Below are 57671 nucleotides of genomic sequence, written 5' to 3' on the forward strand. Positions count from 1 at the left end.
CATGGCGGTTTCCTGGTACTGGGATTAGTGAATAAACCAATTCTTTGGGTATTGTGGATCGTCATTGGCGCGTTAGTCTCCGGTGCACTACTCGCTTTGATTGCTGGTCGCTCTGCTAAGAAACACGGTGGTGTGGTGGAAACAGCTGGTGTGGACATCTTTGGTACCGGGGACGCCGGTGATGAACCAGCGGCTCCGCAAACTACAGCACCGACTGGGGGAAACGACGCTACAGTTAATCCAGCAGACATTCTCAATACGGACCAAGTAGAGTTTGATTTATCGGCAACTAACCGCAATGATGCACTGCATCAATTAGCACAATTAGCGGTGGCTAAAGGAATTGCTACCGATGCCGAAGCGGTCTATCAAAAGTATCTGAACCGAGAAAAGGAGAGTTCAACTGGTATGGAGCAGGGCATTGCCATTCCCCATGCTCAGGATGCCAGTATTGAGCGGAGTGCCATGCTGGTCGTGCGGTTGACCAAGCCTGTCACGGATTGGCCATCATTTGACAATCAACCAATTGACACAATGATTTCCTTCTTGATTCCTGAAAAAGACAACGGTGCGCATCTGCACTATCTGTCTAACACAGCAAAGTTGTTGACGCATCAGTCGTTTATTAAGGACCTCAAAGCGGCTAAGACGCCGGTTGATGTGGTTCAATTGTTCCGCAATCCGCACATCGAAGACTGATATACGTCCGTAAGCATAGAAGACACAAAAGGTTGGGACGTTTGTCTCAATCTTTTTTTCGTCTGTTATAATTGGCGGAGATTGTTTCATCTCGCCGTTTTCGCTAGCAATCGCATAACGTAACCGGTAACATGACGATAGATAATGAATAACTTGAAGAAGGAGCATCCGACACTAATGAACAACATTCGGCTCATTGCCACGGACATGGATCATACTTTACTCACTGAGGACGGGAAGCTGCCGCCAAAGATTGGTGATTACATCCAACGGTTGCACAATGTGGGGGTGCAATTCACAATTGCCAGCGGTCGACCAATTTATACGCTGCAACGGCTTTTTGAAAAAGAAAAGAATGAGCTGGCTTATATTTGTGACAACGGCGGAGCGGTTTATGTCCACGGAAAGAATGTGTATAAATCGCTGATTCCAGTCGCAGATTATCACGAAATGATTCGGTTCACTGACAAAACAGTCGATGGTCATCCGATTGTGTGCGGTCTGGATGCGGCGTATATTCCCAAGGCTGATGCACGTTTCTTGCCTTTTTATAAGACCTTTTATGCCAATGTGATTCAAGTCGATGATCTGTCCACAGTGACCACGGAGGCCAATAAGTTTACGATTTATTTCCCCAAAAATAACAGTCAGGCCCAGTATGACCAGGTGTTTGCACCGCGGTTTGCGGATCGTTATTCCGTCGTGGTGTCCGATGCCAATTGGATCGATATCATGAACCCTGGCGTGAACAAAGGGCAAGGGATGCGTCAATTAGGCGCAAAGCTTGGTGTACACACCGATCAAATGATGGCCTTTGGCGACACATTCAATGATGCAGAAATGCTGCAGACTGTGAAATATGGGTACCGGGTCGCCAACGCCAATCCGGGAATTTATCAGTATGCCGATTATGTCACCGGCAGCAACGACGATTACGGCGTGTTACAGGTACTGGATCAGGTGCTGGCCGCCCACGCTTAATTTTTTTCTAGCTTTCCCACATTTTAATATGCTATGCTTGTGAAAAGGCATTCATTATTTTGATGAGGAGGGGCAGATTAATTATATGAAAACAATAAAAATGCGTCGTTGGTGGGTTGCTTTATTGAGCATTATCGTCATCCTAGGCGCATCATACGGGACCGGTTATTGGTTGAACGGTTCTCGCAACAAACAGTTAGATACAGCAATCACGGCCCTCAAGAGCAATGATGCTGGTCAGGCATTGGCGGTACTATCTGCGGAGGACTATGATTTGACACTCACTGCGACCAATGTGAAACCGTTGCTAGCTTATTTGCAAGCTCATCCAGACAAAATTGCCCAACTAAAACGTGCAGCAGCTGCTGACGAAGCCGATGAGGTGATTGACGGCCTTGAATTTGAGCGGATTGGTATGAAATGGGGTATCTTCCCCCGATATGGTTTCAAAGTGGAGGGGATTCATCCTCGCTTGACCACCAATGGCACGACAACGCAAGTGACTGTGAATAACACATTGTTGCGCGGCGTGACCGGGACGGTCCGCAATCACCGCATTGGACCTTACGTCCCTGGCCGTTATACATTTGTAGCTAAAGAGACTCAGGGAAAAGAGACTGCCCAGTCTCGCCGGGTCATTGACCTGGTGGGCAGCGACGACCCTCATGTCGACCTGACTTTTCCAGATACTGCAGCAGATATGGCAAAACAAGATGCCGCTGGTAATACTACCAGTAACGCTGCGGACACACCCACGCAGGATCAGGCCGAGGATCTGATTGAAGATGTCTTCGAAGGCATTGAAGCCGTCAGCAATGGTGATCAAGACAGTGATTCGCAACGGTTACCTGATTACTTTGTGGATGGTACTAAAAACAAAGCCTATCAAAGACTGCTTGACCACGCGCAACAATACATGTCAAATGCCCACATCGGCGAAATTGACATTGATACAAATGTCACGACGAATCCATCATTCACAGGTCAAGGCGGTGCGGGGGTCCAGCTACCGTTTACAGTCCGCTATTCCGCCAGTGATGATGACGACACCGATGCCTCGGCCCAGACGTATGCCTATCGGGCCACCGTGGAGTTGCACAATCGTCAGTGGCAGATTAAATCATTGACCCAACCAGAACGAACTAACAATACTGATGACTGATTAAGGTTCCGTTGTTTTCGTTGGTGAGATCTTGGCAACCACCCTGTGTGCCGGTTATAATAGACGGACAGAAAGGCAGGGTGGTTTTATTATGGATTTAATCGCAAGTGCCATGCCATTGGCCAGGGAGCACTCACTGGGCGGTGCCATCGCCATTGGGGCCGTTGTCGCGATCATCATTATCCTGTACTTGATCATCAAGTTATTCGGGGCTATTTTGCGACATCCGTTCATCAGTATTTTGCTTTTTGCTGTGGGTGGGCTCACGATTTTTAAATTTGCATTGACGGGCATCCTGGTAGTCGGCGCTGCAGCTGCAGTAGGTGTCGGTGCGTTGTGGTTGAAACTCGATGACCAGTAGTTAGGCCGGCGTGCCAATGCTGTGCAATCTCCGATTGCTCCGCATTGGCACTATATTCTTAATACAGACAGTAAGACAGACAGAAAGAAGGGAAAGAATTGGCTGCACCGATGATTATCGGATTGCATGTGCAAGTGGTGATTGATCGGCCCCTGGGCAGTATTCATCCTGAACATCCGACAATTCAGTATCCAGTGAATTACGGTTATGTACCGGGAATTATTGGTGGTGATGGTGAGCGGCAGGACGTTTATGTATTTGATATGAACGAACCGGTTAAACAGATGACTGGGTTTGTCATTGGAATAATTCATCGCCGCAATGACAGTGAAGATAAATGGATCGTGACCCCAAAATTTCGGTTGATCACAGTTGATGAAATTCGACGACGAACGCACTTTCAAGAAAAATATTTTGACGATGAGATTTGGTTGCTGAATTGACGGTGACGTGATGGTGTCCAAAAATGGAATAACTGTTTTTTTGAGGGCACATTGGAACAGAAGAACATGTTTTAAACGGAGGGGAGTGGTCAGCACTGTCTAAATTGATATTCTAGTTAACATAATGTATATTATGGGAAGCCAATATTTTCTCCAAATCCAGTGCTGCTGGTCCCAATCTCTCAAAAACTTGGTTTTCCGGTATTCATCAGGTGCTGTTGAATCTGTTGAATATGGTTTGATTGCTGGATCATGGCGCCAACTAAAATGGCTGATCATGGATTTCCGTAAAACAAAGAATCAAAACTCATTCCGTGAATTAATGCTGAGATGTCGTTTCTGCGGCATGGTAGATGATTACTGATTGATAAGTGATCAGCTGACGTGTTAGAAACCGAATCCGCAGATTAGTTTGCCACATCAATATTTTTCGTCACATTCTGATCACGAACCTAACGTCTATTCATGCTACGCTTAATATACAGGTGTTGTTAAAACTGTCCAGTGCGTAAAATTTTGTTCAGTCGCATCGAATTGACCATTTTGAATGATCGTCTGAGCGGCTTTAACCACTAATGGTGAACATGTGGTTAACGAAATTTGATCCAATGGCAACCATAATGCACCCAAGGCGTCTTGACCGGCAAATTGCGCGACATTATCAGCAATTTGGCCCGTATAACTGTCAATCCAATTGAAGACGCATAAATGCTGATTCCAGTGCCATTGTTGATAGTCCCAGGGATAGCGAAATCCCGTAATTCCCAGCTGATGAAAGCGTTTTACAGAAAGAGATGTCTCTTCTTTGATTTCACGTTGCAAAGTCTGCTGTAATTCTTCGCCATTTTCTGGGGTCCCACCTGGTAAATCATATCGATTACGATAGGGTCCCCCTGTTTTTTTAATGACTGCCAGCTGTTGAGCCTTAGTAATGATGCCATAGACACCAAACGCTTCATGAAACTTCTCCATTTTTTATCGCCCTGCCCTTCAATATTTACGCATACTTAATTACCAAAACCGTGATTTAGCGGTATTCTTAGCCTTGAAAGCATTTTGTATTAAGGAGAATCGGAACCCATGGATAAACGAATACCCCCGCTTTTACGGCCTGGGGCCATTGTGGCCATCATCATCTTGGTCGCTGGGACTAATATTTGGGTGGCGAATACCACCCCGACGACCAATCCAGCCCGAGTGGAACGAAAGAGTTCCAGCAGCTCGGCCAGCACCTCATCGGCGCCGAGTGGTAAAAAGCCGAATACGCCCAGCAGTTCTTCAGTAGCACCTGAGTCAAGCAGTGCCAGCAACGATAATGATAATAACGATCAAAGCAGCAGTCAATCGGCCAGTACATCTAGTAATGATAATTCTGATCAAAGCAGCGCTGATAATTCCAGTTCATCCACGGAGACATCTTCATCATCGAGTAGTCAAAACGATGAATCGACATCCAGCAGCAATAATCAGGATAACACCAGCCAAGGCACCACCACCGGCACGAATAAAGGTGGTACTGATAATACCACCGGTAAAGCGACTGCTGGCAGCAACTCATGATGAAAGGAGCACCGATACATGCTGACAATTCTTGACACGATCACCCATATTTTAGGATACTTCAACATCAACAGTCGTCCGTTGAACCAAGCATACACTATTGCGGCGCTGGCCGGTGACGGTTATCTGGCTTATATTGCGGTATTGGCCTTTCATAATGGCTGGTACGCACGAGGGGCAATTTATGCCGCGATCTTTCTGATTTTACTTTATTTCATTTACTTAAATATCGTGTACTATTTTACGAAGAAAAAGGCGAAATTCGATATTTCGCCAAAAGTAGCCAAAGTACTGGGAACACCGGAAGCAGCTCAGGTGAGCACGTCACATACTGGTGTCGGTGTCGCCAGTAATGGCATCTTTGATCCATCCCAAACATTACCGGCCCACATTACTGCCAATGCAGACGAAGAAGCCTTCTTTCAACAACTAATGGCGCATCTTAGTCAGGATCAGCTGCTCAAGGAACTGCCGGTAAATCAAGCGGGACATCGCTCTATCCCCTACTTTGATTTGGCGCCGACTACCAATGGCCAATTGCAAGTGGTGGCGGGGACCAATGCCCTCACGGCTAAACCCATCGGGGTCATTGATCGAATCGGGTTTGGTGATGCGGCTGGGTTAACGGCGGATTACCAGTTTGCGTTAGCTGAATTGTCCATTCCGGAAGAGAAAAAGGATCATCCGGAGACAGTGCAACTGCCAGAATTGATTATTCGGGTGGCTTACAACAAACAACCATTGTCCCGTACCGATCGTCGTACCCACGATCACCATTAATCTGCCAGAGTGCAAAACGAGGATCATAGTCGTCATTATGACGACTATGATTCTCGTTTTGTTAACCGCTAATTATTGCTTGTTCCCGTTTGGGGAAAGAATTGATAGGTGTATTGGTTCGCATCAGTATTCCAGTCAAAATTAGTTTGCAGTTTGTTTTGCCGGGTTTCTTCATTGTCTAAGGTTTCTTTGTCCAAACCCAATGCCGCCCTGCTTTGATCAGAAATACGCTGCAAGTCATCCGTCGGGGCAACAACATAAGCAATTTGCTGGTCATTTTGGGTAATGAACGCCCCCTTGGCCTTCAAAGAGTCCTGTTTAATGGTTTTGAGTGCGCCACGATAGTTTTGGTACATGGTCATCAGCTGACCGAGTTTAATGTTTGTTTTCACCGAATCACTGACTGCATCCAGAATGCTTTGGACGCGCGTTAAACTGTTCAAGGAGATGACTTTACCGACGACTGCGCTAATTACCTGTTGCTGACGTTTTTGCCGACCAAAATCGCCGCTGTTGTCTTCTTTACGCATCCGCGAATAGGCTAACGCCATATCGCCACTGAGATGCATCTTTCCCTTCGTAAAATGCTGATTACCAGTTTCGGTACTCGTGAAAGAGAATGGGACATCCACGTCCACACCACCCACGGCATCTACCATTTTCTTCAGACCGGCCATATCAATGAGTGCATAATAGTTAATCGGCACATTGAATAGCTTCTCCACAGTCTCCATCGCCATCGTCGCTCCGCCGATGTTGAAAGCGGAATTGATCTTTTGGTATGTAAACTCTTTAGTCCCAATGATTTGTACTGCCGTATCTCGGGGAATAGACACCATCGTTGTTTTTTTGCTTTGCGGATCAACAGTGGTTAAAATCATCGTATCGGAATTACCGCGATAACCATCGCGTCCATCCGTCCCAGTATCGGCTCCAAGAAAAAGCACTGAAAAAGGTTTTTGTTGGGATAAATCAACTACGGGCAACTTTTTCTTCGTTGGTACATAGGTTTTATCCGCGGTATTTTTAACCTCTGTTGCGAGTTTTACCCCATAGGCTGTTCCAGCAGCGATGAAGAGCACTGCAATCAGGAGAATAATCTTCCAAATTTTGTTTTTCTTCCCCCGGTTCGGATCGCGCCGACTAGGAATTGGCTCGTTATTTTGGTCCATTGATCAAAATCACCTTCATTGACTGAGTTGCGCGAAATCTGCGCCGTTAGAGTAATCTTACCATATTTTGGAAATCAAGCCGATTAATCTGTGTTATTGAAACACAACTGCAAAGAAGACGCATTAGCGCATTTAAAAATGGAGAAAAACGCCTGCAGCAGTGGCCAATGTGACACATAACGAGATGATTGCCAGGTTTTGGACGGCAAAGTGAAAACTTGGTTTCTTTTCTGGGCGCGCGGCAAACTGACGACAATTGTTGACGACCTTTGGCAGACACACAAACGCCAACAAACTGAGAACGGGTAAATAGTGCAGGATCACTGCAGTCACCAAACCCATTCCGGCGGCAGTATACAGACCGTACCACATGATCAAACCGCCTCGCTGGCCAATGTAGGACACAATGGTGTGCCGTTTTAAGGTGAGATCCTCTTGCCAATCGGCGATGTTATTGGCCAACAGCAACGCCCCGATGGCGAAGGCCAAGGGACTGCTGACCAGTAGGATACCGCCAATCGTCTTTCCGGTCAGCGTGACTGCTGCACCCGCACCGACATAGACTGTGATCACTAAAATCATTGTGCCCATCGTAAATCCGCTAAAAAACTCACCCACTGGCAAACTGGCGATTGGCCAAGGCCCCGCAGCATAAAGGATACCCACTAAGAAGCAGAAGAGACCCATCCACAAAAGCGGCCAACCCGTTTTGGCGACGAGCCAAATTCCAAGCCCCGCAGCGATTGTGACTAACCCCACCGTTAACCACCCTACGCGACGTAAAGAGAGGTGGCGAGTACCAATGACGTTCGTTTCCAAACGAAATTTCTCCGCGCCGTTATGCAATGCGCGCCGATAGTCTTGATAGTTGTCATTGGCATCAACAGCCATGTTAAACAGGAAGGCTGCGATGATAAAGATTAACCAATTCCACCAGTCGAGCGGTATATCCGGAACATTCCATAGACAGTACAAAATTCCCATTAGAAAGGGAAAAAATGACGCCGTTTTTGCTTTTATTTCCACTAATTCGAAAAATGCTTCCAACATGAGTCCTCCAATGATTGGGTATGTCTATTCTCGACAGGGTTCCTGTCTTTCGGTATAGTGAGTATATTCGAGTAAGGAACCGAGGAAAAATGTAATGAAGATGAATCAAGGGATTAAGGCAATTAATTTTGGCCCCATCGCGCCCGCCTTGGCTGCTGTCAAAGCAGAACTGCAGGCGCAACAGCTGCCAGTACCTCTTTACGCCGCGGATTATAAAAGGGCGCTGGGGACGACGGGAAAAATGTGGCGAGCTGCCATGACTATCCTCTTTGCTAAACTGGCTCAAGCCGAACCGACAGTCTTGTCCAAGCAGGTTATTTCTGGCGCTGCGGCGATTGAAATACTGCATCTAGCAACCTTGATTCATGATGATGTGTTAGACGAAGCGCCCATTCGTCGACACCAGCCTACTCTGCAGATGCACCACGGCAATCATGCTGCGATCTATCTTGGGGATGAATTACTAGCACGATATTTTCGGTTAGTCACTGAAATTGCCCCAGATATCGCATTCGCCCAATACCACGCCCGGGTGATGCAGCGGATATTGACTGGTGAACTGCAACAAGCTGCCGACGCCTATTCGTTAACAGCGGATGTGAGTGATTACATTGCCACGGTCCGTGGGAAAACGGGAGCCCTTTTTGGTTTAGCGGCCTGCACTGGGGAATGGCTGGCAACTGGAACTGCGCCAACAAACCAGTATGCCACAATCTTCGGGGAAAATATGGGAATTGCTTTTCAAATTTTGGATGATATCGATGATTTCCGCTTGCGCCAGGATTCAGGCAAACCCAAGCTCAGTGATTTAAGCTCCGGCGTATACACGTTACCCTTACGGATCGGTATGCAGGGATACCCGACACTCACCTCATTGTTGCGCAATCAGGCCCCTGTGCGGGATATTCTCGTCTTTTTACAGGGCCATCCCGACATCCAGAATGAGACAGTTCGTGTGGCGGAATCGTTTTTGGCAACGGCCCAAGAGGCCCTCACAGCACTACCGGATCAACCTGCGCGCAGGCCCCTCGTCCAAATCACCGAATACTTGGCCACTACTTTACAAAGCGCCCACATCTAACTGATACAGCTGTTGGAAGCGAGCATTGTCACGATAAAGGTCAGCTGGTTTGCCAGCCATGGTGATCTTGCCATTGGTGAGAAAAATCGCCTGGTCAGCCGTTTCTAATCCCTGTAAATGGTGCGTGACCCAGATTAAGGTTCGGTTGCGACTCACCTGCATCACCATTTGCATTAACGCCTGTTCTGTCACTGGATCAAGACCGATCGTCGGTTCATCCAGCAGCAGAATGGGTGTTTTTTTGAGCAGAATGCGGGCTAATGCCAAGCGCTGCTGCTGACCGCCAGAAAAGCGCTGCCCCGATTCGGTCACAGGGGTACCCAGGCCATCAGGTAACTGCTGGACGAGAGATCCCAACCCGACATCATCCAGCACGGTCATGATCTGCTTATCACTGGCAGCGGGTGCGCCCAGGCGAATATTGTCACGAATTGTGGTATTGAACAGAAATGGGGCTTGATTCAAGTACCCAAACAAAGTGGGACGTTCATCTTGCAATGCAGCGACTGGGATGTCATTGACAGTAATTGTACCCGCTTGTGGGATTAAATCCCCCAGTAATAACTGGAGAATCGTCGTTTTACCCTCACCACTCGGGCCCAAAATGGCCACTTTTTCACCCGCATGAATCGTCAAACTGAAGTCATCCAACAATTGCGGTTGATCCGGTCCATAGGCAAAGGAGACGTGGTCAAAACGAATTGTCTCAATGGGGGTGGTCAATGGCTGCTGGGCTACAGGTGTTGGCTGATGCTGAGTCACTGAGGCTGTTAAAGCATTCAAATGGGCTAATGAATCAGAATACAGTGGCACTTCGGCCATAGCTTGCGCCACCGGTAAGAAACAATCGATCAAGGGAAATAAGGACAATACAACTGCGGCCGCGTAGTTGGCCAACTGTTTCGAGGTGCCTAGGAAATGTTGACTCCCGATGATTAATCCAATCGCTAAAACGCCAAATAGAACTTGAATACCAAAATTACGCCACCGTTGGAACCTTTCTTGGTCTGCCACGCTTTGCTGATTAACGGCCGCGTCTTTAGCACCGGCCGTGATAAATGCGTCCTTTCGATGGGTAATGACCCAGTCCGCCAAGCCTAAATAGTGTTCCGTCACGGTCGTGTATTCATGGGCTTTATGCTGTTTCTGCAGTTGATAACCGCTGGCGGCTACCCGCAGGGAAAATAGTGGGGTCACAATCAACACCAATGCTAAGACACATGCGACTAAGATTGTCCCAGTCCAAGTAAAAATGCCTACAGCGATGGTCACGACTAGCCACACCAAGTAAGCCACTACGGTTGGGAAGATACTGCGCAAATAAAAGTTTTCTAAGTGATCTAAGTCATCAGCCAGTAAGCCAAAAATTTGACCCGTTTTTTGGTGTTCCTGTAAAAATGCGGCATCTTTTTCTAACGTCTGATAGAGCTGGACCCGTAATTTAGAGACCACTCCGAGCACCCAATTATGACTATTGATTCGTTCCAAATATTTAAAGGTAGGCCGGCCAATCCCAAATGCCCGAGTGAGAACCACCGGGACATATACAGCTAGAATGTTATAGGGATGGGTGGCTGATTTACTGATTAAATAGCCGGAGGTAAACATCAAGGCGGCGGCACAGACAAAGGTGATCAGACCGACTAAAAAGATGATCGCCAATAAACCCTTGTTTTGCTTCAAGAAAGGCCAAAACCAATGATCGTCGTGCCAGGCGTGAATATAATCCCGCAGCCGAACGGATTTATGCTTTGAATCGTGCATGCTGTTTTCCCCCCATTTCTGCAATTAAATGATCCAGTGCCCCACCCTGCCCGCGCAATTGGGAAAGCGTTCCCTGCTCGCTGATGCGACCATGTTCCAGAACAATGATCTGGTCCATGTCTGGTAGCCAGTGTAACCGGTGGGTGGCAAAAATCACTAAATGATCGTGCATGATCGGCAGCAGTGTTTGTTTTAGATCGTACTCTGTCTCAATATCCAAATGGGCAGTGGGTTCATCAAACAGCAAAATACGCCGCTGACGGTCAACCAATACCCGGGCCAGAGCAATCCGCTGTGCTTGCCCCCCGCTGATCCCCCGGTTGCCCTCACCGATCATTGTAGCCAATCCTTCAGGGAGTTCGTTTAACCAATCCGTTAAGCCGGCACCGGCCGCAGCTTGCTGAACAGCGTCAGGTGTTGCCTGGGGGACATAGAAACGAATGTTGTCGGCAATTGTTGCCGAGAAAATGTACGGCGCTTGGGGAATGTAACTAATCTGATCCTGCCATGCCGGTGTGTTAAAACCATTCAAAGAATGATCATCCAACATGATTCGACTGCCAGCGGCAGGTTGATTAAACCCGGCCAACAAGTTAAGCAATGTGGATTTTCCTGACCCTGAACGACCAACAACGGCAATTTTTTCCATACCTTGGGCGTGGATCTGAATGTCTGTCAGGGCGTTGATCCCCTTTGCCGCATCCGCATACCGAAAATTCACGTGATCCAGTTGTAAGGTACTATCCGGTCGCCACCCCGCCCATGAAATGGTGGGTTGACTGCTTGGTAAAGGCTCGGCCAATACATTATTGACCTGGGCCAACGCGTTTTTACCATTCAGTGTGGCATGATAGTCGTCACCAAATTGCCGAATAGGTAAAAAGAATTCGGGCGCTAAAATCAAACTGACCAGTGCCGGATACAGGACGATTCCCCCATCAATCAACCGATAGCCGAGAAAAACGGCAATGATCGCAATGGCCAATGTGGTGAAAAAGTCGAGGGCGAAAGTCGATGTCAAAGCCACTTTGATCACGCTCATTGTTTTTTTGCGGAAACGTTCGCTGACGGAATAAATGTCCTTTTCGTAGTCTTTGGCCACTCCCAGCATCTTTAATGTCGACAATCCTAAAATGGTGTCCACAAAGGTGTTGTTCAAATGGGTAAAATCGGCATACTGCTGATTAGATTTTGCTCGGGCAGCAAGGCCTAGAATTGCCATGAAGAAAAAGATCAACGGCAACATGATGAATAATACCAAACCGCTTAACCAATTCTCATAGGTGACGTAAATTAAGGTCAACAATGGGACAAAAACCATATCCGTCATTTTGGGCAGGACGGTTTGAATGTACGTTTTCACTTCATCCAACCCATCAATCAGGACTGTCACAATGGAGCCGGTCCCATGACGATGTAAATATGCCGGACCTAACCCGAATAGATGCGCTTGTAATACTGGCCGCAGGCGCGTAACGTTGGCATCCGCATAATGGGTAGCGACTTGGTTCTTCGCCACATCCATTAACTGACGTAAAATAAAAGCACTAAAAAAAACCAGCATTGGTTTCCACAATGCTGATAATTTTTGTAACTGCCAAATCGCTACGAGCGCCCTTGATAATCCCACTGCTTGCCCGACGATGGCCACCGCTTGCACGAATGACAACACCGCTAATAAAAGCATTTTCTGGCGAATGTGGGGAAATTTCAAAAGGCTCTTGTCGATCACAGTAAGACTCCTTTAATTGTTAATCGGTTAATAACCACTTTCACCCGTGGAAATATCCTGTGCGGATAAACGCTTGCGCTGGATGTAATAGCTCCAGATAAGGTAGATCAAAACAACTGGCAAAAGACATACCAGAACAATGGTCATGATGGACAATGTCTTGGGCGAAGCTGCTGCATCCTTGATCAACATGCTGTATTTCGGGTTGGTGGCAATCAACACGCGGGGGAACAGGCCATTAAAGATGAACGCAATCACGCCAGCCAATGTGATCCCCGTGGCAATAAAGGCAATACCGCCGCGAACATGGGTTGCAGCCCAGTGCCCCGCCACTGTCGCGAGTAAAATCACCACAGTAATCAACCAGGTTGAAATGGGCCGTGCCCGATAAAAGTCTGTTTGGAAGAATGCTAACAGGACGAAGACAATCAGTGCCGGATAAGCGATCCAGTAAACTTTACTGGATACATGCAGCATCCGCCGTGAATCATCTGCAGGCAGTTTCAAGCTCAGAAAATGCAAACCATGTAAGAAGGAGAAATACACAGTCGCAATACCGCCGACGATCGAAAGCCAATTGCAGACTTGCCAAAAGTTAGCCCAGATATTCCCCTGGGCATCCATCGGTACACCCTGGATTAAACTTGTCAACATCATTCCTAGAAAGAATGGCGCTAACAGACTGCCGCAAAAGTTTGCCCACTGCCAGACATTCAGTTCCTTTGGTGTCTGGGCATGACTCGCAAATTCAAATGAGACACCCCGCAGGATCAAAGCAACCAGCGTTAAGAACAAGAGAATGTAATAACCAGAGAACAAACTGGCATACCATAACGGAAATGACGCAAACATCGCCCCGCCGGCGGTAATCAGCCAAACTTCGTTGCCATCCCAATGGGGCCCAATCGCCCGCATATAAAGGGAACGTTCAGCTGGGGTTTTCGCGATCAAACGTGTTGCCATCCCCACACCGAAATCAAAACCATCCAGAAACAGGAAAATGGCAAACAGTAAGGCGATTACGCCATACCACAATAATTGTAAGATACTCATGCGCCATACGCCTCCTTTGCTGCCGTGTGACCCTGAGCAGGCTGCTTAGCACTTGGCACCGGGGCATCGTCTTCTGGACCTTGATGCAATGTCCGGCGTGCGTAAAAGATCATGACGCCACCAGTCATGCAGAACAGTAAGAAGTAAACAATATTCGTGAACCACAATTGCCCGGCAGTCACAGTGGGTGAAACTGCGTCAGCAATCGTCTGCAGTCCATAAACGACCCACGGATAACGGCCCAACTCAGTAATTAACCAACCACCAGTAGTCCCGACAAATGGCAGATACGTACAAATACCCAAAATCCATAAGAACCAGCGTTTATCAGCCAAAGTGTCCTTTTTAACCCGACTCCAAATCAAAGCCAAGAAGGTCAGCAACGCGGTCAATACGCCCGCTAAAGCCATAAACCGGAAACTCCAGAATAGTGTCTTCACCGGGACATAGTAGTTCATGTCGCTGCCAAATTTTTTATCGTACTTGGCGTGCAGTTCCTTGTTAATCGTGTTCATACCTTTAACGGAACCAGACGTGGAATGATATGACAGGAGCGATAATAAATACGGGATCTCAATACTGCCGGTGACCTTTTTATCCTTGGTATTAATCAGCGCCACGGCTTGCCAAGGCGCGGGACTCTTGGTATCTTCATAGATCGCCTCAGTGGCCGCGAACTTCATCGGTTGATCATTGATGATGAACCGGGTTTGGATATCACCAGCACCGATTGTTAATAGTGAACCAACCAAGGCCAACCATGCGCCAACTTTAACGGACTTTGTAAAGAAGGTCCGGTGCTGTTTACGCAGCAAGCCAAACGCACTCATGCCGACAACGACCATGCCACCAGTCATTACTGCCGCGAAGATAACATGGGGAAATTCCACCCATAGCTGCGGGTTAGTGACGACGGCCATGAAACTGGTTAAACGCACATGACCGGTTTGGGTGTTGATCTCAAAACCAGTCGGATGCTGCATGAAACTATTGGCAGCCAGAATCCAAATAGCCGAAAGTGTGGAACCCAACCACGTGAGCCAGATGAATATGACGTGGACGCCCGGTTTGAACCGATCCCAAGTAAACATCCACACCCCAATGAATGTGGATTCCATAAAGAATGCCAACAAGGCCTCAATGGCCAATGGCGCACCAAAAATGTCACCCATGAACCGAGAATAATTAGACCAGTTCATCCCAAACTGGAATTCCTGGATAATCCCGGTGACAACGCCAACGGCAAAGCTTAATAGGAATATCTTGCCCCAAAACCTTGCCATCCGCTTGTACAATGGGTTCTTATTTTTGACGTAAATTGTTTCCATGATTGCTACTGCAAGTGCCAATCCAATAGATAATGGCACAAAGAAAAAGTGGAAAACTGTGGTCATCGCAAATTGAAAACGCGACAAATCCAACACACTAGCAGCCCATATCATGAATATCCCCCCTTTAACTAACGGCACAGGCCAACACTTAAGGCAGAGGTACTGAATTTTTCCAACCCACTGTGCTTGAGTCGCCCTGTGTCATTCAACTTTTTTAGTTACTTTCAAGCATTGTTTTAATATCGGACAGTTCCAATACGGAGCGGTCGTTCACCAATTTTTTGATTGGTCCGACCACATGGCCCTTCAACTTCCAGTGACCCATCATGAAAATCTCCGCGACCCCATTGGTCGGTCCCAGTGAGCACACGGTCCCCAGACTATGAAATTTAAAGTCCGTTAATGATCGTCCGGCAACTAACGCCCGAATGTTTCTCGCGGCAACATCAGCCTGAGCTATGGCAATCTGACCGGTGGTCGGATACATCCGGCCGGTATCCGGATCAGGAACCGCCGAGACATCACCAATCACAAATTCGTTGGGATGGTCCTTCACCGAAAGGTTGTTTTGCACAACCACCCGGTTTCGTTTCTGATCATATCCAGAATCCGCGATGACGTGACTGCCTTTGACACCCGTTGTCCAAATAATCGTATTAGCCTTGAATGAGCTCTCTTTACTTTCGACGACTCCCGGATTAATTGCGGTAATAGGCGTGCTGGTATGGAAAGTGACGCCATGGGATTCCAAATAATGGACAGCATAATCTGCCAAATCCTGTGAAAACATGGGCAGCACTTTCGGCATCGCTTCGATACAATCAATCTTGATTTGGTCAGCAGGCAAATGGTACTGATTAATCAACGCAGGCAAGTGATAAACCAAATCACCTAAGTATTCGATACTGGTAAAACCAGCACCACACACGATGATGCGCAAATCATTCGGGTCATGACTCTCATTAAAGTGCGCCAATGTTTTTTCGAGATGTTCCCGCGCGGCTAGAGCCGTTGGAATGTCGATCAACGGCAACCCATTTTCCTCCGCACCGGGAATGCCGAATGTTTCCGACTCAAAGCCCAAACTATTAACAAGATAATCGTAAGACAACGGCTCGTGATGGGCGAGTTCAACTTGCTGCTTTTCACGGTCTACCTTGACCACCTCGTCAATGATCAGATCCACATTTTTCGGCAATGCCTGGCGCAAAGAAAATGTGATATCTGCTGGTTCCCTCGTTCCAACTGCCACCTCATGTAGTTGCGTTGATTCATAATGATACGCGTTTTTATTAACAACAGTGACAGTCAGTTGTGGCGAATGTTTGGCCAATAGTTTAGCGGTCCGTAATCCCGCATAACCAGCCCCCAAAATCAACACACTAGCCATTCACATTACTCCTTTCTGACAAACGATTAAGCACAACTTAATGGTAGCACGCCTAAGCGGTAAAACCTAGGGAAAACGGCTCCAGAAACATACTTTCATACGTTGTTTGCAAAAAAAATACCGTTACTGGCAACCAGTAGCGGCAAAAACATGATTATTCTGGCTTCACAACATCCAAGGTGAAGAATACGACACCATGCTTGGCCTCATCCGCTGGTGAGTATATGGTATACATCGCATTCACCATCTCGCGAACGCTGGTACCGGCCGGCGAACCCACGGCAACTGGCGGAAAATGCCGCAAACCTTCTTCAAAAGTATCAAAATCATTGATATCGGTTACGACTGCCAGTGTCTCCTCGTCTGACTGACTGGGCTTTGCTGGGGTGGGGATAAAGTGAATAATATCCGTGGGTTGGACCTGGTCCACGTCCTGACTGCGTAACCGAATTTCGACGGTTTTGGAACCCGCTTTCAGTAAATCGTATTGATCGCGATTGAGGTGCATTGACCATTGCTGCATTGGATTAACCTCCAAAAGCCTCTGTTAACGGCGGTACCACTTGCTTCTTACGTGACACCACACCTGGCAGTGCGGCGGTGTCATCCGTGAGCGTCGTCTTAAAGGCCTTTGCGAAGGTTGCTTTAGCCGCGTCGTTGCCCACCACGATTGCCAGTGTATCAGAGTTCAAAATATTCGTGACCATGACAACGAAAAGATCGTAAGCATCCTTCTTTGCTTCAGTCGCCATCGCATCCTTGAACTCTGGGATCCGCGGTTTCACATCAGCCAAGTCTACGGTGTTCACTTGGGCGATCCGAATATTTTGACCGTTCATCGTGAAGCTCTTGGCGTCTTCATCAATTAGGTTCGCAGCCGGCTTGTCCGCAATATTCGTTCCCGCTTTTAACATTGCCAGACCATATTGTTCAGGGTCCACACCGGCCAGTTCAGCTAAAGCAGCCAACGCATGGCAATCCTTGTCGGTGGTCGTCGGCGATTTAAGCAACAATGTATCAGAGATAATGGCAGATGCCATCAACCCGGCAATATCCTTGGGAATCGCGACTTCCGCTTGTTGATATTCTGCGTAAACAATCGTGCTGACACAACCTACTGGTTCTGCGTGATAATACAGTGGTTGAGCAGTATTAAAATCATGAATCCGGTGGTGATCAATCACGTGGGTGACGGTTACTTTAGCAATATCTGGAGCAGATTGCTGCGGCTCATTGTGATCTACCAGCATGACCTTATCGACTTCATTAGCCACCGTTTTAACGACCCGCGGTGCATCGTGATGGAAATAATTCAAAGCATATCGGGTTTCATCGTTAGGTTCGCCCAACGCCACGGCCTCTGTGTCATACCCCTTTTGTTTCATCAAATACGCATATGCAATTGCTGCGGCAATTGCATCGGTATCCGGGTTTTGATGTCCAAAAACAAGTTCTTTTGCCATTATTCAGCCTCCATCAATGGTTATTTCTCATTCAGTATAACACGCCTTAATCCGCATCGCCCAATTGTAACCGACTCTGGTAATCCCTTTCTTGCAGATACCGATGCCATTCCTGCATGAAGGTATGAATTCGGGGAATGGCAATTTTCTCTCGCCGATACACAAACGATAGATCGAGTACTTGTCTGGGTGAAAAAGACGCGGTTTTGAGTCGCGGATCATGGTGCATGCTCAAGAAACTTTCAGGGAGTGCACTATAATAACCGCGCCGGGCTGCAATCCGAAAGATTTGATCCGGCATCATCATGGTCACCACAACATCTGGAGAATCGATTAATTCATTACGGAATAATTCTGTTAGACGACTGTTAATGTAAAATTCCCGCGGATAACTCACCCATCGCCGCTGGGGAACATCCTGCACAGCCACTTCATCCCCTAAATCCTGATCAGTGGGATAAATTAACCGCAGCTCATCGGCCGTGATGGTTTCCGACCGATAAAGATGCCAGTTTTTGATGTTTTCATCCGGTAAATACATCACTGCCAAATCAATTTGGTTATTCTCTAATCGCTCCCAAATTTCCCGCCGATTCAGCAATGATAAGTCAATAGTGACATCATCATGCTGCCCCAAATAAGTGGCCACAAATCGTTCAAACACGGATGTCTCTGCGGATGATAAAATACCGAGGGCGATATGGCCGCGTTGCGGTTGAGTAAATTGTTGAATCTGATCGGCGGCATTATTTAAAATGTCGTTGATCTGCGTCGCCGCGGTCTGCAAAGCATTTCCCGCCTCGGACAAGTAAATCTTTTTACCCACCGAATAAAAAAGTGGCGCGCCAAATTGCTTTTCTAGCTTCTTGATCTGTTGCGTTAAGGCCGGTTGAGAAATGCCTAAGTTTTGGGCAGTCTGAGTATAATTCAGTGTTTGACTCAACTGGATAAAGTAACGCAATGACTTTGGGGTCAATTGCTCATTGGCCATCCCATTGTCCTCCTTGTTTATTATGGTCGCCCACTTTCCTGAGCGGCTTCAATTAAAGCCTGGCGCAGGTTGGGATCTGTTGCGTAGATACCAACTCCTAATCGTCCACGTTTCAACAAGACGTTCAATGAATTGCGAATGATTTGCGTTTTGGCCTGGGCCAAATCAGGAATATCGGAACGGTTTTTGAATGCTTCTGTATCCTGGTATTGATCGAGATGAATCTGCAGTTTCTGGGTGTGTGGATCATAACCGATTGCTGGTCCCAAAACAATTCCGGCATAATTTAAATCAAACCCTTGAATCGTATAGATTGAACCCACTTCATTAATTGTTTTTGGTAATTGCGCCCAGGGCGTACTTGTCATATTAATCTTGTCCCACGGTAACCGCAGTGAACCAGCATGGACATACCACGTCTTGTTGCCAAAAACGGTAAAAGGAAAATCCGCGGTGGCCAACATCCGGGCCAAGCCGTGACGCTGATTAACCATCCGAACATGTTGGTAAAGCGGTGTACCATCGGTATAAACATGGAAATCATAGTGGTCAGTGGCTGGTATCGGTAAAATCTGGCCAGCAGTAAACGCATTGATCCAGTCTGCGACGGTTTGAGCGCCCTTGATCCGAAACTGATGACTCAGATCAAAGATTTGATGGGGATAGTGGTCGATAACCGCATGCAGTCTGGGCCAGTCCCAATAACTCTTTAATTTCAATACTTGATGCGGATCAAAGACCAGGACTACCACTCGACTGTGACGGATAATCTCGGTCAACTGATTGTGCTGATCAAATCGATTGAATCGATCTGGCTGAGTAAGCAGCAGATGCGCCTCGTCTACGAAAGTGATGTCGTTGCGGACACCTGTCTTTGCATGGTCATTAATAAAAGGCGTCGGTTTCGCGAAGTCCTTTTTGTGTAAAACGGTATCTGCACCAGCGACCTCTTGGTAAATCTTCAACATCTCCTGATGGTTCACCAACAAGTTGTTTTGGCTGCCCGCTAAGAATCCGCTCTTCTGCCGGGCCAACCGTTGAATGTGACTGAAAGTCCGGGCAATCGCAGCACTTTTTCCCGTACCGGCGTCACCCGTTAACACGAATACAGCGTGTTCATCATGATGCCAGTGGTCCTTGATGAATTGCATGATGGCCCGATTGAGTCGCTCTTGGTCGGCTGAGTAATCATCTTGGTCAGTTAATAAAAATGTGGCAGCACTGAGTTGTTGATTGTTCATGATACTTCGCCTTCTTTCGCACTCACAATCTATTTTACACGATTGCCCGGACAGCTGTATACAAAAACCCCACCTGCATACAGGTGGGGCAATTCAGTCTGAGATTAACTCGCATATCCGCGATAAGCGACTGTATCTAGAAGCCTTTCAGCATTCTTAACTCGATCGGCGGATGGTGGTTCGATTCCCTCCAACGGATAATCAATTCCCAGTTCAGTGTATTTCTTGACACCCATCGTATGGTAAGGCAATACTTCCACCTTATCAATGGCATTCAAGGTGTGAATATAGTGTCCGAGATCCCGCAAATAATCATCGTAATCGGTCCGTTCCGGCACCAGAACGTGGCGGATCCACATGTGGTAATTATGTTCAGACATGTATTGGATCATGGCCAAGACGGTCTCGTTATTAAAGCCTGTCAACCGTCTGTGCTGTTCTGAATCAATGTGCTTGATGTCCACCAAGGATACGTCAGTCACTTTCATTAATTCAGCAAATTTGCTGAAGAATGGTTCCTTATAGGTAAACGGCTGACCACAGGTATCTAGACACGTGTTAATGCCCATAGTCTTGGCTTTCTTGAACAGTGCTAAGACGAAGTCGATTTGAACCAGTGCCTCACCACCGGACACGGTAATCCCACCCTTTTTGCCCCAAAAGGCCTTGTAACGAATGGCATCGTTGAGAATTTCATCTACGGTCATCTCATCACCGACACCAATATTCCAAGTGTCTGGGTTATGACAGAATTCGCAACGCATCCGACATCCCTGGAGGAAGACAACGTAACGAATACCTGGGCCATCAACTGAACCAAAAGTTTCAATGGAATGCACAAACCCCACTAAGGGTTTCTTTGTTTGTACGCGTTCAATGGTGGCTGTATGATTGCCCATCATCATCACTCCTATCTCGTGAAAGCTGATCTCACCTGGTAAAGGCGCGTATCACAGGCACACGCCCTTACCAGGTAAGAAAGGAAGAATCCTTCCTTACCAAAGTTGTTGTTACATTGTTTCGAAGAAGGTACGGGCAATTACGTCATCCTGCTGTTCCTTAGTCAGATCAGCAAAGTATACGCAGTAGCCGGATACCCGGACGGTCAGAGTCGGATATTCTTCTGGATGCTTCTGAGCATCAATCAACGTGGACTTGTTGAATACGTTGATGTTCAAGTGCATACCGTTATTTTCCATATACCCATCAACCATGTTAACCAGTGTGTCCTTGCGGGCTTCATCATCATGACCCAAAGTGTTTGGCGTTACCCCAAATGTATTGGAGATGCCATCCCGGGCATAGTGGTAAGGAATCTTAGCAGTGGACAACAGGGAAGCTAATGCACCATTGTGTTCTGCACCATAAGCTGGGTTAGCACCCGGGGAGAATGGTTCGCCGGCTTTACGGCCGTTGGGAGTCGTCCCCGTATTCTTACCGTAAACGACGTTGGAAGTGATGGTCAATACAGAAGTCGAAAGCTTAGCGCCACGATACAGATGATGCTTATTCATCTTGGTGAAGAAAGTCTTGACCAGCCATTTAGCAATGTCGTCAGCACGATCGTCGTTGTTACCATAACGAGGGAAGTCGTTGTTATCAACTGCATAGTCCACAGCCAAACCATCCTCATTGCGGATGATCCGCACGTGACCATACTTGATAGCAGAAATGGAGTCAACGGCGTGGGACAAGCCAGAAATACCAGTGGCAAATGTCCGATCCAAGACGGTATCCTTTAACGCCAATTGAGCGGCTTCATAATAGTATTTGTCATGCATGTAATGGATGGTGTTCAGCGCGTTAACATACACATCTGCCAACCAGTCCATCATCTTGTCAAACTTCTGCATGAATTCATCGTAATCGATATATTCAGAAGTGATCGGCTCATAGTTCGGTCCAACTTGGGCGCCAGCCAATTCATCTTTACCGCCATTGATGGCATATAAGACAGTCTTGGCTAAGTTTGCCCGGGCACCGAAGTACTGCATCCCATCGGCAATTGGTTGTGCGGACACACAGCACGCGATGCCGTAGTAATCGGTACCCCATTCATTCCGCATCAATTCATCATTTTCATACTGAATTGTGGAAGACTTGATGGATACTTCAGTAGCATAACGCTTGAAGCCTTCAGGCAATTTGTCGTCCCACAGTAAGGTGATGTTCGGTTCCGGTGCTGCACCCATGTTGTCCAAAGTCTTCAAGAAACGGAAAGCAGTCTTGGTGACGTGATGACGGCCGTCAGTACCGATACCGGCCAAGGACAAAGTGGCCCAAATCGGGTCGCCAGAGAACAGACTGTTATATTCTGTTGTCCGAATGAACCGAACCATCCGCAACTTCATTACCAAGTGGTCAATATATTCTTGGGCTTGTTCTTCGGTGATTAATCCCCGATTCAAGTCACGTTGGATGTAGGCATCAATGACGGTGTCGATCCGGCCAACGGACATGGCAGCCCCGTTTTGGGTCTTAACAGCAGCCAGATAGCCAAAGTAAATCCATTGGATGGCTTCCTGGGCATTTTCTGCCGGACGGCCAATATCGAAGCCGTAGCTGGCTGCCATTTGTTTCATCTGCTTCAATGCTTTCCATTGATCGTTGACTTCTTCGCGCAGTTGAATCACGCTGTCGGTCATTTCACCGTCACCGATGTTGTTCCAATCATCCAGTTTGGCAGCCATCAAACGATCGATCCCGTAAATGGCAATCCGAGGAAAGTCAGAAACCAATCGACCTCGGCCGTAAGCATCCGGCAAACCAGTGACAATCTTGTAGTGACGTGCAGCCCGCATGTCGGGTGTATAAGCATCAAACACACCCTGGTTGTGGGTCTTACGATAGTGAGTGAAAATCTTATGCATTTCTGGATCAGTTTCAAAACCGTAAGCCTTCAAAGCATCCTCGGCCATGCGGATACCGCCTTCAGGCATGAATGCCCGCTTCAACGGCTTGTCGGTTTGCAGACCAACGATGGTCTCCAAATCTTTGTTCAAGTAGCCAGGACCGTGGGAGGTAATGGAAGAAACAACATTGTTATCGGCTTCCAAAACACCGCCGACTTCCCGTTCCTTTTTCTTAAGGGCCAACAATTGATCATTCAGCGTTGTGGTTGCTGCAGTTGGACCAGCTAAGAACGATTCGTTACCATCATATTGATTCAAGTTGTGGCTAATAAAGTCGCGGACATTGATGCCGTCCATCCAGTCGCCAGGTTGAAATCCTTCCCAGCAAGCGGGCATGGTCTCTTTTTCTAGTTGTTTCATTTTGTCTACCTCCATACGGTGAAGTGGCTAAGATTAAGTATTACAGTTCCTACGCTTTTAGTATAACACATCACATTGGGTGTGCAAGCCCTTACTTCCTTGACAAGCCAGCAGGTAAACCGGTTATCTAACGAAAACGTTAATATACCGCGGTTTGTAGGGTAAGGTAAGCGATTCACCCTTAAAAAATATTTAATTTCTGTGTTAATATGGCACGTATTCTGTACTAATACAGAGATTTTGTCCATAACTGTATTAGTACAGAAGCCTAAGCGTTTCCCTTATTTTTCGTGTTGAAAAAATTACGTTTGTTCATTAATGAACGGATCGTACTGAAATCAATTATAACGAATTGGGCGGGTAAAAAGCAAAAAAATGACCAATATCATTGCGATATTGGTCATTTTTAATACGACACCGCTTATTCTTTTTCTACTGGCGGCACCGGTTGAAACGAAACGGGTAATCCGTCTGTTTCGACATCCAGGATGAAGGAGCCATTGGAGTAGCGGTCCGCTAACGGATGGTTCATAGGGGTCACTGTGATGTGTTTGTCGTGATCCGTGAGCACATTCCAAGTTGTTTGACCCGTTACCGGAGCAACTAAGACAACCCGGTGGGGGTTAGCCTTCAGGACGCGCAATACCAAGACACCCACGCCGCCGCGGTGGGCTGTTGGAATTTGGTCCACCGCCATGCGCTTAAATGCACCACGGCTGGTCATGATCCCGACTTGAGTCTTGTCGGTATCCTTAGTCAACATGAAACCGACCACTGTGTCGTCTTTCTTCAGATTCTGGGAACGAACGCCGACGGCCCGACCACCCATGGCGGAAACTTCAGTCAGCGGATAGCGGGTCGCATAACCATGTGCCGAAAAGCTTGTGACCAGCCAATCGGCATCATCGGTCACAAAGTACACATCGGTCACCGCGTCATTACTGCTCTTTAGTTTCGTGGCGACTTGGGCGCGCGACTTATAAGTGCGACTGGGTTGGAACTCTGTCAAAGTCAATTGCTTGATTTGGCCCGCTCGGGTCCCGAGAACAAACCGGCCAGGGCCGTCCAGACTCTTCAAGACGGTGACAAACAAAATCTTTTCGTCCGCCGCCAATCCCGTGGTTTGCGAAATATGTTCCCCCGTGTCCTTCCACTTACCGTCTTGAATCTCGTACACCTGCCGGTAGATCATGTTGCCCAGACTCGTAAACATGTACACATGATCCAGAGTGTGCACGATATCTTGGAATACGAACTGGTCGTTTTCCTTCAGGCCATTATCCCCTTCGTCAGATGCGTTGAACGAGCGCAGAGATGCTCGTTTCAAGTAGCCGTCACGACTAACACCCATCATGACCTCTTCATTGGATACCAGCACACTGGTATCAATTTCCAAGCTTTCCACATGCTTTTCGATCTGGGTTAACCGGGGTGTGGCATATTCTTTCTTGACCGCTGCCAGTTCTGTTTCGATCACTTTGGCCAGTTGGGCAGGATTATTCAAAATTTTGTTGTACCGGGTAATTTCCTTGCTCAACTTATCATGCTCTGCTTGCAGGGCCGTAATATCAGTGTTTGTCAACCGATATAACTGCAAGGACACAATTGCTTCTGCTTGCGCTGGAGTGAATTGATATTGGGTCACCAAATTTTTCTTGGCGTCGCCCTTATCATGGCTGGCCCGAATCGTCTTGATCACTTGGTCCAGAATTGACAGGGCATGGATCAAGCCTTCAACAATATGCTGCCGTTCCTGGGCCTTTTGCAAATCAAACTGGGTCCGTTTGGTGACAACACTCTTCCGAAATTCGAGGTAAGAAGACAGGATTGATTGCAGACCAACTTGTTCTGGACGCATATTTCGAATGGCGACCATATTGAAGTTGTAGCTAATTTGCAAGTCGGTATTCTTGAATAAGTAATTCAAAATACCCTGAGCATCGGCATCTTTTTTCAGTTCGACCACAACCGACAGGCCAAAGCGGTCACTTTCGTCCCGAACTTCTAGAATGCCTTCGACTTTTTTCAGGACCCGCATCTCGTCCATCCGCTTGACCAGTTGGGCTTTGTTCACTTCGTAAGGAATTTCGGTAATCACAATTTGCTGCCGGCCGCCGCGAATGGTTTCAATATTCGTTTTAGCCCGCACCATGATTCGGCCACGGCCCTTGGTATAGGCATCCTTAATGCCACTGAGGCCTTGAATGATACCGCCTGTGGGAAAGTCAGGGCCCTTCACGAACTGCATCAGCGCCGCTAAATCGGCGTCTGGATGATGCAGCAGATAAATGGTGGCATCGATCACTTCACCTAAGTTGTGCGGCGGAATCTCAGTGGCGTAACCGGCCGAAATACCCGTAGCGCCGTTGACCAGCAAATTGGGGAACTTTGCGGGAAGCACCGTGGGTTCTTCGGTGGTGTCATCGAAATTTAACACCATGGGCACGGTCTGTTTCTCAATATCCTGCAGCAATTCTCCTGCCACTTTGGCAAGACGTGCTTCCGTATACCGCATAGCAGCCGGCGGATCGCCGTCCATTGACCCGTTATTCCCGTGCATCTGAATGAGAGGGACCCGTAATTTCCAGTCTTGACTCATCCGCACTAGCGCTTCATAGATGGAACTGTCCCCATGGGGATGGAAGTTACCCATGACATTACCCACAGATTTGGCGGCCTTACGAAATGCCTTGTCAAAGGTATTATGATCTTCGTTCATGGCATAGAGGATACGCCGCTGGACGGGCTTAAGACCATCGCGAATATCTGGCAAAGCCCGTTCTTGAATGATGTACTTGGAATAGCGGCCAAACCGCTCGCCCATGACATCTTCCAGTGCTAATTCTTTAATGTTTTGTGTGTCAGCCACGTCGTTTGATTCCTTTCTCAGGCATGATGTTCTTTCAATGCCTCAATAATTTTGGCGTCTTCTTTTTTGGCCCGGGGTGTTTCGTCGCCATCCATCACCGTGGTGTCCAATAAGCTGCCTTCATCCGCCATATTGAAGCGGACATTGTGTTCAATCCACTGCCGGCGTGGTTCCACTCGATCACCCATCAATGTAGTCACCCGTCGTTCTGCCAAGGCGGCGTCAGTGATTTTAACTCGAATCAAAGTTCGGGTCACCGGATTCATTGTGGTTTCCCATAACTGATCGGCGTTCATTTCGCCCAGCCCTTTGAACCGTTGCAGGCTGTAACCCTTGCCCATCTTGGCAATGTCATCCGTAAGCTCATGTTCTGTCCAAGCATATTCAATCTTCGTTTTCGCACCACTGCCCTTTTGTAATTTATACAATGGCGGGAGGGCAATATACACCTTTCCCGCTTCAATCAAAGGACGCATGTAGCGGTAGAAGAAGGTCAGTAACAGGATCTGGATATGGGCCCCATCGGTATCCGCATCGGTCATGATGATGATTTTGTCATAGTTGCTGGCGGCAACATCAAATTCTGCGCCCACACCGGCGCCAATGGTGTAAATCATGGTATTGATTTCTTCATTTTTAAAAATATCAGCCAACTTGGCCTTCTGAGTGTTTAGGACTTTCCCCCGTAATGGCAAAATCGCCTGGAAACGGCGATCACGGCCTTGTTTGGCCGAACCACCGGCGGAATCCCCTTCGACCAGATATAATTCGTTCTTTTTGGCGTTTTTAGATTGTGCTGGCGTTAATTTACCAGAGAGAATCCCTTCCGTTTTTTTCCGCCGCTTACCGCTGCGCATATCATTACGGGCTTTGCGGGCGGCTTCGCGCGCTTCCCGAGCCTTGAGGGCTTTGCGCACCAGCTCCTGGGCAAACTCGCCGTTTTCCAACAAATAGAAGCTCAGCTTTTCGTAGACAACTGATTCGACAACTGGTCGGGCTTCTGGGGAACCAAGCTTACCCTTAGTCTGCCCTTCAAACTGTAATAATTCCTCGGGAATTCGGACAGACAGAACACCGCTCAGGCCCTCACGGACATCGGATCCCTCCAGATTTTTATCTCGTTCTTTGAGGAGATTGACTTTATGGGCATAATCATTAAATGCTTTGGTATAACCGGCTTTTAACCCGACTTCATGCGTACCGCCATCACCAGTCCGGACATTGTTAACGAAAGAAATAATATTTTCACTGTACCCATCATTGTATTGGGCCGCAAATTCCACTTCAATGCCCTTATCTTTGCCAGTGAAATCCATGATGTCACCCATCGTATCTTTGTCTTCATTCAAATAGGCGACAAAAGACTTGATGCCATCATCATACTTGAACACACTCTCTTGTTCTTGTCCCGGTCGCTCATCAGTCAGGGTGATCTTGATCCCCTTGAGTAAAAAGGCCGACTCCCGCAATCGTTCCGCCAACGTGTCATAATTAAATTTGGTGGTCGTAAAGACGGTATCATCGGGCCAGAATTGGATCGTTGTGCCGTTGGGTTCTTTAACTTTCCCAGTCATCTTTAAAGTACCGACCGGATGACCACCGTTTTTGAATTCTTCAAAATATGCTTTACCGTCCCGGACCACCCGGACCGTCAATTTCTTACTGAGGGCGTTCACCACGGACGCTCCGACGCCATGCAAACCGCCAGATGTTTTGTAGGTATTCTGGGTGAACTTGCCCCCGGCGTGGAGCACTGTCAAAATCACTTCGATGGTGGGCTTGCCGGATGGATGCATCCCCGTGGGCATACCACGTCCATGGTCTTGTACTGAAATTCCGCCGTCCTGTAATATTTTTACCGTAATGTCCTTACCAAAACCGGCCAAGGCTTCGTCCACTGCATTGTCGACAATTTCGTAGACAAGGTGGTGCAATCCATGACCATCAGTTGAGCCGATATACATCCCTGGCCGCTTACGCACAGCCTCAAGACCGTGCAGCACCTGGATGGATGAATCATTATAATCTGACGCTGTTTGCGGCATATATATACTCCTTTGCCAATCCGGCTACCGAGGTAGCGCGAATGTATGTTCTTGAATAACTCACAATTTCCATATTAAGCTAATGGCAGGCGTTCTGGCAAGTCCCTTGAGTGTGGTAGAATACCCTTATTGGTTTTCAACGGAGGTCCAGTCATTGGATTATAAATTAATTTTGCTTTTTCTCGCCGCCTATTTAATTGGTTCGTTTCCCTCAGCGTTAATCATTGGTAAAGTTTTCTACCATAAAGACATTCGCCAATTTGGCAGCGGGAATATTGGAACCACCAATGCGTATCGGGTATTGGGTCCCAAAGCAGGGACCGGCGTTTTGGTGATGGATGTACTGAAGGGGACCTTGGGTGCCAGTCTACCCTTGCTTTTTCAGTATTCCGACCGGCATCTGGTGTTACTGATTGGTTTGGGCGCCGTCCTTGGCCATTCTTTTTCACTGTATATCCATTTTCACGGCGGCAAATCGGTGGCTACTAGCGCAGGTATCCTGCTTGCTTACAATCCAGAATTTTTCCTCATTGCAGCGCTGATCTTTTTAACCATCATGTATCTTTCCAGTATGGTTAGTCTTGCCAGCACATTGGGTTGTACTCTGGTCTTGATCCTATCCTTTTATTACCAAGACTGGGTGCTCAGCACAATTGTTGCCGCTGTGACAATCTTTGTCATTATCCGGCACCGCAGCAACTTTCGCCGAATCAAAAATGGCACGGAGAATCTCGTTCCCTTCGGCGTTGTGTACCGCCACCGGCAAAAGCATTCGCACTAAGTCTCAAACAATAAAGCAGCCCTTCATTCCAAAAACGGGACGAAGGACTGCTTTTTTAATCATTTCAGGACGCTGTCACATCCTTGAAAAGAAGCAGGATCAAAAGATGCCAATGCGATATTTGGCTGTGAACTGCTCTTCGGGAGCCAACTGATGCATACCCAGTTTATGGGTCAATTGACCGTCATGACCGACTGGATCAGCAATTCCCCACCACGGCTCCAATGCCACAAAAGGACCGGTTTTTGGATATTGAGACCAAATGCCAATGTAGGGGGCATCCTTTACCGTCAATTCTACACGGTGGTCAGAGTTTTCTTGGCGCAAGCTGACCGTATTTTCCCCTGCCAGTTCGTAAATCAAAGCATCGTGGGCAAATAGCTTATCAGTAATTGCCAAATCCACATCGGTGGGGGCTAATGTACGTTCCTGTAAATCGGCACCGCCGCCTTCACCCAACGGAATCGTCACGCGACTCTTCTTTGGCGAAAAACGCAAATAATCCTGAGCAGTCCCGCTGGTTTGACCCAGACCGGTATTGAATGCTGGATGACCGCCGACGGAGAACCAAAGCGGCTCAGTTTTGCTGGGATTTGTGACGTAATACCGAACCTTGAGCAAATTACCCAGCAAAGCATAGCGAATACGCAAGTTAAAGGCAAAAGGGTAAATTTTGCGTGATTCGGCATCATCATTCAGTTCAAAAATCACCTCATCGGCGCTTTGCTGAACGACGGCAAAATCCCGATCGCGGGCAAAGCCATGACGCCCCATCTGGTACGTTTTCCCTGCATAAGAATATTCACCATTGTGCAACGCCCCCACGATGGGAAACAGTACCGGTGCCCGGCGGCCCCAAATCGCTGGGTCCCCCTGCCACAAATATTCTGTATTGGTATTCTTATCCCGAATGGACTGTAATTCGGCCCCATGTTCTGAAATCTGCACGGTGAGGAATTCGTTTCGGATGGTTTGCATGATCAATTCATCCCTTCTAATCGGTGTCTCTGGACCTATTGGGCCACGACCACCATTTACATTTTAAGCGATTATAAAATAAACTGGGTAAGATCCTTATCAGCCGTAATCTTGCCGATCCGATCATTGACATATTGGGCTGTAATTGTGATATCGCCCATGGCCATATCCGGCGCTGAGAAAGAGACCTCTTCGAGCAGCTTCTCCAGAATAGTGGCCAACCGGCGTGCCCCGATGTTTTCCACTGAGTGGTTGACGTCATAAGCAATTTCAGCGATCCGTTCAATGGCCTCCTTGGTAAAGGTCAAATGAACATCGTCCACGCCAATCAAGGCAATGTACTGCTTGATCAAGGAATTGTTGGGTTCCGTTAGAATCCGGACAAAATCGTCTTTACCCAAGTCATCCAGTTCAACCCGGATCGGGAAGCGCCCCTGTAATTCGGCAATCAAATCACTGGGTTTGGTATCCGCAAATGCGCCCGAAGCGATAAACAGGATATGATCCGTATTGATCAGCCCATACTTGGTGTTGATCTGCGATCCCTCCACAATGGGTAAAATGTCCCGTTGGACCCCTTCCCGGGATACTTCACCAGAACTGCGCTTATCGCCCGCCGCAATTTTATCGAACTCATCAATAAAGATAATCCCCGTGTTTTCCGCTCGTTTGATGGCGTCGGAATAGATATCGTCATGGTTGACGAGCTTGCTGGACTCTTGACGAATGAGGACTTCGCGGGCTTCTTTCACGGTCATGGTCCGGGTAACCTTCTTCTTGGGCATCAGATTGCCCAACATATCGCCCATGTCGATGCCCATCTGTCCCATCATATCATTCATTCCACTGACAGGTTTTTGTTCATCCATCTGAATTGTGACTTCGCGATCCTCAAGCAGCCCCTTACTGAGCTGTTCCTTGACACTCAACCGCTGATCTCGAATTTCATCGTTCACTTCTTCATCTTGGTCGTCACTTTGGTTTTGGTTGTTGCCGTTACCAGTTAACGCGGCCATCATATCTTGAATATTCATTTGCCGCTGCTGTTTTTTAATACCAGGCACCAGCAGCCGAACTAATATCTTGTCGGCCTCTGCGCTGGCGCGACCACGAACCTGCGCGTAGTATTCGTCTTCCACCATGCGGACACTGACATCCACCAGATCACGCACCATTTGTTCCACGTCTCGACCGACATACCCGACTTCCGTGAACTTAGTCGCCTCGACTTTAACAAAAGGTGCTGAAACGATTTTAGCCAACCGGCGGGCAATTTCAGTTTTCCCGACCCCTGTCGGACCAATCATCATTAAATTTTTGGGCGTGATATCAGCCTGCATGTTCTCTGGCAGGCGCAACCGCCGATAACGATTATAGAGGGCCACAGCGACTGCCCGTTTCGCTTCATCCTGGCCGATGACATATTCATCCAGGTCTTTTACAATTTGTTGGGGCGTTTTAGTCATTTCCAACATCTTCATTGTCTAATTACCCCCTTAAAACGATTTGGCGATGACATTGTGGTTCGTATAAACATCAATGTCCGCAGCAATGTTGACGGCTGCCTTAGCAATATCTTCAGCACTCATGGCAGTGGTGTGCTGATTCAGCGCAATGGCCGCGGCCTGGGCAAAATTGCCTCCGCTGCCAATAGCCACCACGTCATCATCGGGATCGATGACCTCGCCATTACCGCTGATGACCAATAAATTGTTTTTATCCATGGCGATCAACATCGCTTCCAGCTTTTGCAGGGTCGGGTCCTTACGCCAGTCCTGGGCTAGTTCGACAGCTGCGCGGCGCAGATCACCGGAATAGCTTTCCAACTTTTTCTCCAACCAATCCTGTAAAGTAAAGGCATCGGCTACGCCACCGGCAAAACCGATGACGACGGAATTGTGATAAATGGACCGCACCTTTTGGGCAGTCCCTTTCATAATATATTTTTCTCCAAGTGTCACTTGGCCATCGCCGGCAATAGCGGTGTGCCCATCATGTTTAACTGCAACGATTGTTGTCATTTAAAAAAGCTCCTTTATTTCGGTGAATCCGATTGATCTGTCGCCCGCGGGAAAAATTGACGGTATTGCTGCTGTAAGTGGGCCATAGTGACATGGGTATAGATTTGCGTCGTCGATAACGACGCATGACCCAGCAGCTCTTGCACACTGCGCAAGTCAGCCCCATTATTCAGCATTTCCGTCGCAAAGGTGTGTCGCAGCATGTGCGGATGGATTTTTGTGGTCAAACTCGTTTTGGCAATGAGCTGATCCAAAATATACCCTACCCCCCGCCTGGTCAATGGTGCCCCGCGATCGTTCAGAAAGACCGCGGCAGGTATTGTTCCCCCCGCCCGTTTCGCAATTAGCTTGGGACGAGCCTGGGTCAGATACGTACGGACACGCTCGGCAGTTTGTTTATCAAAAGGGATATAGCGGTCCTTTTGACCTTTCCCATGGACCAAAACCACGCCCATTGAGAAATCAAATTGACTCACAGTCAAGTCAGTAAGTTCGCTGACCCGCATCCCTGTGGCATATAATACCGCAAGTAACGCGGCGTTACGTTGGTCTAAAGGATGATTTCCTTTTGTCTGGGCAAATAATGCGGCGACTTCTTTGGGATAGAAGAATTTAGGTAAAGCATGATGCCGATTGGTTAAGCGGACATCGGCGAACGGATCATCTGCCAAATATTGCTGGCGCACTAAAAAACGATAAAACCCCCGCAATGTCGAGATCCGGCGTTCCACCGTTCTAGGCTTATAACTGTCCCCCAGATGACTTAAATAAACGTCCACATCAATTTGGGCGATCTGATCAAATCCGGGAAAGCCGCCATTCGCAGTAAGGTATTGGATAAAATCCTCTAGATCCCGGCGGTAGGCAGCCACGGTATTTTCTGAGTAACGCCGCACCCCGCGTACATAATCCAAGTATTGCTGGATCCAGTCCTGTGTCTGACTCATTCAATCGCCCCTTTTACTTCTCTATGCTAACAAAAACGCTCTCATCACGCCAGAGAAAATAGAGAGTGCAGCGCCTCGGTTAGAAGCGTAGAGATAAGGGCCAGTAAGCAGAAAAACCGTACTTAGGTTTTTTGCTTACTGGCCCTTATCTCCTAGCTTCTGGGGCGCAAAGCCCGTTTCAGTTCAACAGTCGTGCCAAAGCTACGCAATCTCCGACAAAATGGGCTTTGCTGTGGCACCACAGCCAGCAGGTTTCAAAATTTGGTCACAAGCCTCGTTGACCTAAAAAGCGACAATTGTGATTCGTTATTTGGTCAAAGTGACTGGTTCCAGTGCAACAGCTGCTTGGAAAGCGGCTAATGATTCCAGACCACGGCGGGCCATGGCTAAATTGCGTTCCCGTTTATCCCGCTCGCGGTGATCTAATTTAGGCATAATCCCGTAATTCGCATTCATTGGTTGGAAATGATGGGGGTCTGCGTGGGTAATGTAGTGGGCCATTGCACCCACCTCTGTATCCGCTGGGAAAATCAGCGGTGGCTGATCTTTAGCCAGGCGGGCGGCGTTAATACCAGCCACCATACCTGACGCTGCACTTTCCACATAGCCTTCCACACCGGTCATTTGGCCGGCAAAGAACAGGTCTGCACGTTTGACAGATTGATAAGTGGGTGTCAACACGACCGGCGCATTCATAAATGTATTTCGGTGCATTACACCATAGCGCACGATCGCGACATTCTCCAGCCCAGGAATCATGCGGAATACCCGCTTTTGCTCACCCCACTTGAGGTGTGTTTGAAAACCGACGATATTGTACAGACTGCCCACCGCGTTGTCCTGGCGCAACTGCACCACGGCATAAGGCCGTTTACCCGTACGGGGATCTTCTAGACCGACTGGCTTCAGCGGACCGAATAGCATGGTCTTTTCGCCCCGCTTCGCCATCACTTCAATGGGCATACAGCCATCAAAGAATTTTTCTTTTTCAAAATCGTGACTTTCGGCCACTTCGGCGTGAATCAACGCTTCGTAGAAAGCATGGAACTCTTCTTCCGTCATTGGGCAATTCAGATAATCCGCAGTGCCTTTATCGTAGCGCGACTTGCGATAGACCTTATCCATGTCGATGGATGCCTCATCCAGGATTGGTGCGGCCGCATCATAAAAATATAAACCATCGTCACCATTCAAATTCTTAATGGCCGCCGCCAAACCGGGTGAGGTGAGCGGGCCAGTCGCCACTACCGTGATCCCCTCGGGAAAGTCAGTGAGTTCTTCCCGAATCACGGTGACATTGGGCATGGCAGTGAGTGCATCTGTAATTGCTTGGGAAAAGGGTTCCCGGTCAACTGCCAGTGCACCGCCAGCGGGAACGGCATGGGCGTCAGCCGACTGCATAATGAGTGAATGACACTGGCGCATTTCTTCTTTCAACAGGCCAACAGCATTAGTCAGCCCATTGGCGCGTAATGAATTCGTACAGACTAACTCGGCAAATTGACTGGTGTGGTGGGCTGGCGTTGATTTCACCGGCCGCATTTCGTACAAATTCACCGGTACTCCTCGGCGGGCAATCTGCCACGCCGCTTCGGCACCGGCTAAACCGGCGCCCACGACATTGACTGTTTTGGGCATAACCCTCACTCCTCAAACACACATTTTTATTTTTGGATTGGTTCGTCGTAATCCCCATTGGGACATTGTACTTGACGGCCGCCTTTGACCTTTTTTTCTACCAGGAAGTGACCGCATACGGGGCAATCCCGGCCGACGGGTTTGTCCCAAGAGACAAAGTCACACGCCGGATAGCGAGAACAACCATAAAACAACCGGTTTCGCTTGGACTTGCGTTCTACCACTTGACCAATCCCGCACTTGGGACAAATTACCCCAATTTCTTTCACGATCGGTTTAGTGTTGCGGCAGTTGGGGAAGCGGCTGCAGGCATAAAATTTACCGTACCGGCCCAATTTCACGACCATTGGTGCGCCACAGATATCACAATTAAAGCCAGCGGGTTCGTCTTTGATCTGCACCTTTTGAATCTTTTCCTCGGCGGAGTCAATTTCCTTGGCGAAGGGTTGGTAATACTGATCCACGACCTTGACCCAATTTTCCGCACCGGTTTCGACTTCGTCCAGTTCATCCTCCAGCTTCGCCGTGAAATCAATATTCACGATATCCGGGAAGAACTCGCTGATCAATGTATTGACGATCTCTCCTAATTCAGTAGGCTCGAAACTCTTTCCGTTCAGCTTAACGTAATAGCGCTTCTGAATTGTATCGATGGTCGGTGAATACGTCGACGGACGACCCACGCCGTTTTCTTCCAGCGCCTTGACCAGGCTGGCTTCGGTGAACCGAGCCGGCGGCTGAGTGAAGTGTTGAGCCGGGTCGGTCTTCTTCAAAAGTACTTCGTCGCCTTCATTTAATTCTGGGAGCAGCTTGTCCTTAGTCTCGTCACCAGTTTGAACATAAAGCTTGGTGAACCCGGCAAACTTAGTACGGGACCCCGTGGCACGGAATTGAACGCCATTTTGAACCATGTCAGCAGTGATCGTGTCATAGACCGCGGGGGTCATTTGGCTGGCCACAAAGCGGGACCAGATCAGGCTGTATAACCGCATTTGATCCCGGCTTAATACACTCTCTAAACTTTTCGGAGTCCGCATAACACTGGACGGCCGGATAGCTTCATGGGCATCTTGAGCGAATTCTTGCTGTTTCTTCTTCTGGACCTTCACTGCTGCAAAGTCGGCCCCGTAATTTTCATGAATGAACTCGGATGCCTCGTGTTTTGCGACCGTGGCAATCCGGGTAGAGTCAGTCCGCATATAGGTAATTAACCCGACCGTGCCTTGTTTGCCGCCTAAGTTGATACCCTCGTATAACTGCTGAGCAATCATCATGGTTTTTCGCGTTTTATAATTTAACCGGCGGTTGGCTTCCTGTTGCAAGGAACTGGTGGTAAATGGTGCTGCTGGGAATCGTTTACGTTCCCGCTTGGCAACTTTGGTTACGGCAAAGGGCTTTTTCTTATCGATTTTTTGCAGCACTTTTTGCACATCATCGTTGTTTTTAAGGGCTTTCTTTTTACCGTTTTCGCCATAAAAAGAAGAACTGAAAGTTTCCTTCCCCTTCTGCATCTCGCCATCGATTGTCCAATATTCTTCTGGCACAAACGCTTTGATCTCATTTTCGCGATCAATGACCAGCTTCAACGCGACTGACTGCACCCGACCGGCACTAAGCCCTTTTTTGACCTTTTTCCAAAGGATCGGAGAAATTGAATATCCCACTAACCGGTCCAAAATTCGCCGGGCCTGCTGTGCATCGACAAGTTTCATGTCAATGCTACGGGGATCCTTGAATGCATTTTTGACGGTATCTTTTGTGATTTCATTAAAGACGACCCGATTTTTGTCCTTGGGATCAAGATTTAAAATATGGGAAACATGCCAAGCTATGGCTTCCCCTTCCCGGTCTGGATCGGCCGCCAGATAAATATTGTCAGCCTTTTTTGCTTCTTTCTTCAAATCTTTGATCACGTCGCCCTTGCCGCGGATTGAAATATATTTTGGTGTGTAGTTATTTTCAATATCGACCCCCATCTGACTGCGGGGAAGATCACGGATATGGCCTAAAGAAGCCACGACCCGGTAATTTCTGCCTAAATATTTTTCAATTGTTTTAGCTTTGGCAGGCGATTCAACGATCACGAGATTCTTAGCCAATCACAAAACTTCCTTCCATTAAGTACATCACGAGGTAAATCGTAACATACTTTATAGTAGCGAGGATGGAAATGTCAAATGCGGTTTCTAATCGATTGAAGTAAACTGGCTTTATTTCGGCTAGAAAAACCGGTTCGGTAACTGACTCAAGACGTCTGCTGCCGTGTTCACGGGGACTGCCCCATCAGCAATGAGCGCATTGCATCCTGCCGAGAGCGGATCGTTAATTCGGCCGGGGACTGCGCCCACGGTACGGTTACTTTCCTGGGCCAAGCTGGCCGTGATTAAACTGCCGCTGCGCAAGCGCGCTTCGACGACCAGCAGCAAGTGGCTTAAACCGGCAATGATCCGGTTACGTTGGGGAAATTGAAACTGTCGCGGCGGTGTTTCTGGCGGAAAGGGACTGATCACCAGCTGCTCCTGCATCAACTGGTGCTGCAGTGCAGCATGGTGATGGGGATATACGTGGTTCAGCCCGTTACCCAATACACCAATCGTCTTGCCACCCGTCATACAGGTTAGCTGATGGGCTAAGCCATCGATTCCCTGGGCCAAACCGGAGACAATGACGACATCTTCTCGGCATATGTGGGGAACGATTTGACGGGTGGCTTGACGACCATACACGGAGCAGGTGCGTGTCCCGACCACACCCACAGCCATCTGCTGCAAAAGTGCGACATGACCGCTGCAGTGCAACACGGCGGGTGGATCATAAATTTGTATTAACCGCTCTGGATATTCTGAATCCAAGACCGTGATTAAGCGGGTCCCCGCCTTGATCATGAATTTTTGCCGATTTGTTAACACCCCGCGTAAGACGGCATGCTGCATGGCGGCCTTGTCTGCTGAAATTCGCCGCTGGGAAAATTGCAACCAGTATGACCAATTGGCAAAATCGGCTTCATGACGGGCCAACAGCAGCAGCTGGTAATTGGTAAATACTCCGGATAAAAATAATTGACCCAAACAAGTGCGACTATTCAAAAAAGATCCCTCCCGTAATATATCTCACCAATATATTACGCAAGAAATCTTCAAATTAGTGACGGTTTTTAAGCGCTAATTGGACAGGGGAAAACGAGCGCCGGTGAATCGGAGTGGCTCCCAGCCGTTGCAAACCGGCCAAATGTTCAGCGGTGCCGTATCCTGCGTTATGGGCGAATCCATAACCGGGATAAACTCGATCATACGTTTCCATCAACCGATCCCGGGCCACTTTAGCCACAATACTCGCCGCCCCAATGCTGATGGACCGGGCATCACCCTTGATCAGCTTTTGCTGCGGCAGGGCCACTGGTACCGTCATTGCATCAACCAATAAAAAGTCTGGTTGCTGCCACAGGGCATGAACCGCCCGACCCATGGCAATTTCCGTGGCATGATAAATATTATCCGTATCAATTTCTGCCGGCGTGGCAATTCCCAAAGCCACATCCACGGCGACATTCATGATTTGACTAAATAAGGCCAGACGTTTTTTGGCGGACAACTGTTTGGAATCGTTCACTTCCCATAACGCTGCATCGTGGGGTAATACGACAGCGGCGGTGACCACCGGTCCGGCCAGCGGTCCCCGCCCAACTTCATCGATTCCCGCAATGGCTGAATATTTTGGCCACAATTGGTGCTCAAAGTGTAGGCGCTGTTCATAAGCAGAATGGACGCGGCCGATTTTTTGCTGGTGGCGCTGATAACGCTGATATAGTTTCTGCGCACCTACTCGGGGATCAGCAGCCAACGCTGTCACTTGCTGGGCTGTCAGCGTACCAGCCAAAAGACGCTCTCGGATCGTTGCGAGAGCCGGTCGCTTATTGTCCATCGGCGGGCACCTCGTCCCACGTAAAGCGGCCCAACCGGCCCTTGCGAACATCATTGATGATTGCCCAACTGGTCCGTTCATAATCGTCCCGGAAGCCCAGATGCGCCGTCATTTGCATGAGCAAATCTGGGCCGGCCAGTTGTAATTCCGCCGGCGTCACATGATAAAACTTGGTTAATTCATCCTGTGCCTGGTGGCTTAACTGTTTCAGGGCAAACAGAGCCACGTCATCCGGGTGGAAAAGTGTATCTTTGATCGCCCCAGTCAATGCCAGTTTGGTACCCACTAAGGGATCCTCAAACTTGGGCCATAGAATGCCCGGTGTATCCAGTAGCATAATATCGGCATTGGTTTTAATCCACTGTTGGGCTCGGGTGACCCCCGGCGTGTTCCCAGCTTGGGCAATGTTGCGCTGAGCCAGCCGGTTTAAAATGGTGGATTTTCCCACGTTGGGAATACCAATACACATGGCGCGCAACAGGACCTGGCGAACGCCCCTGTCCTTTTGCTTTGCGACATACTCTGCTAATTCGGCCCGGGTAGCCTGGGCGATTTGGTTAATGCCTTTGGTATGTTGGGCATCGATCGCAATGGCCGGTAACTGGTGGGCCGCATAATAATCAATCCATGCCCGGGTAGCCGCGGGATCAGCCAAATCTGCTTTATTTAAGATAATCAGCCGCTTTTTACCCTGACCAATTTCATCCAGCAATGGGTTGCGGGATGATTCCGGAATACGGGCATCGACAATTTCGTAAATAATATCCACTTGCTTGAGGGCTTCACTTACTTCTCGCCGAGCCTTGGCCATATGGCCGGGATACCATTGAATCGCCATGACGCATCGCTCCTTATCATTATTTGGCGGCTGCCGTTTGCACAGCCTTCGTCATCATCGGATCACTCTTTTGAGCCTGATCGTAAACATAGTTATTCAGGGCCGTCTTCGTTGCCGCGTCCAATTTTCCTGTGACTGTCACATGCTGACTTGTTTGGAAATTACAAACTGCCGTTTGAGTCGCACCATCAAAATAACCGGAGACTTCAGTCAACTTGGCACCAGCCAAATTCAGGATCTTTTGTGCAGTTTTGACATCCGTGGCGACATCGCCAAGCTTGTTGACTTTCTTGCTGTTGAGCAGCGGCCATGATGCAAATTCCGGGTAGGCCACTTTGACATCGGGAGTGAGTCCCTTCTTGTTGATCCAAGTGCCATTGGGGGTTAACCACTTATTGGTGGTAATTTTGACTTCAGCTCCGCCGCTTAGATTCGTCAACGTTTGGACTGTTCCTTTACCGTAAGACTTTTCTCCCACCAAAGCGCTGTGGCGAGATTGTTGAATTGCGGCGGCAAAGATTTCAGAAGCAGAGGCACTGCCCGAATCGATGAGAACAGCCACTGGTTCGGTCACTTTAAAGCCATCATCATATTCTTTGCCGGCCGTGAAGATTTGCGGCTTGCCGGTACGCCCCTGAACCTGCATGATCCGCTGACCATCCTTGAGAAACATACTAGCGGTTGACAGAGCTTGGGGCAGTAATCCACCGGGATTTTGGCGCAAATCAATCACAAAAGAACGCGCGCCCTTTGTCCGCAATGACTTAATGGCCTTCTCCAGTTCTGTGTTTGTTTTGTTGGAGAATTGCGAAATGGCGATCACACCCACCTGCTTATTCTGAGTGCTCAGCTGTGAAGATACGCTGGTCAACGGGACCACGCCGCGCTCTACCGTGATGTCAAAGGTTGTGTCGCCGCGCTTAATATTCAATGACACCTTGGTGCCCTTCTTGCCGCGAATCGTATTGGAAGCTTTGGTGGTGGACCAGCCTTGAGTACTCTTACCATTGATCGACATGATCACATCATGAGCCTTCAAACCGGCCTTATCCGCCGGTGAATCTTTAATTGGCGAAACGATTTCGATATGGTTGTCACCTTGACTGATTTCAGCGCCGATCCCTTCAAAGGACCCGGTCATGGTGGTATTCAGCTCCGTGGCGTCATCACCGGCTAAGTATTGTGAAAAAGGATCGTCCAAGGCCTTCACCATGCCATTAATGGCGCCGTTCATCAATTTCGTATCACTGGTGGTCTCAAAGTAATTTTCTTTGATGTCACCATACACCTTCAGCAAGTCACGGAACGAATTGGGCACATAGGTAATCGCATTTTTGGCTGCGGCCTGTTGTTGTTGCTGCACATAAAGTGCGCCTACGCCAACAGTGCCGCCCACACCGATCAGCAACGAAGCAGCCCCCGTAATAATGACCGTGCGCAACCGATATTTGTAAGGTGCAGCGGTTTTTTTCTTTGTTGCAGATTCTGGATCTGTTTCTTGGGACGAATTTTTATTCTGTGCCATGAATGGATTGACTCCTCAATATGTCAGTGATGGGTACTCTGTTCTTCATACTTGCGAAACGCATCATCAAAAATCGTCATCGATGCCAAGTAACCGCCATTTAATTCCAAATAGTCAGAAATTTCTTCGTAGTCTTGACTCTGTTTTGGAAAAGACTGATCAAAGAAAGCATTATTTGCAAAATGAGCAATATCATCGGTGGCTTCCTCGTTGCGCTGGGTCATCAGCCACGCATAAAAACTGCGAAAACGTTGGGCCATTACTTTTCTCCTTCCGCTGTGACTAGTCCGGCAGGTACACATTGAATACAAATTGGTTCCCGGCAAAATCTAATCGCTTGGCGGTGATTTGGAAGCCGGTGGTGGTCTTAAATCGGGTCAGGTGCAGCATGATGGACTCATCCTTGCTATTCACCGTGATCCAAGCCGGTAATTTATAGGCGCTGCGAATGTAACCCATGACAAAGTTAACGGGCACATTGAGCGCACCGATTGCCAATTGTTTGGCGCGCAGCTGGACATCTCCATTGTTTTGGACATACGCGTTCATGACCAAATTAAATTGAATTGAACTGCCTAGAAACTTCACCGTGCCCACGAGCAAGACACTGTTCTCCTCAACCCGAAATTGATACTTAATTTTGCTATCTTTCAAGTATTGATTTAAATAGTGTTGGGTGAGTTGGTTCACCTGTTGCCGCGTCAATGAAACAGTCAGCGAAGGTGCCCCTTCGACTTTGCTGGCCTTGGGAGCATTCGTCGGGGTAGAAAAGACGCGCGCACTGATAAATATCCCAGAGCCTAAAATGATCCCTAATAAAATTAAAAACGCCCACCGCCAAGGATTGTGGTGTTTGCGCTGGGGAAGTTTGGTGGTTCTTATCTTTTTAGTTTGTTTACCCTCTTGCACTGCCCTGCCTACTTTCTGATTATTTTACAGCCCACTGGTTTTTCGTTTTCATCAACACTTTCATTAATTGGTCCGTCATCCGCCCATAGCCGATGTGGTTGGGATGGAAATGATCGCTGGTCGACAAATACGGGTTCGTGGTGTCGTTGGCCGCAATTTGCTCTTGCAGTGATCGACTACTGTTAATCTTGCCGCTTTTCGCCACTGTACCGTCGCCCTTTGTGAGAACCGAATCCACATCGACATAATACACATTGGGTAATCTCTTAACCATGGCCTTCGTGCGATCGTTGAACCCATGCATAATCGTTTGCATTTGGGTCACTTGGCTGAAGTACACATAAAATGGATTGTAAACTCCCAGAATGTAAATTGGGACCTGCGGGTTCCACGTCCGTAATAGATCCACCAGGCTGGCCATATTATGGGCAAAAGTATCCTCGCCTTTAGTCACATCTTTAGTGGCTAAATTCATCCCATTTTGCATCAACACATGCATTAGGTCATTTCCGCCAGCAGTGATGGTAATGAAATTGGCTTTTTTAACATTCTTTTCAATGTTGGCCTGTTTCTTCACGCGGGTTAAGATTTGACCGGCGGTATCCCCCGGATGCCCAAAGTTAACGCTGTTGACGTGGTAGTCAGCGTCATCTTGTAATTGTTGCACTGTTTGCCCGACATAGCCACCTTGGTTGGCCTCATCACCGGTTCCATAAGTCAGTGAATCACCGATAGCCACCATCTGCAATGTTTTGCCGGCAGGGGCAGTCTGGCCTTGGGCAGTGACATTGCCAAAATCAGCAGCCGGAACGAGTTGGAGCCACGCAACACTCACCAAAAGCGTCACGAGGGCGACCACGCCAATATTGAGCAGCCACCGAAAAACCTTGTTCATGTATATTGCTCCTTTAATCTTTGACTAAGAATTATCAATATCATCAGATGACGCAACAAAGGCTGAGACAGAATCCCCCCATAGAATCCCCTCGATGAGACCGTGCCAACGCTGTGCAATCTTCGCATTGGTACTACATCCATCAAGATTGAGAGTTTCGTCCCAGCCCTTGTTTATCGAATACACGCCGTCAATCACGAAACTAAACTGCACATCAAGTCATGCGCCTCAGTCAGTGTAATAGATAATGGCAAATGCTCCAGGACCAGTATGGGTCGCCACGATTGGACTGGTGGGTGACACCAAGATGGGGGCATTGGGCACCACGGCATGAATGTCTTGGCCAATTTGTTCCGCAAACGCTCGATCACCGGCATATGGAATTCCCACACCAGCAACGTGTGGCATTTGACTCAGAGCCGTCACTTGGCTGTCCACGAATTTTGTCAATGTTTTTTGGCCGCGCCCTTTCACGATGGGTTCCAGTTTACCATCTGCTAATTCTAAGACCACTTTGATGTTTAAAAAAGACGAGACAAGACCAGCACCGCGACTCACGCGACCGCCCTTGACCAAATTAGCCAGAGTCGAAACCGCCACATACAACTTCGTATGGGCTTTGATCTCGGTGATCCGTGCTAAGATGTCCGCCATGGCCGCGTCTTCTTGGGCCATCTTAGCGGCGGCGAGTACCTGAAAGGACAACCCGCGATCAATGAAGCCACTGTCGACGACGGTCACATCACTGGTTGAAATGACACTGGCTTGCCGTGCTGCATTCACTGTACCGGAAAGGCCTTCCGTCATGTGAATAGCCAAAATCTGGTTGCCAGCGCGGCCCAATTCATCATAAACGTTCAAAAAATCACCGATCGATGGTTGTGAAGTGCTGGGCAGTGCCTTGGCTGCCGCCATCTTGGTCATGAATTCACTTTTTGTGATATCCCGTCCGTCAACATAATTTTTCCCATCAATGGTTATGTTTAACGGAACCACCCGGATATCGTATTGTTGAATTTCTTGCGGTGTGAGTTCCACCGAAGAGTCCGTCACAATCTTGATCGCCATCAGAATGCCTGCCTTCCGCTCTCAAATATACAAGCTACGCCCATCATTATAACAAAGGCGTCGAACCAGAGCCAATTAGTGCGCAGCTTTCCGTTCGTATACGGCAAATGTGTGCGGCCACGGTGCTTTTTCAGAAACTTGTCCCGGTGTCGCGCGCAGCAGCTGAAATTGATCGTGCGGCCAATTCACCATGTAGGTGTCACCGGCGGGAAATTCATGATCGATCTGTGTGACAAAGAGTTGGTCGACTTGGGGCATGAATGCCTCAAATAGAGATCGCCCACCAATAATAAAGACCGTGTCTTGCGAATGTGCCGTAATATATTTCTGCACTGCCGCTACATCGGGTAAACTCGTGACCCCGGCCGCATCAATGGGACGATGCGTGAGGACAATATTCTCTCGTTTCGGCAATGGCTTAGTCGGTAAAGAATCCCAGGTACGGCGGCCCATAATAATGGGATGTCCCTCTGTCGTCACTTTGAAATAGTGCAAATCATCCGGTAAATGCCAGGGTAACCGATCTTTAACGCCAATTAAGTGATTCTTATCTTCAGCCCAAATAAATGCCAACATGGTGGCCGCTTCCTTTCTGTCGTGCCGTTATATTTATACCGCCACTGGCGCTTGAATGCGTGAAGCCGGATGATAGTTTTCCACGTGAATATCGGTCATTTGGTAGGAAAAAATATCCGCCACAGCTGGGTTGATGGCAAGCGTGGGGGCCGCCACCGGTGTCCGGCTCAATTGTTCTTCCACCGCCGCCACATGATTGCTGTAAATATGGGCATCTCCCAGAGTATGGACAAACTCACCAACTTGTAAACCAGTTTGGGCGGCTACTAGATGGGTGAGCAACGCATAACTGGCAATGTTAAAAGGCACACCCAAAAACATATCGCCGCTGCGTTGATACAGCTGGCAGGACAACTTACCGTCGGCCACATAAAATTGAAACATGGTGTGACAGGGCGGCAAGGCCATATTCGGCACATCCTCTGGGTTCCAAGCCGTGACGATCAACCGGCGGGAATCTGGATGGGTCTTGATCTGGTTCACAACATCGGCCAATTGATCAATCGTTTCCCCTTGGCTAGTTTGCCAGTGCCGCCACTGGTACCCATAAATATGACCCAAATCGCCAAATTGTCGGGCAAAATCATCATCCGCTAAAATCCTAGCACAAAAATCCGCATGCACCTGCGTATAACGCTCAGCAAAGGCTGGATCGTTCAACCGGCGATGGCCAAAGTTGGTCATATCGGGGCCTGTGTATGTTGGACTCTGAATATAGCGGGAAAACGCCCACTCATCCCAAATGTGATTCTTGTGGGCTAACAAATAACGAATATTCGTATCCCCGTGTAAGAACCACAACAATTCGCTTTTAATCAACCCAAACAGGACCCGCTTGGTCGTCAATAGAGGAAAACCCTGACTGAGGTCAAAACGCATCTGGGGCCCAAAAAGACTGATGGTCCCAGTCTGGGTGCGATCAGTTTTTTGATAGCCGGTGGTGAGGATCTGCCGCAGCAATGCCAAGTATGGCTGTTCAACAATTGTGGTCATACACTACCCGCTTTCCAATTTAAATATTGTTAGTCTTCTGCAAAATCAGCCAAATATTCCCACCGCTTCATTGCTGGTGTGAGTTTAGCGCTCAACGCATCATACTGTTGTTGGAGATCACTCACCGCAGTATAGTCCTGCGCCTTGACGACCATTTCTTTCTCCACCGCAGACTGCTGTTGTTCCCATTGGTCAATTTGGTTGGTGAGTTTATGATACTCGATTTCTTCCGCATATGTCAGCTTTGTCTTGGTCTGGTCAGGTACGCTTTTGACAGCGGCACTGGCGGCGGCCGTTTTTTGGGCGTTTGCGCTGGCGGCCGCGTCTGCGTGTTCTGCAGCCAATCGCTGTAAGAAAGTATTCACATCGGTGGTAAAAGGAATGATTCGGGCATTCCCAGCAAACCAAAGCATGGCATCGCACACTTTAGCAAGAAAATAACGGTCATGGGACACGGTGATGACAGCTCCCGGGAAGGTATCCAAATAATCTTCCAAAATCGTCAGTGTTTCAATATCCAAATCATTAGTGGGTTCATCCAGAAGTAAGACATTCGGACCGCCCATCAACAGCTTCAACAAATACAGGCGGCGCTGTTCACCACCGGAAAGTCGGGAAATGAGCAGGCCATGCATCCGCGGCGGAAATAAGAAGCGTTCTAGCATCTGACTGGCGGACACTGTTTCACCATTGATTGTTTGGCTGCTGGCTGTATCGGTGATATAACTGATGACCCGCTTGTCCTTAGGAATCGCGGGCATTTGCTGGGTATAATAGGCCAAGTGAACTGTTTCCCCCACCTGCAGGGTGCCGCTTTGCAATGGTTGCTTGCCGGCTAACACGTTCAAAAAGGTGGTTTTGCCTGCCCCATTGATGCCGGTAATGCCGACACGCGCGTGGGGTGTGGCCCGCCATGAGAAATCATGAAGAATATGGTGATCTCCCACGGTAACGCTAGCCTGATCAAGATGAAACACCTCTTTACCCAAACGGTGGGTGTTTGCTGCAATATCTACGGTACCCGTTTTTTCCGGGGTATTGGCAATATTGGTCGATAACTGTTTGAACCGTTCAATCCGGGCCTTCTGCTTGGTGGTGCGGGCTTGTGCCCCGGCTTGCATCCAGGCCAGTTCCTGCCGATAAAGCTGATGCTGCTTGTGGGTAGCAGCACTCTCCCGTTCTTCGGCAGCGGCTTCCTGGGCCACATAGGCCTGATAGTTGCCCTGATACATGGTCAGTTGACCACTGCGCAACGCGGCAATATCTGTAGCGACATGATCCAGGAAATACCGATCATGGGTGACAAAGACGATGCCGCCAGGATAAGCCAGCAACCGTTTCTCCAACCAATCGACAGTTTGATAGTCCAGATGGTTAGTCGGTTCATCCAGCAACAATAAATCGGCGGGTGAAATCAGTGCCTGTGCCAGGGCCACTCGTTTTTGCTGACCGCCGGAAAGACTGTCAACCGGCGCATTCATATCACCGATTCCAAGTTGCGTGAGAATACTTTTGACATCTGCCTCGATGGTCCATAAATCATGACTGGTCATCTGCGCATCCGCCGCAAAATATTGCTTTGCGGCATCCTGGTCGTGGGGGGCTTGTTCATATTGGGTTAGTGCCCGTTCGTAATCGCGCACCAGTTGGAACTCTTGGCTGGTGCCGGCAAATACCGCAGTTTGGACATCGGCTCCCGCAGGGAATACGGGACGTTGGGGTAAAAAGTTGATTTGATAGTCTTTGGCAGTCGTCAAACTACCCTGCTCAGGTGCAATTTGACCGGCAATTATTTTTAACAAAGTGGATTTTCCCACTCCGTTCAAACCAATCAAACCAATGCGCTGACCGGGTGTTACTGTCAAACTCAAATCCGTAAAAAGTGTTTTGTCGCCATAGGAATAAGCCAGACCAGTTGCTTGTAATGCTTTCACAATGAGACCCCTTCCGCGTGCTGTTCTAAAAAGTGCCGGATAGCCCCGGCATCATTGGGGACTTGGCCAGCGACGACTGCCTGTGTAGCCAGGTGTAACAACGCACCGATTTGGGGGCCTTGAACCTGTGGAAACCACTCAGTAATCGTGCGCCCGCTGATTGCCAAATCCCGTGCCTGATGCAGGGGTAACTGCTGATAACGGGTGGCTAAAGCGGCAGTGGTCAAACCCATCTGTTCTGCCACAGGGACTAACACGGTTAATAAATCAGCGCCAGCGGTATACAGATCCCAATCCGTGAGATGATGCGCAGTAATTTTTTTCAGGATGGGAAGCAGTTGACTGACTTGCCGACGTTCCGTGTTGGTCGTCTTCCAGGCGCGCATAAACCGCTCGACTGCCTTTTCAGGTAACGTCAAAGCGGCCGCTACCCGTAACCAAACACTGCCGCTTTGCAGCAACAGTTGGGGTTTGTCTGCCAACATCGTCGCCAACGCCGCACCTTGATCATCCATACCAGGGCAAGCGGTGAACAATTGGGTATCCAGAAATGTTTTCAGTCCCAATCGACGATCTTTGGCGGCCATCATTTTAACAAATTCCATATTAATGCGTTCCACAGCGATCTTTGTTAAAAGTCCGTGATGATGGGCAATGGCTTGCTCCGTCGCTGGATCCAGAGTAAACGCCAATTGACTTTGAAAACGCACGGCCCGCATCATGCGTAAAGCATCCTCATGGAACCTTTCTTCCGGTTTGCCGACGGCCCGCAAAATATGATGCTGCAAATCACTGAGACCGGCAAAGAGATCAGTGATCTCGCCATGTTGATCCATGGCTAAGGCGTTGACGGTGAAGTCGCGCCGTTTCAAGTCTTCCTTTAATGAACGGACGAAAGTCACATGATCCGGGCGGCGAAAGTCTTGGTATGTTGATTCCGTGCGAAACGTAGTCACCTCATATTGATCGTGATCCAATAACACCGTGACAGTGCCATGTTGGATCCCTGTATCCACCGTCCGCCGAAAAACGCTCTTGACTTCAGCGGGGTATGCACTGGTGGCGATATCGACATCATGAATTCGATCGTGCAGCAACGCGTCCCGGACGGCACCACCGACAAAATATGCTTCGTAGCCGTGGTCGTTCAGGGCGCTTAAAACTGGTAAGGCCGCCTGGAACTCAGACGGTAAAGGTGACAATTGCATGGTTCAACCTGCTTTCTCAGTGAAAGATAACGGGAAAATTACCCATCTACCCGCAAAACATAGTAACATAGACAGACAAAGGGTAACAGCGAGCGGCAATCAGCTGAAGTGTTGCTTTCAGAAAGTCGTTCCATTAATTAGTCACCCACGAGGAGGAATATTTCATGTGGCGTAAACAACTGGCTAAAACCGTTCGGGATCTGATCGCCATTGGCTTTGGCTGTTTTTTCTATGCGTTTGGTTTGGTCGCCGTCAACATCAAAAACAATCTTACCGAAGGCGGTATTACCGGTATCACCCTAATCTTGCGACACTGGTTCAATATTGATCCGGCTTACTCCACGATCTTTTTGAATATTCCCTTGATCATTCTGGGTTACAAATTCTTGGGTAAACGGGCGCTGGCCTATACGATTTACGGTACCGGGATGCTCTCTGCCGGACTATGGGTATGGCAAAGATTGGCCTTCGTGCAAAACCTGAATCTACACCATGACCTCTTCATTGCTGGTATTTTAGCGGGACTGTTTGGTGGGATTGGATCTGGTATTATCTATCGCTTTGGGGGCACCACTGGCGGCAGTGATGTGTTAGCCCGAATCCTTGAGCAGGAACGGGGAATCCCCATGGGTCGAACATTGCTGATCTTTGATGTGATTGTGTTGACCAGTTCACTAAGTTACCTAGATATTGAACACATGATGTATACTCTACTGGCCTCTTTCGTATTTTCCCGCATCGTGGATCAAACCATGGAGGGAGCCTATTCTGCTCGCGGGGTATTCATCATTTCCAAGAAACATACGGAAATCGCCACCCGGATCATGGATGAACTGGAACGCGGAGTCACCTATCTGGATGCCTCCGGCGGTTTCCACCAAACACCGCAAAAGATGCTGTACTGTGTGGTGTCACCCAGTGAAGTGGCCGACTTGCGCCGCTTGATTGAAGAAGAGGACAAGCGGGCCTTCGTAACTATCGTCGATGTTCACGAGGCACTGGGGGAAGGCTTCACTTATAAGCGTCCCGCCCGCAAATTATTTGCCCGGCGGTAATCCGCTTATGGTTCAGCCAGCAGTTCATCGTAAGCTGCCTGCATCGCCATGTCGTCTGGCACCAGTTTCAGATATTGCTTGAGGGCCGCTAACAATTCTTTGCGGGCAGCAATACTTTGGAAAAACAAGACCAGATCGTGCATGAAATCGGCATTTTCCCGAAAATGCGGATAGGCCAGCAAGAAGTTTTCTCTGGCGTCCGTCATCCTGTCCTGGCGTTCATAGGACCGGGCAATATTCCAGTACATTTGCGGATCCAACTCATGGTTTTGCGCAGCGGTGGTGATCAAGTCGATATTGGCCTGATCATCACCGTTTTTGACATACAAATTGCTGAGGGAAAGAATCATGTCTTGATCGTCGGGATCTTGCGCGAGAGCCTCCTGGGCAAATTCTAGGGCGTGATCTTCATCATCTAGCCGGGTAGCGTAGTCAAACCCCTGATGGTAAAGATTGGTGTTGAACTCATCAAACCCCAGACCAATTTGAACGGTACTCAACGCATCGGCTAATTGATTAAGTGCCGCTTGGGCTTTGGCGAGATAGGGATACAAGCCAGCATAATCTGGATCACTTTGTTGCAGCGCCGTTAATGTGTCCACCGCTTGCTGATACTGCTTTGTTTCCACATAAAGGACACCTAACTGGTAGGTCGTATCAGCGTCCATGGCTTCTCGGGGAAGTTTCTGATACTCACTGATGGCTTCCTCATATTCCCCCATCCCGGCCAACGTGGCACCGATGCGCTGGCCGATCACCACTTTTGCGACCTCTTCTTCGCCTGCTGCACGGACATTTTGGTAGTACGGCAAGGCTTCTTGAAAACGTCCCAGAGAAAAGTAAAGTTCAGCCAAAGCAAAGTCCACGATCGGCTCATCGGGCGCTTGACGCTTGGCTTCTTTTAGCTTCTGTTCAGAGACTTCTGGGATACCCATGGCTTGGTACACATCTGCACTGGTCATTAACCCTGCCACATAATCATCTGAGGCGGGTTGAATTGCATCCAGGTAGTTTAAGGCGGCGTCATTATCGCCGGCACTCACGGCGATGTCTGCAAGGTAAGTCCGCAACTCATCTTCTGTGGGGTGCGCACGCAGCAATTTTTCAAAAATACGTTTTGCCTGAGGGTTAAACCCAAGTTGATACAATTGTGTCCCTAAGTCGTACAACGTGTCATCATCGTCATGCCGCAGTGCCAAGGCAAACAGTTTCTTGGCACTGGGCCAATCATGATCTTCCTGCAGTTTGGTCAGCATTTGTTCTGAATATGACATAAGCCACCTCAATTAACTTTCTTATAACTGTCGTGTGTCAACAAAATGACGAACATTCGATCGCAAAACGGTATTAATCGCCGCCATGCCCCCTTAATGTGGATAATCATTATTATAAACACGTGTATACGCAAATCGCCAATGCTCTACTCTCGTAGGTCATTGGCGATTTACCAGCATATTGCCGCCATTGTAATAATCGCGGCGCAGACGCAAAGCGCCTACTTAACTGAATCCTTGAGCGCCTTACCGGGCTTGAATGCCGGCACCTTGCTTGCGGGAATGTTGATTTCAGCACCCGTTTGCGGGTTGCGGCCTTTACGTGCGGCACGTTCGCGCACTTCAAAGTTACCAAAGCCGATCAGTTGGACCTTGTCGCCCTTTGCCAGGGAAGCTTGGATTGTGCTGAATACGGCGTCAACAGCTGCAGTAGCGTCCTTCTTTGTCAGGCCGGTCTTTGCTGCGACATTGTCGATCAATTCTGCTTTATTTGCCATGTTGGGATTCACCTCCTACGCATAGGTGATTGCTCACCAGAACGTATCACTTTTGTGTGAACAAAAGTGAGAAATAATGTTTGCCGTGCAATCACTACTTCATTTCTAAAAATAGCATACCAAGCCCGCAGTAGCAAGGATTTTCGTCGAAAAAATGCGTCATAGCGGCGAATTTGTCACTTTCATGAAAATATATCCACCATAGTTCGGTATACCTAAAGATTATTTTCGTTGACGGGGGATAATGACAATCGGTGTCCCCGAAAAATCAAACGCTGCACGCAACTGATTGACCAAAAAACGCTGGAATGAAAAATGCACCAGATCGGGGTTATTGACGAATGCCACAAACGTGGGTGGACCGCTCTTTACCTGGGTCATGTAATAGACTCGCAAGCGTTTCCCATTGATTGTCGGCGTGGGCGTCACGGAAATGGCCCGGAGCAAGACATCGTTCAATACGCTGGAAGAAATTCGTCGCTCATGATTTTCTGCAACCTTCTGAATCAAAGCGGGCAGTGTATTGACCCGCTGCGTGCTCTTGGCCGAGACAAACACAATCGGTGCATAATCCAAATACTGGAATTCCGTCCGGATCGCGTCAGTGAATTGCTGCATAGAATGGGTATCCTTGTGGATCGTATCCCATTTGTTCACAACAATAATGACCCCCCGGCCGGCTTCATGGGCCAACCCAGCCACATGTTTATCCTGCTCGCGGATACCCTCTTCAGCGTTCAGGACAACCAAAACGACATCACTGCGCTCAATCGCACTTTGCGCCCGCAAAACGGCATACTTTTCGGTATTTTCCCAAATTTTACCGCGTTTGCGAATACCCGCAGTATCAATAATCGTAAATTCCTGGCCATTTTCATCCTGGAAACGAGAGTCGATGGCGTCCCGAGTTGTCCCTTGAATGTCGGAAACAATGACCCGTTCCTTCCCCAGCAATGCATTCACCAGAGATGATTTACCCACGTTGGGCCGGCCAATCACGCTGAAGTGAACGCTGGCGTCTTCTGGTGTGTCTTGGTGCTGCGGAAACTTGGCAACCACGGCATCCAACAAATCGCCCAAGCCGGTACCCTGAACTCCTGAAATGGGGTATGGATCACCGAGACCGAGAGAATAAAAGTCGTAAATTTCTTGCCGTTGTTCAGGGTTATCTGCCTTGTTTACAGCCAATACCACAGGGGTGTCCGTTTTGTAAAGCATCTGCGCGATGTGTTCATCCGCATCGGTGACGCCCTCTGGATTGGACACGATGAACACAATGACATCGGCCTCTTCCATCGCTATTTGCGCTTGGGCGACGATTTGGGTCATTAACGGTGCGTCATCTATGTCAATACCCCCGGTATCAATGAGTGAAAACACGTGTCCCAACCATTCTGCTGGTGCGTATAGCCGGTCTCGGGTCACCCCAGGTTCGTCTTCTACAATCGCAATTCGTTGTTTCGCAATGCGGTTAAAAATTGTCGATTTACCGACATTTGGGCGGCCGACGATCGCCACGACGGGTTTACTCATGCTGCCACTTCCCTTCTGTCAAAAGTCAAAACTTTGACCAATACGATAAGGGGTTACGAGCCACAGTGGCTTGTAACCCCTTATCGAGTTGGTCCTCAATTGTTGAGCATGGCGCCAAGTTCGAAGACATTGACGGCCATATTTAAACGCAAATTACTTGTCGTCGTTCTTTTCGTCATCGGTATCGGGCTTGTTGGACTTGAATTGATCCAATGCACCGCCGATTAAATCACCCAAGGAGAAACCAGTATCTTCTTCTTGTTCACCGGGAGCGTTCACTGCCGAATTGTTGCTAGGGCGTGATTGCGCAGGCCGGTCATTACGACGGGCATTGCGCCGATCACTACCACCGCGATTAGCACTGGCATTGTGAATATTATGTTCCGCACGGGCGTAACGTTCGTTACGTTCAGTGTGGTCTTCTTGGGGTTGTTCACCCTCGTCTTCACCAGTGGTATCTTCTTCCAAGGCCTTAATAGATAATGCCAAACGATGTTGTTGCGGATCAACGCTCAAGACCTTGACCTTAACATCTTGGCCTTCCTTCAAGACTTCACCAGGGGTAGCAATGTGCCGATGGGAAATTTGAGAGATGTGGACCAAACCTTCCACACCAGGGAATACTTCAACGAACGCACCAAATGTCGCCAATCGCTTCACAACACCATCCAAGACGGCACCAACCGGTGCTTTCTCTTCAATATCGTCCCAAGGCTGGGGTAATGTGGCTTTAATCGAAAGGGAAATCCGATCCCGTTCCGGATCCAAATTCAACACCTTCACTTTGACTTCCTGGCCAACCTTCAATACATCGGAAGGTTTATCCACATGGTCATATGAAATTTCGGAAACATGGACCAAACCATCCGTACCGCCAAGATCGACAAAGGCACCAAAGTTGACTAACCGTGCAACTTTGCCTTCAACGACATCACCAGGCTGTAGTTTTTCGTACAACGCAGTCTTCTCAGCCTCTTTTTGCTTCTTAACGACAGCACGATGAGAGAGGATCAAGCGGTTTTCACTAGGCTCGATCTCCACGATAGCCAGTTCCAACTCTTGTCCCTTATATTGGGAAAGGTCCTCCACATAGCGATCTTCCACCATGGAAGCAGGGATAAAGCCGCGGACGCCATCAGCATCAACAACTAAACCACCCTTAACATTGTTCGTCACTTTGGCTTGAATCGTGTGACCAGCTTTGTATTCTTCCTCGATTTGATCCCATACTTTGCGGGCTTCTAACCGACGCTTGGATAATAACCAACTACCGTTCTCTTTATCTTTGCCAATCGTTGAGAGGACGACGAGTTCAAGCTTATCACCAACTTTTGCTAATTCGTTGATGTCCGCATTACGGTCAGCAGTCAACTCCTTGAATGGTACGACACCCTCTACACCAGTGCCCTCAATACCCACAACAAGTTGCTTATCATCATCGATGGCCAACACCTCACCGGTAACGACATCGCCGACTTTGACGTCGTGGACGCTCTTTAAGGCATTCTCCATCAATTTTCTGCCTTCAGCTTCGTTGTTCTTTTGTTCTTCGTCCATGAAAAAATCCTCCTTAACGACTTACAATCAAGTTCTATTCTACTTGAAAATGACCACGAATGCTACACTTACGTTTTATTTATGGCCCATCTATTGCTTTTTTTGAATGATTGCTGTAATTTTTGCCACCACTTGCGGAATTGTAAGACTCGTCGTATCCACTTTGATGGCGTCTGGCGCCTGCTTGAGCGGTGATTCAGTGCGATGTGAATCTTTAAAGTCGCGCGCTTCAATTTCTTGCGCTAATTTTTCTAAGGGCACGTGAATCCCTTTTTCAGCATTATCCTTGAATCGCCGTTTAGCACGTTCTGCCACACTGGCCACCATGAAAATCTTGACATCCGCATGGGGCAGCACCGTGGTGCCAATATCCCGACCATCCATCACAATGTTTTGGCCGGCAGCGATGTCCCGCTGCCTTTTCACCATTTCGGTACGCACGCCGGGCAATGCCGAAACTTGGGAGACATTATTGGTCACAGCTTCAGACCGAATGGCCATGGTGATGTCGTGGCCAAACAATTCGACCCGCTGACCACCGGGTGCGGGAATGAATCGAATCGGTTCATCGTCCAAGGCGGTTAAAATCTTTTTTTCATCAGCTAATGGAATATCTTGCTGCAGCGCCCACCAGGTCACTGCCCGATACATTGCACCAGTATCTAAATAGATAAAGTGCAGATCGGCTGCCAGCTGTTTGGCAATCGTACTCTTGCCCGCCGAAGCGGGGCCATCAATGGCAATTTGCACGAACTAATTCTCCTATCTTGCATGTTGAAAACCCTCAAAAAAACTCCCCCGGATATCACCGGAGGAGCCGGCATACAAATGACTATTTAACCTTTAATACCATACCGGGTATGATACCGTTTTGTGCCGTGGGATTCAATGCATATAATTCCTGTAACGTCATGCCGTGATTCACTGCGATCCGATAGGGATTGTCCCCTGCTTTCACAGTATAAGAACCACCAGCGGCCACTTGCGTGCTGCTACTTTGCTGCTGCGCACTGCTCTGCTGTTGTTGCGGTGCTGACGAACTAGCAGCGGCTTGCTGTGAGTCGCTGGCAGCCGGAGCACTGCTGCTCTGAGCGGGTTCTTGAGATGAGGACTGGGACGTCGAAGAAGATGTTTCTTTCTTCTTTTCTTCAGACCGCGACTGAGCACGCTCTTCAGCCTTCTTTTTAGCCGCCCGAGAGCTAGCCGCCGCGGCTGCTTCAGAAGAAGAAGCGGCCGCTTTGCTGGCCTTCTCCGAAGATGCCATCGTAATCTTATTAGCGTTGACACTCTCATTGCTATTGTGCGATTTAATTGCCCAATAGGCCATCGGCGAAACCATCAATAACCCCAAAATAACCGCTAGAATCACGGCAAAACTAGTCATATTTTTATCGCGGTGACGAGAAGCGACACGCGAAAGATTCCCGTCATCGTCCCGATCATCCATGAATTTCTTTTGCCAGGGTTGATCACCATCGCCATCTACCCGTTTGTCTGTCGTTGTGGATGACGTCTTATTCGGTTTGTCATCATCGAAATCATGTTTCACGGATCGAACCCCCTTTACACTTTCTTACTGTTAATATCATACCATAGTGAATCCTAAAAAAACGATAAAATTCCGGACAGTAAATGCCGCCGAATATCCTGTTTAAGACTGAGGGAGCGCAGGAAATAACTTTTTTAACCGCACCGCCACCGATAAGACAGAGGGAGTCAGCGCTGCGGACGACGGGGACAATGCCGGCCAAGGGAATTTAGATAATTGACCGAAAAGCTGCGGTGGCTGTGTGACTGCACAACAATGCGCATCGTGGCGTACAGTCATGGGGTGCGGATCAAAAGCATTGACGATCAACTGTCGGCGGCAGACGGTGGCTGGTGCGGTAAAAAATCGAGCCATTTGCTGAGCAGCGGCTTGCCGCGTCGCCTGAGTATTTTGCAATAGAGTTTGCACAGTCGCCGCCGAAGCAAAGTGCTGATAGCGGCGCAGTAACACAATTTCTGCGGATTCGTCATGCTGAAACTGGCTGGGGTCGGCAAAAAAAGTCTGAATCAAGCCGGCACTCGGAAAGCCCCGCTCCGCATCCGCCAACATTTGGGGGATATCGCCCGGTCCCACCAGACTGATGGCCGCGGCAGGTAAGTTATCCCGACCAGCGCGCCCTATCGCCTGCAGATAACCAGCTAAACTGCTGGGTGGGGCAAAGTGAATGACCGCCCGCACATCGTTCTTATCAATTCCCATACCAAACGCTACAGTGGCACAGATTACCCGGATGCGCCCATGAAGAAACTGATTTTGCAAACTGCGCCGACTGAGCGGATCAAGGTCGCCGTGGTAAAGACCCACCGCAATATCATCCGCTGCCAGGGCCGCGGCTACTTCCCGAGCGCGTTTTTTGCGATTAAAATACACGATCACACTACCGGGAATAATTCGCAGCAGCCGGCGTAAAACCGTCAGCTTCTCCTGCTCATCATTGATCGGACAAATATCCAACCAAATATTGGGACGGTTCACAGAATGCACAATTGCCAAGGTGGTGGCCGGCGACAACCCTAACCGTTGCTTGATGTCGTCTTGTACCCGGGGCGCAGCCGTCGCGGTCAATGCGAGAATTCGGCGCGGCTGTAAACGCTGGATGATCGTTCCCAGCTGTAAAAAGGCCGGCCGAAAATCCGGTCCCCATTCAGAGATGCAATGGGCTTCGTCGACCACGAAAAGACCAATGGGAAAGTGCGCGAAAGCGGTTAATACATCCGGGCGCGAGAGGGTCTCCGGCGCAACAAAAATGAATTGCCACCGGTCTAGATGGTTTAAAATAGCCAGCTGTTCCTGTCGCTCTAACATACTGTTCAAGGCCACCGCCCTTTTCACCCCCATTTCCTGCAAATGTTGCACTTGATCATTCATCAATGCGAGTAATGGTGACACCACGATGGTGAGCTGTCCAGTCATCAATGTAGGCAATTGATAAGTCAGCGATTTTCCCTGACCCGTGGGTAAAACCGCCAACACGTTTTTCCCTGATAATAGGCCGCTAATCACTGCTTCTTGTCCGGGGCGAAACGCGGAAAAA

Annotated in this window: 51 protein-coding genes (2 of these 51 cut by a window edge); 10 read left to right on the forward strand and 41 right to left on the reverse strand. The window is 48.6% G+C overall.

Annotated features, from left to right (window positions below):
• The 5 genes from FD09_RS02475 to FD09_RS02495 form a co-directional block, all read left to right on the forward strand.
• Positions 1 to 699, forward strand: partial view of a fructose-specific PTS transporter subunit EIIC gene (locus tag FD09_RS02475; RefSeq protein ID WP_057817971.1) — the 3' portion only. The gene continues 1278 nt to the left of window position 1, outside the view; 699 of the gene's 1977 nt are visible here — the last part of the coding sequence; the start codon falls outside the window, past its left edge; it ends in the stop codon at positions 697 to 699.
• A 144-nt stretch (positions 700 to 843) separates the two neighbouring features.
• Entirely contained in the window at positions 844 to 1680 is an 837-nt protein-coding gene (locus FD09_RS02480) for an HAD family hydrolase (protein ID WP_235812196.1), read from the forward strand.
• Positions 1681 to 1780: 100 nt separating this feature from the next.
• Positions 1781 to 2842: a TcaA second domain-containing protein gene (locus FD09_RS02485; RefSeq protein WP_057817975.1), complete on the forward strand. Its 1062-nt coding sequence runs from the start codon at positions 1781 to 1783 to the stop codon at positions 2840 to 2842.
• A 91-nt stretch (positions 2843 to 2933) separates the two neighbouring features.
• Complete coding sequence (locus tag FD09_RS02490; RefSeq protein ID WP_057817977.1) at positions 2934 to 3203, forward strand: hypothetical protein; 270 nt, start codon at positions 2934 to 2936, stop codon at positions 3201 to 3203.
• A gap of 98 nt (positions 3204 to 3301) precedes the next feature.
• Entirely contained in the window at positions 3302 to 3646 is a 345-nt protein-coding gene (locus FD09_RS02495) for an inorganic pyrophosphatase (RefSeq protein ID WP_235812197.1), read from the forward strand.
• A 474-nt stretch (positions 3647 to 4120) separates the two neighbouring features.
• On the opposite strand, the gene FD09_RS02500 is transcribed toward FD09_RS02495, so the two are convergent.
• Positions 4121 to 4618, reverse strand: coding sequence for an NUDIX hydrolase (locus FD09_RS02500; protein ID WP_057817979.1), 498 nt, complete (start codon positions 4616 to 4618; stop codon positions 4121 to 4123).
• Between the two features lie 108 nt (positions 4619 to 4726).
• Between FD09_RS02500 and FD09_RS02505 the strand changes: the two genes are divergently transcribed.
• On the forward strand, positions 4727 to 5206 hold the full coding sequence (locus tag FD09_RS02505) for a hypothetical protein (RefSeq protein WP_057817981.1): 480 nt from the start codon (positions 4727 to 4729) through the stop codon (positions 5204 to 5206).
• Positions 5207 to 5224: 18 nt separating this feature from the next.
• Entirely contained in the window at positions 5225 to 5986 is a 762-nt protein-coding gene (locus FD09_RS02510; RefSeq protein WP_057817983.1) for a DUF6681 family protein, read from the forward strand.
• Positions 5987 to 6054: 68 nt separating this feature from the next.
• Here the strand turns inward: FD09_RS02510 and FD09_RS02515 are convergent, their stop codons facing one another.
• Together FD09_RS02515 and FD09_RS02520 are read right to left on the reverse strand one after the other, a co-directional pair.
• Positions 6055 to 7158, reverse strand: coding sequence for an LCP family glycopolymer transferase (locus tag FD09_RS02515; RefSeq protein ID WP_083487460.1), 1104 nt, complete (start codon positions 7156 to 7158; stop codon positions 6055 to 6057).
• 132 nt (positions 7159 to 7290) lie between these two features.
• Entirely contained in the window at positions 7291 to 8208 is a 918-nt protein-coding gene (locus FD09_RS02520; protein WP_057817985.1) for a 1,4-dihydroxy-2-naphthoate polyprenyltransferase, read from the reverse strand.
• A gap of 94 nt (positions 8209 to 8302) precedes the next feature.
• Here FD09_RS02520 and FD09_RS02525 point away from each other — a divergent pair, with 94 nt between their 5' ends.
• Positions 8303 to 9289, forward strand: a complete 987-nt coding sequence (locus tag FD09_RS02525) for a polyprenyl synthetase family protein (RefSeq protein WP_057817987.1) — start codon at positions 8303 to 8305, stop codon at positions 9287 to 9289.
• Here FD09_RS02525 and cydC read toward each other — a convergent pair.
• The 13 genes from cydC to parE all read right to left on the reverse strand — a co-directional run bounded on the left by cydC (position 9269) and on the right by parE (position 28440).
• Positions 9269 to 11053, reverse strand: a complete 1785-nt coding sequence (gene cydC / locus FD09_RS02530) for a thiol reductant ABC exporter subunit CydC (protein ID WP_057817989.1) — start codon at positions 11051 to 11053, stop codon at positions 9269 to 9271. The two genes, FD09_RS02525 and cydC, sit on opposite strands and share 21 nt — an antisense overlap.
• Entirely contained in the window at positions 11034 to 12785 is a 1752-nt protein-coding gene (gene cydD, locus FD09_RS02535) for a thiol reductant ABC exporter subunit CydD (protein WP_057817991.1), read from the reverse strand. Before cydD ends, cydC begins: the two co-directional genes overlap by 20 nt.
• Before the next feature lie 27 nt (positions 12786 to 12812).
• Positions 12813 to 13838 (reverse strand): cytochrome d ubiquinol oxidase subunit II, encoded by a 1026-nt coding sequence (gene cydB / locus FD09_RS02540; RefSeq protein ID WP_057817993.1) that lies wholly within the window; start codon positions 13836 to 13838, stop codon positions 12813 to 12815.
• Positions 13835 to 15280: a cytochrome ubiquinol oxidase subunit I gene (locus tag FD09_RS02545; protein ID WP_057817995.1), complete on the reverse strand. Its 1446-nt coding sequence runs from the start codon at positions 15278 to 15280 to the stop codon at positions 13835 to 13837. The genes cydB and FD09_RS02545 overlap by 4 nt, the downstream gene beginning before the upstream one ends.
• A gap of 103 nt (positions 15281 to 15383) precedes the next feature.
• Positions 15384 to 16559, reverse strand: coding sequence for an NAD(P)/FAD-dependent oxidoreductase (locus FD09_RS02550; RefSeq protein ID WP_057817997.1), 1176 nt, complete (start codon positions 16557 to 16559; stop codon positions 15384 to 15386).
• 154 nt (positions 16560 to 16713) lie between these two features.
• The gene (locus FD09_RS02555; protein ID WP_057817999.1) at positions 16714 to 17082 is read right to left on the reverse strand and encodes an ASCH domain-containing protein; all 369 of its coding nucleotides are present in this window, start codon (positions 17080 to 17082) and stop codon (positions 16714 to 16716) included.
• A 4-nt stretch (positions 17083 to 17086) separates the two neighbouring features.
• Positions 17087 to 18022 (reverse strand): manganese-dependent inorganic pyrophosphatase, encoded by a 936-nt coding sequence (locus tag FD09_RS02560; protein ID WP_057818001.1) that lies wholly within the window; start codon positions 18020 to 18022, stop codon positions 17087 to 17089.
• A gap of 46 nt (positions 18023 to 18068) precedes the next feature.
• Entirely contained in the window at positions 18069 to 19013 is a 945-nt protein-coding gene (locus FD09_RS02565; RefSeq protein ID WP_057818003.1) for a LysR family transcriptional regulator, read from the reverse strand.
• A 20-nt stretch (positions 19014 to 19033) separates the two neighbouring features.
• Complete coding sequence (locus tag FD09_RS02570) at positions 19034 to 20254, reverse strand: DUF2075 domain-containing protein (protein ID WP_057818005.1); 1221 nt, start codon at positions 20252 to 20254, stop codon at positions 19034 to 19036.
• Positions 20255 to 20358: 104 nt separating this feature from the next.
• The gene (gene pflA, locus FD09_RS02575) at positions 20359 to 21153 is read right to left on the reverse strand and encodes a pyruvate formate-lyase-activating protein (RefSeq protein WP_157053664.1); all 795 of its coding nucleotides are present in this window, start codon (positions 21151 to 21153) and stop codon (positions 20359 to 20361) included.
• A 111-nt stretch (positions 21154 to 21264) separates the two neighbouring features.
• Complete coding sequence (gene pflB / locus FD09_RS02580; protein ID WP_057818009.1) at positions 21265 to 23526, reverse strand: formate C-acetyltransferase; 2262 nt, start codon at positions 23524 to 23526, stop codon at positions 21265 to 21267.
• A gap of 421 nt (positions 23527 to 23947) precedes the next feature.
• Positions 23948 to 26395 (reverse strand): DNA topoisomerase IV subunit A, encoded by a 2448-nt coding sequence (gene parC / locus FD09_RS02585; RefSeq protein ID WP_057818011.1) that lies wholly within the window; start codon positions 26393 to 26395, stop codon positions 23948 to 23950.
• Positions 26396 to 26412: 17 nt separating this feature from the next.
• Complete coding sequence (gene parE, locus FD09_RS02590; protein ID WP_057818013.1) at positions 26413 to 28440, reverse strand: DNA topoisomerase IV subunit B; 2028 nt, start codon at positions 28438 to 28440, stop codon at positions 26413 to 26415.
• A gap of 154 nt (positions 28441 to 28594) precedes the next feature.
• Here parE and plsY point away from each other — a divergent pair, with 154 nt between their 5' ends.
• Positions 28595 to 29221: a glycerol-3-phosphate 1-O-acyltransferase PlsY gene (gene plsY / locus FD09_RS02595; protein WP_057818014.1), complete on the forward strand. Its 627-nt coding sequence runs from the start codon at positions 28595 to 28597 to the stop codon at positions 29219 to 29221.
• Between the two features lie 99 nt (positions 29222 to 29320).
• Here the strand turns inward: plsY and FD09_RS02600 are convergent, their stop codons facing one another.
• From FD09_RS02600 to FD09_RS02685, 18 genes are all read right to left on the reverse strand, one after another.
• Positions 29321 to 30199: an aldose 1-epimerase family protein gene (locus tag FD09_RS02600; RefSeq protein ID WP_057818016.1), complete on the reverse strand. Its 879-nt coding sequence runs from the start codon at positions 30197 to 30199 to the stop codon at positions 29321 to 29323.
• A 71-nt stretch (positions 30200 to 30270) separates the two neighbouring features.
• On the reverse strand, positions 30271 to 31674 hold the full coding sequence (gene hslU, locus FD09_RS02605; protein ID WP_057818481.1) for an ATP-dependent protease ATPase subunit HslU: 1404 nt from the start codon (positions 31672 to 31674) through the stop codon (positions 30271 to 30273).
• A 21-nt stretch (positions 31675 to 31695) separates the two neighbouring features.
• A complete protein-coding gene (hslV, locus tag FD09_RS02610; protein WP_057818018.1) occupies positions 31696 to 32220 on the reverse strand; it encodes an ATP-dependent protease subunit HslV in 525 nt (174 codons plus the stop codon).
• A 14-nt stretch (positions 32221 to 32234) separates the two neighbouring features.
• Positions 32235 to 33167, reverse strand: a complete 933-nt coding sequence (locus FD09_RS02615; RefSeq protein WP_057818020.1) for a tyrosine recombinase XerC — start codon at positions 33165 to 33167, stop codon at positions 32235 to 32237.
• A 306-nt stretch (positions 33168 to 33473) separates the two neighbouring features.
• A complete protein-coding gene (gene trmFO / locus FD09_RS02620; protein ID WP_057818022.1) occupies positions 33474 to 34805 on the reverse strand; it encodes a methylenetetrahydrofolate--tRNA-(uracil(54)-C(5))-methyltransferase (FADH(2)-oxidizing) TrmFO in 1332 nt (443 codons plus the stop codon).
• 26 nt (positions 34806 to 34831) lie between these two features.
• Positions 34832 to 36904 carry a type I DNA topoisomerase gene (gene topA, locus FD09_RS02625; protein WP_057818024.1) on the reverse strand — a complete coding sequence of 691 codons (2073 nt, stop codon included), beginning with the start codon at positions 36902 to 36904 and terminating at the stop codon, positions 34832 to 34834.
• A gap of 120 nt (positions 36905 to 37024) precedes the next feature.
• Positions 37025 to 37891 (reverse strand): DNA-processing protein DprA, encoded by an 867-nt coding sequence (gene dprA, locus FD09_RS02630; RefSeq protein WP_057818026.1) that lies wholly within the window; start codon positions 37889 to 37891, stop codon positions 37025 to 37027.
• 55 nt (positions 37892 to 37946) lie between these two features.
• Entirely contained in the window at positions 37947 to 38726 is a 780-nt protein-coding gene (locus tag FD09_RS02635) for a ribonuclease HII (protein ID WP_057818028.1), read from the reverse strand.
• The gene (gene ylqF / locus FD09_RS02640; RefSeq protein ID WP_057818030.1) at positions 38716 to 39564 is read right to left on the reverse strand and encodes a ribosome biogenesis GTPase YlqF; all 849 of its coding nucleotides are present in this window, start codon (positions 39562 to 39564) and stop codon (positions 38716 to 38718) included. The genes FD09_RS02635 and ylqF overlap by 11 nt, the downstream gene beginning before the upstream one ends.
• 19 nt (positions 39565 to 39583) lie before the next feature.
• Positions 39584 to 41089: a S41 family peptidase gene (locus tag FD09_RS02645; protein ID WP_057818032.1), complete on the reverse strand. Its 1506-nt coding sequence runs from the start codon at positions 41087 to 41089 to the stop codon at positions 39584 to 39586.
• Positions 41090 to 41112: 23 nt separating this feature from the next.
• Positions 41113 to 41349, reverse strand: coding sequence for a YozE family protein (locus FD09_RS02650; RefSeq protein WP_057818033.1), 237 nt, complete (start codon positions 41347 to 41349; stop codon positions 41113 to 41115).
• A gap of 22 nt (positions 41350 to 41371) precedes the next feature.
• Positions 41372 to 41998 carry a YpmS family protein gene (locus FD09_RS02655; protein WP_057818035.1) on the reverse strand — a complete coding sequence of 209 codons (627 nt, stop codon included), beginning with the start codon at positions 41996 to 41998 and terminating at the stop codon, positions 41372 to 41374.
• A gap of 19 nt (positions 41999 to 42017) precedes the next feature.
• Complete coding sequence (locus FD09_RS02660) at positions 42018 to 42893, reverse strand: SGNH/GDSL hydrolase family protein (protein WP_057818037.1); 876 nt, start codon at positions 42891 to 42893, stop codon at positions 42018 to 42020.
• A 228-nt stretch (positions 42894 to 43121) separates the two neighbouring features.
• On the reverse strand, positions 43122 to 43964 hold the full coding sequence (locus FD09_RS02665) for a DegV family protein (RefSeq protein WP_157053660.1): 843 nt from the start codon (positions 43962 to 43964) through the stop codon (positions 43122 to 43124).
• A 72-nt stretch (positions 43965 to 44036) separates the two neighbouring features.
• Positions 44037 to 44537: a dihydrofolate reductase gene (locus tag FD09_RS02670; protein WP_057818041.1), complete on the reverse strand. Its 501-nt coding sequence runs from the start codon at positions 44535 to 44537 to the stop codon at positions 44037 to 44039.
• Between the two features lie 33 nt (positions 44538 to 44570).
• Positions 44571 to 45521, reverse strand: coding sequence for a thymidylate synthase (locus FD09_RS02675; RefSeq protein WP_275452995.1), 951 nt, complete (start codon positions 45519 to 45521; stop codon positions 44571 to 44573).
• Positions 45522 to 45559: 38 nt separating this feature from the next.
• The gene (locus FD09_RS02680; protein ID WP_057818046.1) at positions 45560 to 47464 is read right to left on the reverse strand and encodes an ABC-F family ATP-binding cassette domain-containing protein; all 1905 of its coding nucleotides are present in this window, start codon (positions 47462 to 47464) and stop codon (positions 45560 to 45562) included.
• Entirely contained in the window at positions 47461 to 48672 is a 1212-nt protein-coding gene (locus tag FD09_RS02685; protein ID WP_057818048.1) for a CCA tRNA nucleotidyltransferase, read from the reverse strand. Before FD09_RS02685 ends, FD09_RS02680 begins: the two co-directional genes overlap by 4 nt.
• Positions 48673 to 48836: 164 nt before the next feature.
• On the opposite strand from FD09_RS02685, the gene FD09_RS02690 reads away from it, so the two are divergent.
• Positions 48837 to 49727 (forward strand): YitT family protein, encoded by an 891-nt coding sequence (locus FD09_RS02690; RefSeq protein ID WP_057818050.1) that lies wholly within the window; start codon positions 48837 to 48839, stop codon positions 49725 to 49727.
• A 5-nt stretch (positions 49728 to 49732) separates the two neighbouring features.
• Here the strand turns inward: FD09_RS02690 and FD09_RS02695 are convergent, their stop codons facing one another.
• The 7 genes from FD09_RS02695 to FD09_RS02725 all read right to left on the reverse strand — a co-directional run.
• Positions 49733 to 51001 carry a tetratricopeptide repeat protein gene (locus FD09_RS02695; protein WP_057818052.1) on the reverse strand — a complete coding sequence of 423 codons (1269 nt, stop codon included), beginning with the start codon at positions 50999 to 51001 and terminating at the stop codon, positions 49733 to 49735.
• Positions 51002 to 51222: 221 nt separating this feature from the next.
• Positions 51223 to 51498: an HU family DNA-binding protein gene (locus tag FD09_RS02700; protein ID WP_057818054.1), complete on the reverse strand. Its 276-nt coding sequence runs from the start codon at positions 51496 to 51498 to the stop codon at positions 51223 to 51225.
• 222 nt (positions 51499 to 51720) lie between these two features.
• Positions 51721 to 53031, reverse strand: coding sequence for a ribosome biogenesis GTPase Der (gene der, locus FD09_RS02705; protein WP_057818056.1), 1311 nt, complete (start codon positions 53029 to 53031; stop codon positions 51721 to 51723).
• A gap of 153 nt (positions 53032 to 53184) precedes the next feature.
• Positions 53185 to 54588, reverse strand: coding sequence for a 30S ribosomal protein S1 (rpsA, locus tag FD09_RS02710; protein ID WP_057818058.1), 1404 nt, complete (start codon positions 54586 to 54588; stop codon positions 53185 to 53187).
• Between the two features lie 90 nt (positions 54589 to 54678).
• Positions 54679 to 55338: a (d)CMP kinase gene (gene cmk / locus FD09_RS02715; RefSeq protein ID WP_057818060.1), complete on the reverse strand. Its 660-nt coding sequence runs from the start codon at positions 55336 to 55338 to the stop codon at positions 54679 to 54681.
• Between the two features lie 82 nt (positions 55339 to 55420).
• Complete coding sequence (locus FD09_RS02720) at positions 55421 to 56137, reverse strand: LysM peptidoglycan-binding domain-containing protein (protein ID WP_057818062.1); 717 nt, start codon at positions 56135 to 56137, stop codon at positions 55421 to 55423.
• Between the two features lie 102 nt (positions 56138 to 56239).
• Positions 56240 to 57671: the 3' portion of a RecQ family ATP-dependent DNA helicase gene (locus FD09_RS02725; protein WP_057818065.1), read on the reverse strand. 38 nt of this gene lie beyond the right edge of the window; only the last 1432 of its 1470 coding nucleotides appear in the window; the start codon falls outside the window, past its right edge — the gene reads right to left on this strand; it ends in the stop codon at positions 56240 to 56242.

It is taken from the genome of Schleiferilactobacillus perolens DSM 12744, assembly GCF_001435585.1.
In the GTDB taxonomy this organism is placed as follows: Bacteria; Bacillota; Bacilli; order Lactobacillales; family Lactobacillaceae; genus Schleiferilactobacillus; species Schleiferilactobacillus perolens.

Excerpts from the sequence above, each read along its gene's own strand:
- FD09_RS02480 (WP_235812196.1), top strand. The coding sequence starts at position 844 with ATGAATAACTTGAAGAAGGAGCATCCGACACTAATGAACAACATTCGG.
- FD09_RS02485 (WP_057817975.1), top strand. The coding sequence starts at position 1,781 with ATGCGTCGTTGGTGGGTTGCTTTATTGAGCATTATCGTCATCCTAGGC.
- FD09_RS02490 (WP_057817977.1), top strand. The coding sequence starts at position 2,934 with ATGGATTTAATCGCAAGTGCCATGCCATTGGCCAGGGAGCACTCACTG.
- FD09_RS02500 (WP_057817979.1), bottom strand. The coding sequence starts at position 4,618 with ATGGAGAAGTTTCATGAAGCGTTTGGTGTCTATGGCATCATTACTAAG.
- FD09_RS02505 (WP_057817981.1), top strand. The coding sequence starts at position 4,727 with ATGGATAAACGAATACCCCCGCTTTTACGGCCTGGGGCCATTGTGGCC.
- FD09_RS02510 (WP_057817983.1), top strand. The coding sequence starts at position 5,225 with ATGCTGACAATTCTTGACACGATCACCCATATTTTAGGATACTTCAAC.
- FD09_RS02515 (WP_083487460.1), bottom strand. The coding sequence starts at position 7,158 with ATGGACCAAAATAACGAGCCAATTCCTAGTCGGCGCGATCCGAACCGG.
- FD09_RS02520 (WP_057817985.1), bottom strand. The coding sequence starts at position 8,208 with ATGTTGGAAGCATTTTTCGAATTAGTGGAAATAAAAGCAAAAACGGCG.
- FD09_RS02525 (WP_057817987.1), top strand. The coding sequence starts at position 8,303 with ATGAAGATGAATCAAGGGATTAAGGCAATTAATTTTGGCCCCATCGCG.
- cydC (WP_057817989.1), bottom strand. The coding sequence starts at position 11,053 with ATGCACGATTCAAAGCATAAATCCGTTCGGCTGCGGGATTATATTCAC.
- cydB (WP_057817993.1), bottom strand. The coding sequence starts at position 13,838 with ATGAGTATCTTACAATTATTGTGGTATGGCGTAATCGCCTTACTGTTT.
- FD09_RS02545 (WP_057817995.1), bottom strand. The coding sequence starts at position 15,280 with ATGATATGGGCTGCTAGTGTGTTGGATTTGTCGCGTTTTCAATTTGCG.
- FD09_RS02550 (WP_057817997.1), bottom strand. The coding sequence starts at position 16,559 with ATGGCTAGTGTGTTGATTTTGGGGGCTGGTTATGCGGGATTACGGACC.
- FD09_RS02555 (WP_057817999.1), bottom strand. The coding sequence starts at position 17,082 with ATGCAGCAATGGTCAATGCACCTCAATCGCGATCAATACGATTTACTG.
- FD09_RS02560 (WP_057818001.1), bottom strand. The coding sequence starts at position 18,022 with ATGGCAAAAGAACTTGTTTTTGGACATCAAAACCCGGATACCGATGCA.
- FD09_RS02565 (WP_057818003.1), bottom strand. The coding sequence starts at position 19,013 with ATGGCCAATGAGCAATTGACCCCAAAGTCATTGCGTTACTTTATCCAG.
- FD09_RS02570 (WP_057818005.1), bottom strand. The coding sequence starts at position 20,254 with ATGAACAATCAACAACTCAGTGCTGCCACATTTTTATTAACTGACCAA.
- pflA (WP_157053664.1), bottom strand. The coding sequence starts at position 21,153 with ATGGGCAATCATACAGCCACCATTGAACGCGTACAAACAAAGAAACCC.
- pflB (WP_057818009.1), bottom strand. The coding sequence starts at position 23,526 with ATGAAACAACTAGAAAAAGAGACCATGCCCGCTTGCTGGGAAGGATTT.
- parE (WP_057818013.1), bottom strand. The coding sequence starts at position 28,440 with ATGCCGCAAACAGCGTCAGATTATAATGATTCATCCATCCAGGTGCTG.
- FD09_RS02600 (WP_057818016.1), bottom strand. The coding sequence starts at position 30,199 with ATGCAAACCATCCGAAACGAATTCCTCACCGTGCAGATTTCAGAACAT.
- hslU (WP_057818481.1), bottom strand. The coding sequence starts at position 31,674 with ATGTTGGAAATGACTAAAACGCCCCAACAAATTGTAAAAGACCTGGAT.
- hslV (WP_057818018.1), bottom strand. The coding sequence starts at position 32,220 with ATGACAACAATCGTTGCAGTTAAACATGATGGGCACACCGCTATTGCC.
- FD09_RS02615 (WP_057818020.1), bottom strand. The coding sequence starts at position 33,167 with ATGAGTCAGACACAGGACTGGATCCAGCAATACTTGGATTATGTACGC.
- trmFO (WP_057818022.1), bottom strand. The coding sequence starts at position 34,805 with ATGCCCAAAACAGTCAATGTCGTGGGCGCCGGTTTAGCCGGTGCCGAA.
- FD09_RS02635 (WP_057818028.1), bottom strand. The coding sequence starts at position 38,726 with ATGGACAATAAGCGACCGGCTCTCGCAACGATCCGAGAGCGTCTTTTG.
- ylqF (WP_057818030.1), bottom strand. The coding sequence starts at position 39,564 with ATGGCGATTCAATGGTATCCCGGCCATATGGCCAAGGCTCGGCGAGAA.
- FD09_RS02645 (WP_057818032.1), bottom strand. The coding sequence starts at position 41,089 with ATGGCACAGAATAAAAATTCGTCCCAAGAAACAGATCCAGAATCTGCA.
- FD09_RS02650 (WP_057818033.1), bottom strand. The coding sequence starts at position 41,349 with ATGGCCCAACGTTTTCGCAGTTTTTATGCGTGGCTGATGACCCAGCGC.
- FD09_RS02660 (WP_057818037.1), bottom strand. The coding sequence starts at position 42,893 with ATGAACAAGGTTTTTCGGTGGCTGCTCAATATTGGCGTGGTCGCCCTC.
- FD09_RS02670 (WP_057818041.1), bottom strand. The coding sequence starts at position 44,537 with ATGTTGGCATTTATTTGGGCTGAAGATAAGAATCACTTAATTGGCGTT.
- FD09_RS02685 (WP_057818048.1), bottom strand. The coding sequence starts at position 48,672 with ATGCAATTGTCACCTTTACCGTCTGAGTTCCAGGCGGCCTTACCAGTT.
- FD09_RS02690 (WP_057818050.1), top strand. The coding sequence starts at position 48,837 with ATGTGGCGTAAACAACTGGCTAAAACCGTTCGGGATCTGATCGCCATT.
- FD09_RS02695 (WP_057818052.1), bottom strand. The coding sequence starts at position 51,001 with ATGTCATATTCAGAACAAATGCTGACCAAACTGCAGGAAGATCATGAT.
- FD09_RS02700 (WP_057818054.1), bottom strand. The coding sequence starts at position 51,498 with ATGGCAAATAAAGCAGAATTGATCGACAATGTCGCAGCAAAGACCGGC.
- der (WP_057818056.1), bottom strand. The coding sequence starts at position 53,031 with ATGAGTAAACCCGTCGTGGCGATCGTCGGCCGCCCAAATGTCGGTAAA.
- rpsA (WP_057818058.1), bottom strand. The coding sequence starts at position 54,588 with ATGGACGAAGAACAAAAGAACAACGAAGCTGAAGGCAGAAAATTGATG.